The organism is Rhodococcus sp. HNM0569, assembly GCF_012726205.1.
In the GTDB taxonomy this organism is placed as follows: Bacteria; Actinomycetota; Actinomycetes; order Mycobacteriales; family Mycobacteriaceae; genus Rhodococcus_F.
Window position 1 is genome coordinate 1 of record NZ_JAASAE010000014.1, and the last position, 57671, is coordinate 57671.

Consider the following 57671-nt stretch of genomic DNA (forward strand, 5'->3'; position numbering starts at 1 on the left):
CGGGCTCGCCACGCCGCGGCAGCGGCGGCAGACCGGGTGCGGGCGGGGCGCCCGCGTCGCGGCCCCCGTCGCGACGCTGTGGCAGTGCCGGTCGCGACGGCGCCGCGACAGCCTGCTGCTGGCGACCCTGCACGGCACGCTGCGGACCGGTGTGGCCGGTGCCGCGCTCGGCCGGCGACACGATGAGCGACGTCGGGATGTGGATGGAGACGGTGACGCCCGGGTTGCGCGCGGTGTCGAAAGTCGACCGCATGCGCACCGTGAGACCGTGCCGCTGTGCGAGACGGCTGACGACGAACAGGCCCATGTGACGCGCGGTCTCCGGACCGATCTCGCCACCCGATGCGAGTCGCTCGTTGATCCCGAACATCTGGTCGGCGGGGATGCCGATGCCACGGTCGGCGATCTCGAGCAGCACACCACCGTCGACGGCACGCGCAAAGCTGAACGTGACCGACGTGTCCGGCGAGGATGCTCGAAGCGCGTTGTCGACGAGCTCGGCGAGCATGTGCACGACGTCCGTCGCGACTGCTCCGCTGAGCGAACCTTCGGGTGTGGCGCCCATCTGCACCCGCTGGTAGTCCTCGACCTCGGAGATCGCGGCGCGCAGGATGTCGCCGAGCGCGATCGAATCGGTCTGGGCACGGCGACTGCGCGTGCCGGCGAGGACCAGCAGGTTCTCGCCGTTCCTGCGCATACGCGCGGCGAGGTGGTCGAGCCGGAACAGGCTCTCCAGACGCCGCGGGTCCTTCTCCTCGAACTCGAGGCTCTCGATCAGCGTGAGCTGCTGGTCGACGAGCGACTTGCTGCGCCGGGCGAGCGTCTCGAACATGTCGTTGATCTGCAGACGCAGGTGCGCCTGCTCGCCCGCGAGCTTGAGCGCCTGGGCGTGGATGTCGTCGACCGCGCGGGCCAGCTGGCCGATCTCTTCGTCGGTGTAGACCTCGACGGGGTCGAACGAGATGGCGCGGGGGTCGTCACTCGACTTGATCTGCTCGATCGCATCGGGGAGGTCGCGGCGGGCCGCCTTGAGGGCGCCGTACCGCAGGCGGCGGATCGGGCCGACGAGCGAGCGCGACACGAGCAGGGCCAGCACGAGGGCCGCGAGGACCGTACCGACGACGATCGCGGTGTCGCGCAGCGCTGCCGAACGGGTTTCGTCGGCGCGATTCTGCACCGTGGCGGCGATGTCGAGGGCGGCGTCGGACACCAGCGAGGTGTACGTGTCCTTGCTCTGCAGCAGCGACGTACGCAGCTGGAGAATCGGCAGGCCACCGGTACCGCTCTCGATCGCCTCCACACCCTGCGCGGTGAGGCGCGAGCGCTCGTCGATGCCTGCACGCAGCGCGTCGAGCTGGCTGCGATCTTCCATGCTGCGCTCGTCGTAGTAGCGGCCGAGCACCTCGAGCAGCGCGGCTTCGCCACCGGTCGCGCCGACGACATTCGTGATCGGCGTGGTGGGATCGTTCAGGATCGCGATGAGGCCGACCGTCTCCTCGAACAGGCGGCGCTGTGCCTGCCACGCGTTCGCGAGCATCGCGCCCTTGTCGACGACCTCGGGGTCGTCGACCGTGGACACGACCTGGTCGAATTCGGTGAGCAGGCCCTCGGCGAACGCACGCTGCCGGTCGGCGAGCGTGTCGATCGTGGTGCCGGGCGCGTCCATCAGGTCGACCAGCGCGCGACCCTCCGCGACACTCTTGCGGATCGCGTCAGCGGTGTTCGAGTCCAGGTCGGGTGTGTCCGCGAAGTCGGAGACCCGGTCGAGCTGGGTCTCGACGAGCTCGCGGTCCTCGGGGGTCGCCGTGTTCGACGCGTGACCGCCGACGAGGGCGCCCATCGCACCCTCGAGCGACACGATGTCGGGGATACCCGAAATCTGCTCGGCTGCGGACGTGAAGTGCACGGCGTTCGACAGTTCGCCCTGCACACGCAGGCCGCCGAGCACCATCGCGACGGTGACCGGCACCGCGAGTACCGCGGTGACCTTCCAACGCAGACTCCAGCCCTCGAGGTCCCACAACCGCGTGCGGCGTCTCGACCGCTCCTCGGGTGGCGAAGTCTCGCTCATCCCACGCTCCCCTTCCAACCTGTCGATCTCGCCGCCACGGTGTGTGACCGTGTACGTCGATGTCCGGCCGAGTGGGGGCGTCCGTGCAACCCCGACCGGACTTCAGTGCGAACCGAGTGTCCTGTTCAACCCCTGGCTGGGAGTTTTCTACCACAGGAGGTCACGATTTGTGACCCCCGAGTAACCTCGCCGTGACCCGCCCCCAGGGGCCCGTCGGACGACAACGCTACACACCGCTCACCTCGTGGTCGACCGGCGCCTCTACCGCACAGTTCCCGGGGCAAGCGCCCCGGGAACCGTGGATCGAACCTGTATGTCGTTGTGCGCCAAGGGCGGACGTGCGGTCAGACGTCCAGGAAGCGGACATCCTTCGCGTTACGCGTGATGAAGCTGCGACGAGCTTCGACGTCCTCGCCCATCAGAACGCTGAACAATTCGTCGGCCGCAGCGGCGTCGTCGAGGGTGACCTGACGCAGGATCCGCACCGCCGGATCCATCGTGGTCTCCCACAACTCCTTGGCGTTCATCTCGCCGAGACCCTTGTAACGCTGGATGCCGTCGTCCTTGTTGATCTTCTTGCCCGCCTCGAGGCCCGCCGCGAGCAGGACGTCGCGCTCGCGGTCCGAGTACGCGAAGTCCGGTGCCGCGCCGCGCTGCCACTTGAGCTTGTACAGCGGCGGCTGTGCGAGGTAGACGTGGCCCTGCTCGACGAGCGGCCTCATGAACCGGAACAACAGCGTCAGCAGCAGCGTCGCGATGTGCTGGCCGTCGACGTCGGCGTCGGCCATCAGCACGATCTTGTGGTAGCGCAGCTTGGCGATGTCGAACTCGTCGTGGATGCCGGTTCCGAAAGCCGTGATGATCGACTGGACCTCGGCGTTCTTGAGCACGCGGTCGATGCGCGCCTTCTCGACGTTGATGATCTTGCCGCGCAACGGCAGGATCGCCTGGTACATCGAGTCGCGGCCCGACTTCGCCGAGCCGCCTGCCGAGTCGCCCTCGACGATGTAGATCTCGCACTTGCTCGGGTCGTTGGAGCGGCAGTCGGCGAGCTTGCCCGGCAGGCCGCCGATGTCGGTGGCGCTCTTGCGGCGCACCAACTCGCGCGCCTTGCGGGCCGCGACGCGGGCCTGCGCCGACGACACAGCCTTGGTCACGATCGTCTTCGCGTCCGCGGGATTCGACTCGAACCAGTGCGCGAGATGCTCGTTGCACGCCTTCTGCACGAACGACCGGACCTCGGTGTTGCCGAGCTTGGTCTTCGTCTGCCCCTCGAACTGCGGCTCGCCCACCTTGACCGAGATGATCGCGGCGAGGCCCTCGCGGATGTCGTCACCCGTGAGCTTCGGGTCCTTTTCCTTGAGGAGCTTCTTGTCGAGGGCGTAGCGGTTGACGGTGGCGGTGAGCGCCGAACGGAAGCCCTCTTCGTGCGTGCCGCCCTCGTGGGTGTTGATCGTGTTGGCGAACGTGTGCACCGACTCCGAGTAGCCGGCATTCCACTGCATCGCGATCTCGAGCTCGTGACCTGTGCCCTTCGCGGTGAACCCGACCACCGACTTGTGGATGGGCTGCTTGGTGCGGTTGATGAACCGCACGTAGTCCTCGAGGCCACCCGGGTAGTGGTAGACGCGCGTCTTGGTCTTGGGGACCTCGAGCGCGATCTCGGCCTCGAGCTCTTCGTCGGCCGCCGACTTGGGTGCCTCGGCGAGATCGCTGACGACCTCGTCCGTGACCTCTTCCTCCTTCACCCGCTCGTCGGTGAGCGTGATGGTGAGGCCCTTGTTGAGGAACGCCATCTCCTGCAGACGACGCGCGACCGTCTCGAAGCTGTACTGCGTGGTCTCGAAGACGTTCGGGTCGGCCCAGAAGCGGACGGTGGTGCCCGTCTGCGACGTCGGCTCGCCGCGGACCAGCTCGCCCGGCTTGGAGTCCACGTATGCCTGGGTCCAGTGGTAGCCGTCGTTGTCGATCTCGACCTCGAGCCGCGTCGACAACGCGTTGACCACCGAGATGCCGACGCCGTGCAGACCGCCCGACACCGCATACGAATCGGAGTCGAACTTGCCGCCCGCGTGCAGCTGCGTCAGGACCACCTCGACGGTCGGGACGCCCGACGCGTGCATGCCCACCGGTATGCCACGGCCGTCGTCGACGACCTGGACGCCGCCGTCGGCCAGCAGCGTGACCTCGACCTTGCTGGCGTGACCGGCCATCGCCTCGTCGACCGAGTTGTCGACGACCTCCCACACCAGATGGTGGAGGCCGCGCTCGCCGGTCGAGCCGATGTACATGCCGGGCCGCTTGCGGACCGCTTCGAGACCTTCGAGGACGGTGATGGAGGAGGCACCGTAGTCCTTCTTGCCTGCGCTCTTGTCTGACTTCTGGGCAGCCACGAGTGGGTAGCTCTCCTTCTCCGTCCGGTTTCCGGTACACGGCTCGGCGCGTCTCACTCGAGCAGCAGCCTGCGTCGTGGTCTCGGGAATGATGCCACTGATTACGTACCCATCTTACTGGTAGTTCGGTGACACATGCCCGCTGCGACACCCTGACGGGCACGCTGAGCCACGATCTCGACCCGGCGCAGGTGAAAACCTAGCCGGAAACCTCACTCGAGGACGTGGCGGGCGCCGCGTGCGTGTCGACGAACCGGGCGACGGCCGTCGCGAGTTCGCCCGGATGCGAGAACGGTGCCCAGTGGCCCGACCGCAGCGTCGTACGGGACAGGTTCGGCGCGTACCGCTCGTAGTCCGCGTAGCCCACCGGCCGCACCGCGCGGTCGCGCAGGTTGAGTACGAGCTGCACGGGGACGTCGGTGCGCCGACGGCGCGGGCGCAGCAACCCGTCGCGGATGTTCGCGCGGTACAGCTGCAGGCCTGCGACCATGTCGGATGCGAGGGTCGGGCCGGTGCGCACGTCCGCCGGATCGAGACCGTCGAAGAACCGGAGGAAGGCAGGCCAGTGCTTCGCGAACCACGTCCGCAGCGGGATGTCCGCGAGACGGGGCACCTGGAAGAGCACCGTGTACGCCGACGCGACGGCCTGCGCGAGCGGTCCGCGCAGCCGCCCGCGCACCAGGTTCTCCCGCGCCCACGCGCCGAGGAGGTCGAGATTGGGGCCCGAGACCGACGTGAACGACGCGATGCGCCGCGCGGCGTCCGGCTCGCACACCGCTTCCCAACCCTCGACGGAGCCCCAGTCGTGGCCCACGACGTGCACGGGCCGGTCCGGGCTGACGGCGTCGATGACCGCGAACAGGTCGGCGGCCAGGTGGCCGAGCTTGTAGTCCTCGGTCCGTCCGGGCACCGTGCTCGCGCCCGCACCACGGCTGTCGTAGGTGACGACGCGGTAGTTCTCCTCGAGCAGCGGCACCACGTGGGTCCACAGCGCGTGTGTGTCGGGCCACCCGTGGACGAGCACGATCGTCTCGCCGTCGCTCGGGCCGCTCTCGAACACGGCGAGCTCGACGGAACGGTTGCGGACGCGGCGGGTCTCGGTCACCCGGCGCAGCTCGGTAGCGGGGCCCGGTTCGGCAGCGGGACGCGGTGGGGTCATGGTGGTCCTTCTCGGTCGGGATGGATTCGGCACCCGGCGCGTCACACGTCGAGCACGAGGCGCCCGCCGTCACAGCGGGACACGCACGGCAACATGGATTCTCGCCGTTCGTCGTCGGTGAGGCGGGCGTCCCGATGGTCCGGCTCGCCCGCGAGGACCCGGACGCGACACGTACCGCAGAAGCCCTGACGGCACGAGTAGGCGACATCCGGGCGCTGCTCGGCGATCACGTCGAGGGCCGAACGGTCGGCCGGCACCTCGAGGACGTCGCCGGTGCTCACGAGTTGCACCTCGAAGGGCACCCCGTCCCGCACGGGCGGCGGGCCGAAGCGCTCGAAATGCAAAGCGGCGGACTCTGTTCGGTCGAACTCGGCACGCACCCCGTCGAGCATGGGGGCGGGGCCGCAGCAGTACACGGCGCCGCCCGCCGGCGCGTGCTCGAGCAGTTCGGCGGCAGTGGGCACCCCGAACTCGTCGTCGGGTCGCACGAGAACCCGGTCGGACTCGAAGGCCGCGATCTCGTCGAGGAACGGCATCGCCGCACGCGTACGACCGGTGTACACGAACCGCCAGTCCATGCCGAGGGCGCGGGCCTGACGCACCATCGCGAGAATCGGCGTCACGCCGATACCGCCCGCCACGAACAGCGCGGCGCCGTGTGGCACGAACGGAAAACCGTTGCGCGGGCCGCGAATCGTGACCCGGTCGCCGGGCGCGAGGGCATGCATCTCGCGTGAACCGCCACCGCCGTCGGCCACGAGCCGGACCGCGATCGTGTACCCGGTGCGGTCGGCGGGGTCGCCGCACAACGAATACTGCCGCCGCAGGCCCGACGGAAGGTGCAGATCGAGATGAGCGCCGGGGTGCCAATGCGGTAACGCGGCACCGTCGGGCGACGCGAAGCGCAGTGCCACGACGTCGTCGTCGTGCGCGACCACACGCCTGCCGGAGACGACGAGTTCGAGTGCGCTGTCGGGGTTGTGGCCCGCGAACGCCGGATCGTAGTCGTACGCACCGATCGCACCGAGATAGCGGCCGACGACCGCCTGGGTCAGCCGCATCGCGCGGTCCGCGTGCGGCCTGCCACGAAGGTCCGGCGGTGGCTCGTGCCGCTCCCAGTTGCGGCCGAGCAAGGTGTCGCGCACGATGCGTCGTGTCGACGCGAGCCGCGCGCTCACTTCGCGGCCGCGCGTGCGGCGGGCGACTCGGCGAGGTAACGCACGGCCTGCGACGTCGACCCCTCGTTGCGCGGATCGTAGGAACGCGTGAAGTAGGTCGACATCCGCTTGACGAGCCCCCAGGTCGTGGGCAGGGTGCCGCGCCTGCCCGCCGCCCGGAAGTCCGAGTAGTGCGGTTTACGGCGGTGCTCCGACCACGCGGCCAGCGACGGATCACTGCGCATCAGGAATCGCACGCCACGTACCCACAGCCACACGAGCACCGGTGTGACGAGCACCTGCGTACGCAGCCGCCGCGCATCGCGCTTGTCGAAATAGCGCATGACGTCGTACGCGACGGCGCGGTGTTCGACTTCCTCCGCGCCGTGCCAACGCAGGAGGTCGAGCATCGTCGGATGTGTGCGGGCGCGGTCGAGGCCGTCGGCGTTGAGTACCCAGTCGCCGAGGAAGGCCGTGGCGTGCTCGATCGCCGCAACCACCGCGAGCCGCTCGACCAGATAGTTGCGCGAACGCAGACCCGTGAGTGGGCGCGGTCCCAGAATCCTGCGGAACGTCCACTCCATCTGCCGCGTGAACGGGGTGGGGTCGATGCCCTGGGTCTTCAGGTGCTCGAGAACCCCGCTGTGCGCGTGCGAGTGCACCGCTTCCTGGCCGATGAAACCGATGACGTCCTCGCGCAGCTTCTCGTCCTCGATCAGCGGCAACGCTTCCTTGAACGTCTCGACGAACCAGTCCTCACCCGCGGGCAGCAGCAGGTGGAGGACGTTGAGGGTGTGCGTACTGAACGGATCTCCCGGAATCCAGTGCAGCGGCACGTCCGCCCAGTCGAACTCGACATTGCGCGCCTGCAACAGGATGTGGTCGGGCTCGGTGTCGGACATGACGCCGGTATCGGGCATGACACGTCTCCTTCGTGCATGACAGGTCCTTCGTGCATGAGGAGTCCACAGCACGGGTGACCCAGTTCACTGACTCGAAGAGTTACCGTAACACCGAGTAATAGACAAATTCCAGGGGCGTGCCGGCGATCGGCTCACCCGTACGTATCGCGCGGTCCGCGTCCGCGTACGTGCAGCTGTCCCTTGCGCCAACTGGGTGCCGTGGGGCCCGAGATGCGCAACTGCTTGACCACGCCGTCGCCCACCGAGGCGGCGATCTGCGCGAGGATCTGCGACTGCATCATGCGCAGTTGCGTCGCCCACGCCGTCGACTCCGCGGACACCGCGAGTACGCCGTCGTTGAGCGACGTCGGCTGCGCGTGCGACGCAATCTCCGCGCCCACGACCTGCTCCCAGCGACCGAAAACCGCACCCTCGTTGACACGCGGCGCCCAGCCGCGTGACTTCGCGAGGGCACCCGCGAGTGCGCCGAGCGTCTGGGGATCGCGGTCGTCCGGCCCGGGACCGGACCAACCCGACCGGCGTCTACCGCGACGCAACGCGCGCACGCCACCCGACCGCCGCCCCTGTCCGACGGCCTGCCCCTTCGCCTTCGCGGCCGCGCGCGCTTCTTCCAGCGCGCGCCGCGCGATGTCGACACCGCGCGGCTCCGCGGAGGGTGCGGCGTCGGTGCTCGCAGCGGGATCGGTGTCGGTCACAGGTCACTCCCGTCGACGATCGGTCCGGTGAGGGTCGACACGCGGCCCCGGTCAGTATCGCGTGCCTCGACGGCGAAACGCGTCGCGCGCAGCTCGGCCGGTATGTCGTCGGCCACCGCGGCGGTGATCAGCACCTGCTCCGCGTCGGCCGCGACCGTCGCGAGCGCCGCTCGCCTGGTGCGATCGAGCTCGGCGAACACGTCGTCGAGCACGAGCACCGGATCGCTGCCGTCGGTACGCATCAGCGCGAACGACCCGAGCCGCAACGACAGTGCGTACGACCAAGATTCGCCGTGGCTCGCGAAGCCCTTCGCAGGTCCGTCGCCGAGGTGCAGTTCGAGGTCGTCGCGATGCGGTCCCACGAGCGACGTGCCGCGCTCGATCTCACGGCTGCGCATGCGGGACAGTTCCACGTGAAACGCGTCGATCAACAGGTCGACGTCGCCGCCCTCGGGTTCGCGCGCGGGATCGAGGAACTCGTCGGGCACGACGCCTGCGAGCGTCGAGCGGTACCGGATGTACGCGGGCCGCGACTGCGGCGCGATCGAGCGGTACGCCTCCGACACGTGGGGCGCGAGCCGATGGACCGCGGAGAGCCGTTCCGCCAGCAGATGCGCGCCGTGCTGTGCCAGGTGCGCGTCCCACACGTCGAGCGTCGCGAGTGCGCTGGCGCCCTCGTCGCTGCGGCTACCCCGGCGCAACGCGCCCGCCGCCGACTTGAGCAACGCCGAACGCTGCCGGACCACCTTGTCGTAGTCCGCGCGGATCCCGGCCGTCGCGGGGCGCAGCGACGTCGCGAGCTCGTCGAGGAACCGGCGACGCTCACCCGGCTCACCGCGCACGAGCGCCAAATCCTCGGGCGAGAAGGTCACCGTGCGAAGCACTCCCAGGATCTCGCGAGTGCGCCTGCACGGCGAACGGTTGATGCGGGCCCGGTTGGCCTTGCCGTCGTTGAGCTCGACCTCGACGGTCAGCTCGCGACCCGCATTCACGACGGTGGCCGACGCGACAGCCTGTTCGGTGCCCGCGCGGATCAGTGGCGCGTCCGACGACACCCGGTGCGAGGAGAGCGTCGAGAGATACCCGACGGCCTCGACGATGTTGGTCTTGCCGTGCCCGTTGGGCCCCACGAACACCGTGCACCCGGGCGTGAGCTCGAGCGCGAGGGTGTCCCAGGACCGGAAGTCACGGAGGGTCAGCGCGCGGACGAACACTCAGGAATCCGAACCCCCGGCACGCGTGACGGCATGCCCTCCGAACTGGTTACGCAGTGCCGCAACCGCTTTCATCGCCGGCGCGTCGTCCTGACGGGACGCGAAGCGCGCGAACAGTGCCGCGGTGATGACCGGCGCGGGCACCGCACGCTCTACGGCGGCCTCGACCGTCCACCGGCCCTCGCCGGAATCGTCCACGCGACCGGCGATCTCGTCGAGCTGCGGGTCGGCCTCGAGCGCCCGCACCAGCAGATCGAGCAACCACGAGCGCACGACGGTGCCGTGCGTCCACGCCTTGAGCACGCCCGGGACGTCGTGGATCCGTTCGTCCGCGCCGAGCAGTTCGTAACCCTCGGCGTACGCCTGCATCAGGCCGTACTCGATACCGTTGTGGACCATCTTCGCGTAGTGCCCCGCCCCGACCGGGCCCGCGTGCACGAAGCCTTCCGCACGCTCGCCCGCCGGACGCAACGCGTCGAACACCGGCATCGCGCGCGCGACGTGCTCGTCCGCGCCGCCCGCCATGAGGCCGTAACCGTTCTCCCGTCCCCAGATACCGCCCGACACACCGCAATCGACGAATCCGACACCCTCGGCCGCCAGGATCTCGGCGTGCTCGTCGTCGACGTCGTGCCTGCTGTTGCCGCCGTCGATCACGAGGTCGCCCGGTGCGAGGAGGCCCGCGAGTGCGCGGATGCTGCGGTGCGTGACCTCTCCCGCAGGCACCATGACCCACACCAGGCGAGGTGCCGCGAGCCGCTCGACGAGTTCGGCGAGCGATGCGGTGTCCGACACGTCGGGGTTCGGGTCGTACCCGAGCACATCGTGACCGTGCGCGAGCAGCCGAGCCTTCATTCCCGAGCCCATGCGGCCCAGACCGACCATTCCGATCTGCATCCCGAACTCCGATCGTGTGCGGTACCTCGTGCGCGAGCCGGTCAGCCCGGCAGGCGCACCGGCATCAGGAGGTACGTGTATTCGCTGTGCGGCGCAGGGAAATTGCCGTTCTCATCGGGTTCGATCTCGACCTCTCCGGCGGGTCGTAGCACCGCGGGCCTGCTCGGCGTGGTGAACCCGAACGCAACCTTCTCCGAGTGGAGCGAGGACAGGCCGTCGCCCAGATACCCGGGGTTGAACGCGATGGTGAGTTCTTCGCCGCGGAACTCCGCGGGCAGCTCCTCCTCGGCCTTGCCCGCGTCGTCGCCACCGGCCGACAGCAACAGGCCCTCGGCGGTGAACCGCAGCCGCACCTGTGCGCCACGGTCGGCGACGAGGGCGACACGCTTGATCGCGTCGACGAGCGGGGCGATCTCGACGATCGCCATGGCGGTGTGCTCGGCGGGCAGCAGCTGACGGAACTTGGGGAACTCGGCGTCGAGCAAGCGTGTTGTGGTGCGGCGTCCGCCGCCGACGATGCCGAGCAACCCTTCGGCACCCACCGACGAGCCCGAGCCGAATGCGAGCTCGACAGGCGAATTCGCCTCGCCCGGAAGCGTTTTCGCGGCCTCGGAGAGCGTCTTCGCGGGGATGAGAACCGCTGCGGACGTGTCGGCCGCGAGCGGCATCCACTCGAGTTCGCGCACCGCGAGGCGGAACCGGTCGGTGGCCGCGAGCACGATCTTGCCGCCCTCGACCTCGAGCCGGATGCCCGTGAGCATCGGAAGCGTGTCGTCCTTGCCCGCCGCGACCGCGACCTGCGAGATGGCCTCGGTGAACAGGTCCGCAGGAATCGATCCGGTCTGCGCCGGCAGCGCGGGAAGCTGGGGGTAGTCCTCGACCGGCATGGTGGGAAGCGAGAACTTGGCACTGCCGCACGTGATGAGCACTCGAGTGCCCTCGAGGACGACGTCGACAGGCTTGTTGGGCAGCGAGCGCGTGATGTCTGCGAGCAGCTTGCCGGACACCAGCGCCTTACCGCCCTCGGCCACCTCGGCAGGCACCCGGACCTGTGCGCTGACCTCGTAGTCGAAGCCCGAAACCGTCAGGCCCTGTTCGCCTGCTTCGAGAAGGACACCACCGAGCACGGGGACCGGGGGCCGCGACGGCAGGCTGCGGGCAACCCATGCGACCGAATCGGCGAATTCCTCTCGGGAGACTCGAAACTTCAGGCTTCCAGGCTCCATCGCCGGTTCGTTCCTCTCCGTAGGCAACCTTTGCACGTGACGCAGCCGGCCCCACGGAGTCGCGGCGGGCTACTTCCCGCTCGACGGACCCGCCCGGCCGGTGCTGAGAACTCACAGTCTTGCACAGGGAGTCCGTCCGGAAACCGCCCGGACGTCCGTGGGTGCGGCGCTGCACAACGGTAAGCGCTCGAGCGCCCGGGTGGAAGACGATCGGGCGAGACGATTCGAGACTCGAGGAACGGCTGTGCACCACTCACAATCCCCAAGCCTGTTTTGAAAGAGTTCTAGGAAGGAAAATTCAAGCAGTACTATTAGGCACTGTGGAATCTGTGGACACCACGGTGTCACCGCAGGTCTCCGCCCCTCGAGACATGGGGAGAACTCGAGGATCAACTCGAGGACCGATCGTGCACCGATGTGGATTACTCGAGGTACCCCCAATTCATGCACGGCCGGTCCACAGTCTTTCCACCGGTATCCCCACAGTTGTCCACAGGTGTGAGTGCGGAATCCGAGGTCGAAAGCTCGGCGTGTCGCGTCGGCGTGTCGCGCACCGGACGGCCGCGCGCCCTCGAGGAAACGCCGTTCACACCCCCTCGAGGAACCCCTCCGTGACGCCTCGAGGGGTGCAGCGGCGACGCCTCGAGGTGGGGGACGACACGCCTCGAGGCGTCGATCGCGGCGGGTTTCACGAGCTGGCGGACGGTGGATGCGCGCGCCGCGGGCCTCGAGGCGTCGCCGTGCGGCGGCTCGAGCGGGCGCTCCGTCAGCGCTTCGAGCGCTGCTTGATGCGGGCCGTGAGCTCCTGCACCTGGTCGTAGACCTTGCGACGTTCGGTCATCTCCTTGCGGATCTTCTTGTCCGCGTACATCACCGTGGTGTGGTCGCGGCCGAACGTCTGGCCGATCTTGGGTAGCGAGAGGTCGGTGAGCTCGCGGCACAGGTACATCGAGATCTGACGCGCCTGGGCGAGGGCCCTGGCCTTGCCGGGGCCGCACAGGTCGTCGATCGAGATGCCGAAGTACTCCGCGGTCACGGCCATGATCGTCGCCGCGTTGATCTCGAGCGTGGTCGAGTCGGGCATGAGGTCGCGCAACACCACCTCGGCCAGCGTGAGATCGAGCGGCTGACGGTTGAGCGATGCGAACGCCGTGACACGAATGAGGGCACCCTCGAGCTCGCGGATGTTGCGTTCGATGCGGCTCGCGATCAACTCGAGGACGTCGTACGGCACCTCGAGGCGGTCCATCCTCGCCTTCTTCGACAGGATCGCGATGCGCGTCTCGAGCTCGGGCGGTTGGACGTCGGTGATCAGGCCCCACTCGAACCGGGTGCGGAGTCGTTCCTCGAGCGTCGCGAGCTGCTTGGGCGGGCGGTCCGACGACACGACGATCTGCTTGTTCGCGTTGTGCAGCGTGTTGAAGGTGTGGAAGAACTCCTCCTGGATACCTTCCTTGCCCTCGATGAACTGGATGTCGTCCACGAGCAGCACGTCCGTCTCGCGGTAGCGGCGCTTGAACGCCACCTTGCGGTCGTCGCGGAGGCTGTTGATGAAGTCGTTGGTGAACTCTTCGGTCGAGACGTACTTGACCCGCATGCCCGGAAACAGACGCTGTGCGTAATGGCCTGCCGCGTGCAGCAGATGCGTCTTGCCCAGCCCGGACGCGCCCCAGATGAACAGCGGGTTGTATGCGCGTGCGGGAGCCTCGGCGATCGCGACGGCCGCGGCGTGTGCGAAGCGGTTGGACGAGCCGATGACGAATGTGTCGAAGGTGTACTTCGCGTTGAGACTGGTGCCGCCGGCGGGTGAGGCCGTCGAGCCGGACGGGGGCCGGGTGAAGTACGACGGCCACGACTCGTGCACCGACGCGAGGGCCTCGCTGTCGTCGTCGACTTCTTCGCCGTCGGAGAGCTCCGCGTCGGTGAGGCGGTCGGAGTCGGTGGCGTGTGGGGGGCCGAGGAGTTCCGAGTCCGCCGGTTCGGTGGCGTCGGACGTGAACAGGCGCCTGCGGTACACGCCGCCGCCGGATCCCTGTACTCCGTCGTGGTCGGCCACGGCGTGCCGTGGCTGCGCTGCGCGGACAGGCTCGGGTGCCGGTGCCGGGGTCTCGTCGGCGTCCTCGGGCGCCGCGATCCGGACGCCGAGCCCTTCGACCTGCTCGCCGAGATGCCGGCCGAGGGCCTGCAGGATGGGTTCACGCAGATCCCGCTCGATGGCTTCCTGTGCGAACGGTGACGGGACGGTGAGCAACGCGAAGCCCTGCACCAGAGCCAACGGCCGGCACAAGGCGAGCCATGCGCGCTGACTGTGCGACAGCGGCGCGAGATCGCCACCGGGCGATGCGGACGTGAGGTCTGCGACGACGTCGGGCCAGACTCGAGTGAGGGCGTCGGGATCCTCGGTCATGCAGTGCCTCCCCTGGCGTTCGGGCGGCACAGTGGAAGTCTCCGGACCGCGTGTCGGGCTGTGGATCGCGTGGCCGATCCGGCGCACGTCGAACTACCGAATATGCCACCTGATCTGTGTTTCCACACAATTATCCACAGATGTGGATAATGCCAGGGTACATCCCCGGCCGGGCGGAGTGCGGCCGGGGATGTAAGCAATGAATATCGCCTCGAACTGCGGAAACGTGCGTCAGATCGGACTCGGTGCACGGTCGCGGCTGGGCTGTGGAGAACGTCTGGGGCGCAGCCGACACACGCGCATGCGAGGACGCGTCGTGCTGGTTGTGGATGAACCACGCTCGGCCATGCTGGGACGTTAGCAGCAGGGTCGGGTGCGTCACATCGGTTTCGCGCAGCAATTTTAGGAACATGTGTCCGAGGCGGCCCGACGGTACGTGCCCAGGTGAGGCTCGAGGCGTGTGCCCAGGTGGGCCGGGGTCGCGCGGTTTGATTTCGCGGCCCGCGCTCAGTAGTCTCTACTAGTCACCCTGTAGTGCGGTGGCGGGTATGCGCTGGGCACGACGACAGCGCATGTCGGCCACAATGATGACCGTTCCTCGGTCATGGTCCGGCCTGGATCTCCAGGGTGATCCCGGAAATCTGTCCCGCCGCACGGCGGGCGACGTGAAAAGCATCGCGGTACCGACCGGTGCCGTGCGAATTTCGAGGAGTGTTGACCGTGGCCAAGGGCAAGCGGACGTTCCAGCCGAACAACCGACGCCGCGCGCGGGTTCACGGCTTCCGCCTTCGTATGCGGACGCGCGCCGGTCGCGCGATCGTTTCGTCGCGTCGCCGTAAGGGCCGCGCGTCTCTCACCGCCTGATCATCGATTCGGGAGCTCGGGGTGTTGCCTGAGCAGAATCGTCTGCGCCGTCACTCGGATTTTTCCGACACGGTGCGTCGGGGTAAGCGCAGCGGACGGCGCAACGTGGTCGTCCACGTGCTTGACCGCGACGACACGGGCGATCTGGTGAGACATGGTGGTCCGCGATTCGGACTGGTCGTGAGCAAGGCTGTCGGGCCGGCGGTGATTCGACACAGAGTCGCCCGCCGGCTTCGTCATATCTGCCTCGGCCTCGTCGACACCGTTCCCGGAAATACCGACGTAGTCATCCGTGCGCTGCCCGGCGCAGGCGACGCCACCAGCGCCGAACTCGAGCGCCAGCTCCGTGCCAATCTCGGCCGACTGGGGCTCCTCGTAGGAACAGCATGAGCATCGAGCTCGAACCCGCACCCTCGAAGCCGTCGCGGTCGTCGCTCCGGTCGGTCGGGTCGTGGCCTGCGCGTTCGCTCGTCTTCTGTATCGAGCTGTACCGGAACTACGTGTCTCCCCTGCGCATGCCGACCTGCCGCTTCACGCCCACGTGCAGCGAGTACGCCGTCGAAGCCCTCCGCACGCACGGCGCCGTGAAGGGGCTCGTGCTTGCCACGATCCGCCTGCTCAAGTGCGGGCCCTGGCACCGTGGAGGCTGGGATCCGGTTCCTCCCGCGAAGGCATGGCGGAACCGAGGTGACTCGTGAGTCTCCATCGCCGTCCCACAGTCCTCGAGTCTTCCGCAGTCCTCGAGTACGCCGTGATCCTGAAGGCAGACGAACAGAGGAGTACATAGAGCCGTGCTCGATTTCATTTACTACCCCGTCTCCGGGGTGCTGTGGGTGTGGCACAAGGTATTCGGTGCCATACCGTTCCTCGGCCCGGACAACGGCATCACGTGGGCGCTCTCGGTGGTGTTCCTCGTGTTCACCCTGCGCCTGATCCTCTACAAGCCGTTCGTCAAGCAGGTGCGCACGACGCGCCAGATGCAGGAACTGCAGCCGCAGATCAAGGCTCTGCAGAAGAAGTACTCGAGCGACCGTCAGCGTCAGGCGCTCGAGATGCAGAAACTTCAGAAGGAACACGGCTTCAACCCGCTCATGGGTTGCCTCCCGGTGCTGTTGCAGGCGCCTGTGTTCATCGGCCTGTTCCATGTGTTGCGGTCGTTCAATCGCACCGGCACGGGAATCGGTCAGCTCGGCATGACGCCGGAAGAGAATGCGAACACCGCGAACTACTTCTTCGGGGTCGACGACGTCCAGTCGTTCCTGTCGGCGCGTCTGTTCGGCGCCCCTATCTCGGCGTACATCACCGCGCCCGACAACGTGCTGCAGGCATTCGAGCCTTTCGGTGGCGAGGTGTCGAAGATCGCGATCATCGCGGTGTCGATCCCGCTGATGCTCATTGCGAGCGTCGCGACGCACTTCAACTCGCGTGCGTCCGTCGCGCGACAGAGCCCCGAAGCCGCCGCGAACCCGCAGTCCGCGATCATGAACAAGCTCGCGCTCTACGTCTTCCCGCTCGGTGTCCTCGTCGGTGGTCCGTTCCTGCCCATCGCGATCCTGCTCTACTGGGTGAGTAACAACGTGTGGACGTACGGCCAGCAACATCTCGTGTTCGGTCGGATCGACCGCGAAGAAGCGGAGAAGAAGGCCGCCGCCCTGGAACGACGGACCGCCAACGCGCCGAAGCCCGGTGCGCGCCCGGACGCCAAGAAGAAGAAGGCGGCACCGGCAGCAGAGACGTCTGCCGACGAGCCTGCCTCCGCGGACGAGTCGCCGGCGGGGGCGGATGCTGCCGAGGCGGCATCGGACACGTCCTCGAGCCAGGCCCCACAGCCGAAGCAGAAGCCCGCGAACACGGCCGCGAAGAAGTCCGCGCCGAAGAGCAAGTCCGGGCAGAACCGGCCCCAGGCAGGCCGCAACAAGTCGAACAAGCGCAAGCGGCGTTGATCTCTGCCGCCGTTGATCTTGATCCCGATCAGATCCCACAGGAGAAGTGAACGAGATGGCCAGTGAGGCTGACACCGCAGTGAACACGGATGCTGCCGTCGATACCGATACCGCAGTCGACAGCGGCTCCGCTGTGTCGACCGGCAAGAAGGCCGAGGCGGCCGAGAACGACCGCGCGGCGTCGGATGCGGATTTCGACGACGACGATCTTGTGGAAGAGGGCGAGATCGCGGGCGACTACCTCGAGCAACTGCTCGACATCCTGGACTTCGACGGCGACATCGACCTCGATGTCGAGGGCGACCGCGCGGTGGTGAGTATCGACGGCGGCGACGACCTGACGAAGCTCGTCGGCCGCAAGGGTGAGGTGCTGGACGCGCTGCAAGAGCTCACGCGGCTCGCGGTCCAGCAGTCCACCGGCGAACGCAGTCGCCTGATGCTCGACATCGCGGGGTGGCGCGCCGGGCTGCGCGCCGAGTTGACGCGTCTCGGCACCGACACTGCCAATCAGGTTGCCGAGACCGGGGAGCGGGTCAGCCTGCGTCCGATGTCCCCGTTCGAGCGCAAGATCGTGCACGACGCGGTCGCGGCGGTCGCGGGCGTCACGAGCGAGAGCGAAGGCGCCGAGCCGAGTCGACGCGTCGTCGTCGTCAAGCAATAGCAGCCGCGGATCGAGAATGCCCCCGACGAATCGTCGGGGGCATTTTTCGTGTGCGAGTTTCACGTGAAACGTGTGTGTCGGCGCACGGCGGGTTTCACGTGAAACGGGCCGCCACTCCCCTGTGCGGTGCCATCGTGAGATTCCGTTGGTGCTTATTCTTCTTCACTTCGGTGCGCGCCGGCTCGGGTCACGCTCCGGCTCGGTGGTCGACGTGCGAAGCGAGTGAATCATCGCGTGGGTTCGCCACGGGAGAAGTTTCCTATTCGGGAGTCTCCCACCGGGCTCGCCACGACTGCATTATCGGTCGAGTCGTCGGCGAAATCGGAATCTCGGTGTCGTGATCTCCCCATCCAGGGACCCTCGGCCGTTTTGTCACTGTGACGGCTCGTCTAAGACTGATTTCCGGAGGGTGAACGGACACACGCGGTCGCGCGACTCTTGTGGAGGTGTGGACCGATAGTGTGAACCGTGATCCCGGAAGTGAAAGCTGTCGGGCCGCACGAAGAGCTTCGGAGGATGTTTCACGTGGAACCACACACGCCGGATTGGGATGCCGTCGAGGCGGCGCGATCCGTTTTCGGTGAGCGTTTCGAGATCGCGCAGCGATATCACGATTCACTCGCGTCGACCGGTGTGGAGCGCGGACTCATCGGTCCCCGTGAAGTCCCTCGGCTGTGGGAGCGGCATCTTCTCAACTGCGCCGTCGTCGGGGAGTTGATCGAGGAGGGTGAGTCGGTTGTCGACGTGGGAAGCGGGGCGGGCCTCCCCGGCATCCCACTCGCGATTGCACGTCCCGATCTTGCGATCACTCTTGTCGAACCCCTTTTGCGGAGGTCCGTCTATCTCGCCGAGTTCGTGGAATCCAACGGCCTCGACCATGTTCTCGTGGTGCGCGGTCGCGCCGAGGAGTCCGGCGTGATCAAGGAAGCCGGTGGTGCGGATGTCGTCACATCACGTGCGGTGGCCCCATTGCACAAACTCGCCAAGTGGTCCCTGCCTCTCGTGCATGAGCATGGGAGAATGCTAGCGCTGAAGGGATCGAGTGCTTCGGAAGAAGTTGCTCGCGACCGCGACGCTCTGACCAAACTCGGTGCGGGCGAGGTGGATGTCGTTCAGTGCGGAGCCGGGATCCTTCCCGTTCCCACGGTCGTCGTTCGAGCGGAGCGGTTGCCGAAACGCCGACTCAGACACGGTCGGTAATTCGGTGCAATTCGCGACAGTCAGAAGCGAGCGTTTGTCGATCAAAGGAGTGACCAATGTCGAGTGGACCTGATTCCGCCGTTTCACGTGAAACAGAGACTCGTATCGAGGAATCGGTCCCGGGGGTGGACTCCACATCGAACGTGCAGACATCGAACGTGCAGACATCGAACGCAGAGGCTTCGAATGCCGGCACCGATGTCGAGCGTGACTTCGATGACGACTTCACGGCGCCGTACGCAGAGCTCAGCCCCGACACCCCGATCGCCGTGGCCGCACATCGTGCGAGCCAGATCATGAACCCTGAATCGGTGACCCTGCCGAGGCCGGCGCACCGCCGGGTCCTCACCATCGCGAATCAGAAGGGTGGCGTCGGCAAGACCACGACAGCTGTCAACCTTGCGTCGGCACTCGCGGTTCAGGGCCTCACGGTCCTCGTCGTCGATCTCGATCCGCAGGGAAACGCGAGTACGGCGCTCGGCGTCGCACACAACTCGGGTACTCCGTCGAGTTACGAACTCTTGCTGGGTGAGGTGACCGCCGCGGAGGCTGTGCAGAAGAGCCCGCACAACGACCGGCTGTACTGCATCCCGGCGACCATCGACCTCGCGGGCGCCGAGATCGAACTGGTCTCGATGGTGGCACGCGAGGGGCGGCTCAAGAATGCTCTCAGCGAAGAGAAGCTTGCGGACATCGATGCGGACTACGTACTGATCGACTGCCCGCCGTCGCTCGGTCTGCTCACCGTCAACGCGTTGGTTGCGGCGAAGGAAGTGGTCATCCCGATTCAGTGCGAGTACTACGCGCTCGAAGGTGTCGGGCAGCTGCTGCGCAACATCGAGCTCGTGCAAGCCCATCTGAATCCCGAACTGCACGTGTCCACCGTGCTGCTGACGATGTACGACGGTCGCACGAAGCTCGCGGACCAGGTCGCCGAAGAGGTACGAAGCCACTTCGGCAACGCTGTTCTCCGCTCGGTCATCCCCCGCAGCGTCAAGGTGTCCGAGGCGCCGGGCTACGGGATGACGGTTCTCGATTACGACCCCGGATCACGGGGTGCCATGAGTTATCTCGACGCCGGCCGCGAACTCGCTGCCCGGGCCATCACGAAGCAGGAGCAAGAGCGATGAGTCAGACGCGTAGAGGTGGATTGGGACGTGGTCTCGCCGCACTCATCCCGACGGGGCCGGCTCAAAGCCCCGGGCTGGGGAATGCGGCAGCCGATGTCGTGATCGGAGCAGACCGGTCGTCGACGGTGACGCTGCCGGCTCCCGATGGTTTCACGGGAAACATCGACGAAGCGCCGGACAAGGGAGCCGCGCAGAACGCCGAATCCGATGCGCCGACGAAGCCGTCGGACGCGCCGTCGGAGACCGGCACTCCCCCTGCCTCGAAGGACTCGTCGGAGCCGGGAGAGTCGTCGGACTCGAGTGCGAAGTCGGAGCCGGAACTCGCGTCGCCGGGGGGTGCGGTGTATCGGGAGATCGCCCCCGACCTGATCGACCGCAATCCGAAACAGCCCCGTCAGGTCTTCGACGAAGAAGCGCTCGCCGAACTGGTCCACTCGATCCGTGAGTTCGGGCTCATGCAGCCGATCGTGGTGCGACCCGCCAAGGACGGCCGTTACGAACTCATCATGGGTGAGCGGCGCTGGCGTGCCAGTCAGGAAGCCGGTCTCGAGGCGATCCCCGCGATCGTGCGTGAGGCGCAGGACGACACGATGCTGCGCGACGCCCTGCTCGAGAACATTCACCGTGTCCAGCTGAATCCGCTCGAAGAAGCCGCCGCGTACCAGCAGTTGCTCGAAGAGTTCGAGGTCACCCACGAGGAACTCGCGGCGCGGCTCGGACGCTCGCGGCCGGTCGTCACCAACATGATCCGCTTGCTCAAGCTGCCGGTTCCCGTTCAGCGCCGCGTCGCGGCTGGTGTTCTGTCGGCCGGACACGCGCGGGCATTGCTGTCCATGGACGGCGGGGCGGATGCACAGGAGGCGCTTGCGGCGCGCATCGTCGCCGAGGGATTGTCCGTGCGCGCGACCGAGGAAGCGGTCACGCTCGCGAACCGAGGCGAGAACGGCGCTACCCCACCGCCGCAGCGTCGTCGGCCCATCCAGATGCCGGGGCTGCAGGATGTCGCGGAGCGGCTGTCGGATTCGTTCGACACCCGGGTCACCGTCAGCCTCGGAAAGAAGAAGGGCAAGATCGTCGTCGAGTTCGGCTCGGTCGACGATCTCCAGCGCATCGTCGCGATGATGGAGTCCCAGAAATCGGAATCCTGACGTCCCCGAGCAGCTTTCAGATGTCACCGAACAGCCTTCCGGTGTCCTCGAGGGCTTGCGAGATCGTGATCGATCAGTCGCGGTCGAAACGTCACTGTGACGGGCGGCTTCGCGAGGTGTCCCGTCGCGCGGCGACGCGTGGCGAGACCGGAAAGTGGTGTCTCTAGCGGTGTCGGTTCACATCTCACCTCTCACCCTCTCGGGGATCGACGATCTTCCGCCGCACGTCCGGCGGTGCGTTTTCTGGGAGATGGATCCGTCGACCCTCGACGACGCGAAAGGCTTCTGCGACCGAGAGTTCGAGAAGGAAGCCTGGCTGTCGATGGTGATGCTCGAGTGGGGCACGTGCGGGCAGACGGCAACGATCGGCGGCAAGCCAGCCGGCAGCGCGCTGTACGCACCGCCCCGGTCGGTGCCGCGCGCATCGACCTTCCCGACGTCACCTGCCGGTGCCGACGCAGTGCTGTTGACGAGCCTCCGACTGGAACCCATCGCCACCGAGTTCGATCTCGGCACGGACCTCGTGCGTGCCGTCGTGCGCGATCTGGTCCGACGTGGAGTGCGCGCGCTCGAGGCGTTCGGCATCAGAACGGACGGTGCCGCGACCGGCTCCCCCGACCCACTCATCCGAGGCCCGCGTGGATCCGCGGACTGCGGCCACGACGACTGCATGATCGATGCGTCGTTCCTCGAACGGTTCGGGTTCGATCTCGTTGCGCCGCACGACCGGTTCCCCAGATTCCGGCTCGAACTCGACGGCGGCCACGAGTGGAAGGAAGACGTCGAGTCCGCACTCGATCAGCTGCTGCACGAAGCGGCGGTGTCGTTTGCTCTCGAACGTGAGCGGGTGGGTGCCGGTTCACTCGGCGCACACCACGTCCGGGCGGCGCGGTCAGTCGGCGGGGGAAAGTTCCTGCGCGAGTAGTTCGGCGAACGAGAACGTGCCCGTTGGGGCGTCGTCTTGGCCGAGAAGATAGAGCCGCTTGACCGATACGAGGATCGCCTCGGCGATGACGTCGCGCGAGCGCGGGTTGCTCAGCACGGCGACGTCCGAGCCGTTGGTGAGATACCCGAGGTCGATCTGCACCGTCGGCATGTCGGTGAGGCGCAACAGATCCCACGTGCGCCCGTGCGTGCGACAGTCGAGTAGCGCCGTGCGGGCGACGATCTCGCGCTGGATGAGACCGCTGAGGACCTTGCCGATGGTCGAGGACGAGCCGTGCGAGTTGCCGAAGTGGAAGCACGCGACGCCACTCGCCGACGGGCTCGAGTTGGTGTCGCAGCGCAGCGAGATCATGAGGTCGGCGTCGAAGGCGTTCGCGCGGGCCGCCCGCTCGGCGTCGGACGGTGCCTCGTGCGCGGGACGCGACAGGAACGTCTCCATACCGGTGGCCGCCATCCGCCCCTCGAGCCGCGACGCGAGATCCCACAGGATGTCGGCTTCGGTGAGGGTGCCCGCGTCCGTCATGACGGCCGTGCCGGTGTTGCCGCCACCGAGGCCGGGGTCGATGACGATGCGTTTGCCGCTCAGCTGTGGGCCCGAGCGCCGGACGAGCTCTTCCTCGCTGATCGCGTGCGGTGAGCCGCCGGTGACGCGGGTGCCGAGCAGTTCGAGCGCGCGCAGCGTGCCCGGCCCGCAGATCCCGTCGGCCGCGATGCCCGTCTCCCGCTGGAACGAGGTGAGGGACTCGTGCGTGCGGGCCCCGAAGAATCCGTCGACGCGACCGAGGTAGAAGCCGAGGTCCTGGAGCCGAGTCTGCAGCGACGCGACGTCGTCGCCGTACAGCGGGGCGGAGAGCTGATAGATGAGTGTGCGTGCACCCAGCCGGTACGACGCTTCCTTCATCGCGCGGTAGGTGGCGGGACCGACGATGCCGTCGACGAGCAGGCCGCGCTGCTGCTGGAACGCGCGCACCGCGCGGTCGAGTGCGGCGTCGAAGGACGCGTCGGTGAGTGCAGACCCCACCAGATCGGCGGTCACGTGGATCTCGGAGCCCTGCGCGGCGCGGGCCGCGTTGTCGGAGCGGAGGAAGCCGAGCGCGGCGAGGGTACTCCGGATCTCGGCGACCGCTGGTCCGTGATCGCCGTGACGGAGTCGGTGCATACTGTGCGGCCTTCCACGTGTGGGGAGTGCGTGCGTGTCGAGGCTGTTCCGGTGCCCTGGACAGCGGTTGGGCCCCTACGAACAATCGGTCGACGTGCCACGACAGCGTCGAAGCACATCGACCGATTGTGTCAGAGCATGAGCATTTTGGGGAATTCTGCGGTCACCGCCGGATCACATTCCGGGTGCCGTCAGAGGACGGGCTCGAGGTCCTTCAGCAGCGCCGCCTTGCCCTTCGTTCCCACGATCGTGGTGAGCGGCTTCCCGTCCTTGAACAGGATCAACGTGGGGATCGACATGACCTGGAAGTCGCGCGCCGTTGCCGGGTTCTCGTCGATGTCGAGCTTCGCGATCGTGAGCTTGTCGCCGTGCTCCCCCGCGATCTCCTCGAGGACCGGAGCGATCATCTTGCACGGCCCGCACCACGTCGCCCAGAAGTCGACGAGCACGGGCTTGTCGCTCTCGAGGACGTCCTGCTTGAACGAGTCGTCGGTGATCTTGACGGTATTGGACACTGGTTCTCCGTTCGGCTGGGTGAAGGAACGCGTCAGGCCTGGACAGGCGTGCTGGCAGTCAGGCCTGGACAGGCGTGCTGTCGACCGGCTCGCCTGCGGCCGCGAGCGTGTTGGCGGTGATGTCGCCCTTCTCGGCGAGCCACCGCTCGGCGTCGATCGCGGACGAACAGCCGGTGCCCGCGGCGGTGATCGCCTGGCGGTACCGGTGGTCGACGAGGTCGCCTGCAGCGAACACACCGGGGAGGGATGTGGCCGTGGTCGGCGCCTGGACCAGCACGTAACCGTCGTCGTCGAGCTCGACCTGGCCGCGCACGAGCTCGCTGCGCGGGTCGTGGCCGATAGCCACGAACATTCCGGTGACGTCGAGCGTGGTCTCCTCGCCGGTGACCGTGTCGCGCACCACGAGGCCCGTCATCGCCGTCTCGCCGAGGACCTTCAGCGGCTGGCTGTTGGTCAGGATGCGGATCTTGTCGTTCGACTTCGCGCGGTCGAGCATGATGCGCGACGCGCGGAACTCGTCGCGACGGTGCACGATGGTGACACTGCGTGCGAACTTGGTGAGGAAGGTCGCTTCTTCCATCGCCGAGTCGCCGCCGCCGATGACGGCGATGTCCTGGTCCTTGAAGAAGAAGCCGTCGCACGTGGCACATGCGCTCACACCGCGGCCGAGGAGAGTCTCCTCGCCCGGGATGCCGAGGTACCGGGGCTCCGACCCCATCGCGAGGACGACGGCGTCCGAGTAGTACGTCTCGCCGCCCGCGACGACCCTCTTGACCGCGCCGGACAGGTCGAGTTCCTCGACGTCCTCGGTGCGGATGTCGGCGCCGAAGCGCTTCGCCTGCTCGCGCATCTCGTCCATCAGATCCGGTCCCATGATGCCTTCGCGGAAACCGGGGAAGTTTTCGACCTCGGTGGTCGTCATGAGCGAGCCACCGAACTGCGTGCCCTCGAAGAGCAGCGGCTTCAGCTCGGCACGGGCGGCGTACACACCAGCGGTGTACCCGGCAGGGCCCGAACCGACGATGATGAGGTCGTGAATCGTCGATGGAGTGGTCATGCGAGCCTTCCAGTCGTATTGCCGTCGATCGCGTCGCCGCCCGTCGGACGGCACAGCGCAGGCCGCGCACGGCCCGCGATTCGCCATGGTCAACACCAGACTAATGGCTGTTGTTCCCGCGCTCGCCTGCCGACCGACCGGCGGACCGGCCTGGTTCAGCCGATCTCCCGGCGCGCGACGAGGTCGGGCTCGCCGGCCGCGCACGACTCCCCCACTGCGAGCGCGGTGATCGCGGGCGGCTCGGAGCCAGGCAGGAGTAACAGCGTCGCGGGGACTCCGTCGATCGTGACCTGACGCGAGCCGAGGAGCGTGGCATCGGGGTCGATGCCGTTGGCGGACAGGCAACCCGCGAGCCGTTCGGCGTCGGCGAGGACGCCGGGATCGTCGGAACCGAGCAGCGACATGATGCGGCCGGGCTGGGCGTCGGCGCCCAGGTCGAGAGCGGGGCTCGGCGGCGCGGCGACGGGCGGCGTGGTGGGGCCAGGACCGGGCCCGCCCAGAGTGGGCAGGAACACGGCTGCTGCGACGGCTGCTGCGGCCGCGACACCACCGGACGCCCATGCGACGCGTCGCCGCCTACGGGCCGCATCGAGCGACGGCACGGCGGTACGCCCAGGTTCGGGCGCATCGAGAGCCGGTGCAGCCACGGGACCGTCCAGGGGCGGCGCAGCCGCAAGGGCCTCGTGTATGCGGGCGGCGACTTCGGCCGGCATCGTCGCGTCCGCATCGCGCAGTCCGTGCAGGTCGAGCGTGAGCGCGTCGAGCCCCGCGAGGGTGCGCTGCGCGTCTGGGTCGACCTCGATCAGTGCGTGGACGCGCCGCGCCTCGGCGTCGTCCAGGGCGCCGGCGTGGTACTCGGCCACGAGGTCGTCGGACGGTCTCTCGCCGTTCATCGTCGTACCCCCTTCGCTCGCGTACCGGTGCTGGTGGCGGCCCCTACTACAGTTCGACGCTCGCGGGTCACGATCGGTTCCCCTCGTCGCGCAAGTAACCGAGCGCATCGGCGAGCTTGCGGCGTCCGCGGGCGCAGCGGCTCTTGACGGTGCCCTGCGCGATGCCCAGTTTGTCGGCGGCCGCGGAGACCGAGTACCCCTCGACGTCGATCGCGACGACGGCGGCGCGCTGCTCGTCGGGAAGCAGCGCGAGGGCGCGGGTGAGCTCGAGCCGCAGTTCGGCCGACGACATCTCGTCGCGGGGCGCCGGGATCGTGTACTCGTCGTCGCCGAGCGGCGACGACGGCCTGGTGCGATTGCGCCGGATGCGGTCGAGGCACGAGTTGACCACGATCGCGTGGAGCCAGCTGCGGACGGCCGCGTCTCGCCGGAACGAACCCGCGGAGCGATGCGCCGACAGGAGCGCTTCCTGCAGTCCGTCGGCGGCGTCCTCCTCGTTGCGGCACGTGCGAAGAGCGACATGCCACAGATGGTGGCGGTGGCGGTCGAACAGCGCGGCGAACGCGTGTGGATCGCCCGCGACGTGCGCGTCGAGCAACTCGATGTCGGACGGCCCGTCGCCGTCCTCCCCCCTCAGGATCCGCACGCGCGGATGCTAACGCACGAGCGGGCGTTCACCGGGTCAGGACGCGGACTCGATCGCGATCTCGGCGATCTTGGACTGGTTCTGTCCGCCCGACGAACCGAGGCCGGTGATCCACACGAGGACGTTCTGCGTGGGTGCGTCGTTCGTGACGGGTACCTCGGTGACGCCGTCGCGCAGGTTGGCGGTTCCGATCACCTGCGTCTGGCCGAGAGGTGCGTTCGTCGAAGTGGCGGAACGGATTTCGACCTCTGTCCCCGGAGTGGGCGACGTGATGCTCACCTTCGACAACGGAACCGATTCGGGCAGCGTCACCATCAGGCCGACGCCGTTCTTGAGCGCCGGGAACGGTTGGTAGTACGCGTCGGTGCTCCACAGCGTGGCAGGGTCGCCGTCGATCGCGAGCCGGGCGTTGGCGGCGCCGTCGGGTGTGCCCTGCGGCGAGAACACGGTGGCCGACCTCGGGGTGACCGGGGTACCCGCAGCAGGCGTTGCCGGAGGTGCGGACGTGGGTGCCTCGGCACTGGGAGCGGCAGGCTCGGAGGTGAGGCCGATGTCCGATTGGGACAGTGGCGCATCCGAATTCGATCCGGTGAGGAAGTTGGCGAGCCAGAAGCCGAGCAGTGCGAGCACGACGATCGTGACGACGCCGAGACCCGCGAGGGCGATCAGCATCCGGTTCGACTTCTTCTTCTCCGCGGCAAGCGCTTCCGGGTCCGACAGCGAATGTTCGGGATCGACGCTCCGTTGTCCGAGCCGGAGCGCAGGAATGAGCTCGGTCTTGTCGTTGACGACGGTCGCCTGATCGAGAATGTGCTGAACCGTTGCCGCGGTGCGGATTCCACCATTCGGCTCGAGCGAACGCACCGCGACGGCGGAGATGTCGAAGGGCACCTCGGGGCGCACGGCGCGCGGTGCGAGCGGCAGGCCGGTGGAGTCGAGTTCGGCCGGTCGCAGACCGCCGACGGTCGCAGGTCCGCGGCCTGCGGCTCCGTTCGGGTCGCTGAGCGGCCAGCGTGCGGTGATGAGGGCGTAGAGCATCGCGCCGAGTCCGTGCACATCCGTTGCCGAGTCGGCGTCCGCGAGTGTGCCGGGGAAGGCGAGCACGGCGTCGCCGTTGATGCTGATGCGCACGCGGTCCGGGTGGTCGATGGACAGTGCGCCACCCGCGCGGTGCGCCGTCTCGGCGGCGGCGGCGAGAGTACGGATCGCGCGGGCCGCGCCGATGGGTGACGGTGTGGTGGCGGCCATCTCGCGCAGCGAGCGTCCGGGTGTCCACTCGGCGACGACGATGCCACCCGAGCTGCCGCGTACGACGTCGAGAACGCGCGCGAGACCTGGCGAGTTGATCCGGCCGAGCCGCAGGGTGCGGGACAGGATCGCTTGCGGGCCTTCGGGTCCCGTCGACACTGCCCGCTGGTCGGCATCGACGAAGGTGAGCGCGACCTCGCGGTCGAGCTTGACGTCGAGCGCCTGCCAGAACTGGAGGCCGCGGGCGCCGCCGTGCGGGGTGAGCAGGCGGTAGCGGCCGCCTGCGACGGATGCGCCGGGGATGAGCTTGGGGCCGCGGGGTGTGCCGCGACCCGATGCGGCGGCGGGCGGCACGGGTGCGGTGGCAGGCGCGACCGACGGGCCCGCCTGGGTGGGTGCCGGTTGGTCGCCACCACGGGCCGGGGACTGGTCGCGGTCGGAAGTGCCATCCGCGGGACCGGCTCCGGGGGCTTCGCTGCGCACCGCCGCGTCGGAGGTGTCGGGGCCGGCAGGGGTCTCGGGGTCGGCAGGGGCATCGGGGCCGGTGGCGTCCGCGCCGGCGGCCTCGGGACCCGCGGGCGCCTCGGCACCCGGCGTGACTCCGGACAGCGACGAGCCCGGTGCCGTCGTCGACCCCGGGCCGTCGGCAGCAGCATCGGTGGGAACGGGGTCGGTGGCAGGCGTCTCGGCCGCGCCGGGACGCTCGCCTCCCGCACGCGGCGGGGCGGACTTGCCGGGAGGTTGAGGCATACGCATCGTCTTGGGCGCGTCCGGCTGCGCGTTCTGCGAATCACGTTCGGACGCATCGACCATGGCCCGGCCGGCGCCGGTCGCGCCGGTAACGTCGTCGTCGCTCACCCTCACTCCTTCACCCTCGAATGCGCGGCTCCGACCGGTCCCCGATCCGACGTGCCCGCGTCCAGCGTACGGGAGCCGAGGACCTGCGTCGTCGTGCCGCACGCCGACACGGATCGCCGGCATCATCACGGTCTCGGCGTCCGTGACCGGGTCGGGCCGGAACGCCTCCCGTTCGGGCGTGGGCGCCGCGTCGACGGGCAGCCCGCGCAGGCGCCGGATCCTGCGGGACACGGCCACCGTGATCGCGACGACCTCGGGGATCTTCGCGAACCACAGTATGGCAAAGGTGACCAGCAGCATCAGGACTCCGCTGATCCCGACGCGCACCATCGAGCCGAGCCCGCCGAAGCCGCTGCTGAGTCGATCCATGCCGACGAGCCGGTCGGCGCCGAGCGTGAGCGCGGCACCCACCGCGGACGCCATGACGACGATCCACACGGTGCGGCCGACATTCGCCATCTTCAGGTCGCCGAGACTGCGGTGCAGGAGCCAGCCGCCGATGAACGCGCCCACGAGATAGCCGAGTCCGTTGGCGGCGCCGAGGCCCACGACGACATGCTCGGAGTCGGCGACGACGTACGGCACGAGCAGCGAGAGCACGATCTTGACCGACGTGATGCCGAGGACGATCCACGTGGGCGTCCACGCCTGTTCGCGCGCGTAGAACACGCGCAGGTGGATCAACACGAGGGCATACGGGATGAGCGTGAACGCCGACCAGCTGACTGCCTGGCCGAGCCTGCTCGCGTCGTCGGTGCCGAAGTTGCCGTAGCCGTACAGTGCTTCGCCGACCTGGGGGCCTGCGAAAGTCAGGAACGTGACGATCGGGACGAGCGCGATCATCGTCAGCCGGGTCGCGACCGAGAGGTCGTCGACGACGGCAGGCGTGTCCTCCGCCGCGGCGTTGCGACTGAGCCGCGGCATGATCGCGGTGAGCACCGTGACGCCGAGGACGCCGTAGGGCAGCTGCAGCAGCAGCCACGCATTGGTGTAGATCGCAGGACCCGCGGGATCGGCGCCTGCCGACACGCGCGTCGCGATGATCATGCCGACCTGGCTGATCGCGACGTACAGCACGATCGCGACGGCCATTCCGCCGAACTGCTTGAGCCGCGAGTCGAGACCCCACAGCGGCTTGAGCGAGATGCCCTGGCGGCGGATGGCGGGAACGAGGCTGAGCACCTGCACCACGACGCCCGCCGTGACACCGAGACCCAGTAGCAGCAGTTTCGGATTGCCCATGCTCACCGGGTCGAGGCTGATCTCGCCGGGCGTGAGCCAGAACAGGGCGAGGACGACGAGCACCGTGACGTTGTTGAGCACCGGCGCCCACGCGCCGGGCCGGAACACCTGGCGAGTGTTGAGGATCGCGGTGAGCAGCGCGGTCATGCCGTAGAACACGATCGCGGGCAGCAGGAGATACGCGAGCGCCGTGGACAGCGCGACGTTGACCTCGCCGTCGCTCGGCAGGAAGAACCTGACGAGCAGCGGCGCGGCGGCCGTCGCGAGCAACGCGGCCCCGCCCAGCAGACACAGGCTCGCGGTGAACAGTCTTCGGACGAAGGCCGCTCCCTTGTCCTCGTCCTCGCGTTCGGCGCGGACCAGCACGGGGACGACGATCGCTGTGAGCACGGCGCCGAGCACGAACTCGGAGATCATCGTGGGGATCTGCGACGCGACGGTGAACGAGCTGGCCACTGCGGCGCCGAGCGTCGTGAGCAGCAGCAGCTGCTTCGCGAAGCCGGTGATGCGGCTGATCAGCGTCGCGATCGCGATCGACCCGGTGGAGGCGAGCAGGCGCGAGTTGGGCCGGTCCGGTTCGTCGGGGGCGTCGTCCTGCGGCTCGTGGGCGGCGTAATCCGGGACCGGTGGGAGGTCGGGGGTGTCCCGGTCGATGCGGATCGCGGGGAACTGGATCGTGGGCGCTTCGTCCCAGCGCAGTTCGGGATAGCGGTAACCGCGGTCCCACGGCGCGAGGCGTTCGCCCGAGCGTGCCTCCCGCGGCGCGTGCGTGGGCTGCGGGGGGCCCGGATCGAGGCGCGGCGGCGGCGCCATCTGCTGGGTTCGGTCCGGGGACTGTGGCTGGTGACGCGGCTGTGGGTGACCCGGCTGTTCGTGACGCGGCGGTTCACGGCGAGGGGGCGGGGGTGGCTGCCTGCGTTGCGCTTGCCGAGGATCGCGCCGGCCCGGCGGCGGGCCCTGGCGAGGTGGGCGGACCGGGTCGGCGGGACGCTGGTCGGGGCCCGATCGGGCATGCTGCCCGGGTGGCAGGCGTGCGTCGGGAACGCGCCGTCCGCGCTCGGGCGTGTTCCCGTTCATGTCCGTTCGTACCCTTCGTCGGCCGGGTCTGGCTGGCCCCGGAAACGATGCCACAGACGTCGACCGGCAAGGAACAAAAGGAGTGCTCCCGCACAGCCCGTGAGGACTGCGAGGGCCTGGCCGTATGCGTTCGATCGCACGGTCACACTCGTGGGCTCGCCGAACTGGCGTCCGTCCATGCTGGTCAGCGAAAACTGCACGACGAGCTTGCGCGAGTCGTCGATCTCGGTGGGGACAGTGAGAGTGCGGCTGCCCCGTGGCGGCAGTTGGGTCGGCCCGATGTCGGTGATCTTCATCTCGTCGGGGGCCTGGACGTGCAATTGGACGGTGATGCCGATCGGCAGCTCGTTGCGCGCGACCAGCAGCAACGGGCTCTGCTCCGACGTCAATGTGTACACACCGCCGGGCGACACGACGGTGACTGCTCCCCACAGCCGGTCGAGACCTGCCGCGACCTGGTTGACGCGCGTGGTCGACGCGTCGTCGGCGTGGGCGGCGCGGTCGTCACGGCGGTGTGCGAGCGACATCGCCCGCAGCAGGTCGCCCCGCAGCGGGCTGGTGAACAGGGCAGGCGTGAGCTGGGCTTGGGGGTCGAGCACCAGCGCGTCGGTGAGGTCGTCGATGCGCGGCAACTGGTCGGCCGCGGCGGCGCGCACGTGTTCGGGCACACCGTCGACGACGACCTGTTCGGGTGCGGCGAGTTCGGCCGAGCCGACCGGTGCGGAGGACAGGACGTCGGACAGCGGCCGCGGCGTCGCGAGCCCGGTGCGCAGCAGGTCGCCGATCGTGGCGAGCAGGGCGGACGACTCCTTCGGGCCCGCCGTCCACAGTTGCGGCGGTACGACGAGCGACGACCGGTTCGCGAGACCCTCGGACGGTGGGGTGAGCGCCGACCACGCGACGGCACCGAATGCGTCCTGCAGGCGCGCGGTGCGCGAGTCGTCGGACAGCGCGTAGCGCGCCGACTTCGGCACGAACGACGGGGTCTGCGGTGTCTCGCCGACCCCGGCGAGCGCCGCCGACACCGACGGATCGAACAGCACGGCGTCGAGTGCGCCCGCACGGTCGTCCGAGATCGGTGGGTCGGGCAGGCCGACGCGTACGCGATGGCCGATTCCGGACGCCCGTTCGTCGCCCGCGCCCTCGACCGTGTTGGCGGCGACGAGTGCGACGCGCGTGCTGCTCCCCCGCGCGACCTGCGCGGCAGCGGGAGTCAGGGCACCGGCGTCCGGCCAGACGAGGTCGCGCACGGACGTCACGCCGAGCACACGGTCGATCGTGTCGGCGGGCGTGTCGACGGCGGCGGCCGTGACCTGGGGGTCGCCGACCGCGCCCACCGCACGCAGGTCGACCTGTGCGAACGGCAGGGAGGTGACGCACATCGACGCAGCGAGCTCGCGCAATCGCGTGAGCCACTCGGTCGCGGCATCGCGTCCGGTGCCGTCGTGGGCCGCCCCCGACGGGTCCGCGACGTCGTCGACCACGAGATAGCCGCGCGTCATGTCCTCGACCGTGCCGAGCAGGTCCGGGTCGACCGCAAGGCACATGCTGCTGCGGAGCGCGTGCGTGCGGTCCTGGTTCTCGCGGGTCTGTTCTTCGACGGCCGCGAGGAGCCCGTCGAGCCGGCCGCCGTCGGCGAGTGACGTCGCGAGGGTGTCGTCGACGAGCCGGGTCGGTTCGGTGGGTGAGCCGGGCATGCCCGCGGCGCGCTTGGGCTCGTCGGCGAACGGCCACACGACCGTCATCCCGACCGGTGACGACGTGTCGGCTTGCTTCGCCCCGTCGCCGGGCAGGCTGGTGACCGGCAGCAGGAAGCGCGCCTCGTCGAGTCGTGCGGCACCGCCGTAGTCGGGCGTGCCGTTGACGTTGACGAGCATCGGGTAGACACCGGGGTCGGTGATGTCGAGCGAGAGATCGGTGTCCGACGTGAGCGGCAGCGACAGCCGGAACGGCGCGCTCTCGCCGCGTCCGAGCTCGTCGGACACCGTCTCGAAGGTGCCGACGGTGTCGAAGTTCGACTGGTCGAGGCTCAGTGCGGTGCGCAACTGCGGGCTCGACGTGACCGCGGGCGCGCGTTGGAGTCGCACGCTGACGTCGCTGACCGCGCGGTCGCCGATGTTACGGACGCTGCCTTCGACGGTGACGGTGCCGGGGCTCGCGGTCGTGACGGTTTCCGGCGTGACGGACTCGATGTCGAGGCGCAGAAATCGCGGTTCGTCGGTCGCGCCGGTACCGGGCGACTCGGGGGCGGCGTGTGCGGGCGCGGCGTGTGCGGGGTGCGCGGCGACGCCGATACCCACCAGGAGGAGGGTGACGACGCTGGCCAGCACGGCGCGCACCCTGTGACGTGCCGGGCTCATCCGACGCTGGTGCCCGGGTCCGGTGTGTTCGGCCGCGTTCCGTTCGAGCCGCCCGCGCGGTCACGGTCCATCTGCTCGATCAGCTCGTCGGCGACCCGCGCGAGCCGTCGTTCGTCGGCGTACGCGAGGCGCGAGCCCAGCTCGTGCAGGGGCACCCACGCGACCTCGGTGACCTCGACGTCCTCGTCGGACAGCTCGCCGCCGAGGAAGCGCAACAGGTAGTGGTGGACGGTCTTGTGGATGCGTCTGCCCTCGGTGACGAACCAGTAGTCGATGCTTCCGAGGGACGCGAGGACCGTGCCCTGGATGCCGGTCTCCTCGTGAACCTCGCGGACTGCGGTCTGCTCGGCCGTCTCGCCCTGCTCGATGTGCCCCTTCGGCAGCGACCACAGCAGCCTGCCGCGGCGATCGGTGCGGCCGATGAGCGCGGCGCACTGCTGCTCGCGGGGACCGCCCAATCCGCTCACGACCAGGCCGCCTGCGGACGTCTCGCGTACCGTGCGCATACGCGGACCTGCTGGTTTGCCGCCCGAGCCGCGCCGCCGCGAGGAGCTGCGGCTGCGATTGGCGCGATCGGCGGGTGACACCTCATCGATACTAGTTGCCACCGGACGCGACTTCCGTCACCGACGCAGCCCGGCCGGAGGCGTCACGGGGCGGTTCGGGCCGCCGGTAAGCTTCGGTCGTGTGAGTGCCCCGATCGAACGCGACGACACCCAGCGCCCGGACCACACGGAATCCGGCGAGCGCAGGCAACGTCTGCTCGCGGGGGCAGCGGCCACGCTCACCGGTCTGTCCGACGTCCTCGCCCCGCTCGCCGACCGGTTCGCGGCTGCCGGACACGAGCTGTACCTCGTCGGCGGCAGCGTACGCGACGCGGTGCTCGGCCGGCTCGGCAACGATCTCGACTTCACCACCGACGCGCGGCCCGCCGAGGTGCAGAAGCTGCTGCGCGGCTGGGTCGACACGCAATGGGACACGGGTATCGAGTTCGGCACCGTGAGCGCGGCGAAGCGCACGGGCGGCGACGACGGGCACGCGCCGGTCGAGCACCTGATCGAGATCACGACCTTCCGTGCCGACGCGTACGACCGGGTCTCGCGCAATCCGATCGTGCAGTTCGGCGAGTCGCTCGAGGACGATCTGGTGCGCCGAGACTTCCGCGTCAACGCGATGGCGGTGCGGCTCGGAGCCGACGGGCTGCAGGAGTTCACCGACCCGCTCGGGGGCATGGACGACTTGCTCGCCGGCCTCCTCGACACTCCCGCGACGCCGCAGGAGTCGTTCGCCGACGACCCGCTGCGGATGCTGCGGGCCGCGCGTTTCGTGTCGCAACTCGGCTTCACACTCGCTCCGCGGGTGCACGACGCGATCGTCGACATGGCGTCGCAGATCACGCGCATCACCGCCGAACGGGTGCGCACCGAACTCGACAAGCTGATCCTCGGCGAGTTCCCGCTCGACGGCATCGACGTCATGGTCGACACCGGGCTCGCCGAGTACGTCATCCCCGAGATCCCCGCGATGAAGCTCGAGATCGACGAGCACCACCAGCACAAGGACGTGTATCGGCATTCGCTCACGGTGCTCAGCCAGGCGATCGACCTCGAGGACGGCGATCCCGACCTCGTGCTCCGCTGGGCCGCGCTGCTGCACGACATCGGTAAGCCCGACACCAAGCGCAACGAGCCGGGTGGCGGCGTCAGCTTCCACCATCACGAGGTCGTCGGCGCCAAGATGACCCGTAGACGCATGCGCGCGCTCAAGTATTCGAAGCACATGATCGACGACGTGTCGCAGCTGGTGTTCCTGCACCTGCGGTTCCACGGCTACGGCAAGGGGCAGTGGACCGATTCGGCGGTACGCCGGTACGTCACCGACGCGGGTCCGCTGCTACCGCGGCTGCACAAGCTCGTGCGCGCCGACTGCACGACCCGCAACAAGCGCCGCGCCGCCGCGCTGCAGGCCACCTACGACGACATCGAGGCGCGTATCGCGCGGCTCGCCGAGCAGGAAGACCTCGCGCGGGTGCGCCCGGATCTCGACGGCAACGAGATCATGAAGATCCTCGGGTTGCGCCCCGGTCCGGACGTGGGGCGCGCATGGCAGTTCCTCAAGGAGTTGCGACTCGACCGCGGTCCGCTGAGCCACGACGAGGCCGTCGCCGAGCTCGAGAAGTGGTGGGCCGGGCAGCAGTGACCCGCCGGGCCGCAGGCGCGGTCACGTGCGCATGTCCATCACGATCCTGCCGTCGATGTCGCCGCGCTCCATCTCGGCGAAGATGTCGTTGACGTCGGCGAGCGGACGCACCTGGTAGGTGGGGGTGATCTTGCCCCGCGCGAAGAAGTCGAGTGCTTCCTGCATGTCCTTGCGGGTGCCGACGATCGAGCCCCGCACCGTGAGGCCGAACAGCACGGTGGTGAAGATGTCGAGCGGGAACTGTTCGGGCGGCAGGCCGACGAGCGAGACCGTACCGCCGCGCCGCAGCCCACCGACTGCCTGTGGGAACGCGTGCGCGTTGACCGCGGTGACCAGTGCGCCGTGGACTCCGCCTCCGGTCTGCTCGGAGATCTCGGCCGCCGCGTCGGGTGACGTGGCCGCGTCGACGGTCACCTCGGCGCCGTGCCTGCGCGCGAGATCGAGCTTGCGTGGATCGACGTCGACGGCGGCGACGCGCCTGCCCATCGCGACCGCGTACTGCACGGCGATGTGTCCAAGCCCGCCGATCCCGGAGACGAGGACCCAGTCACCCGGCTTCGTGTCGGTGACCTTGAGTCCCTTGTACACGGTGACACCCGCGCACAGAATCGGACCGACTGCCGACTCCTCGACTCCGGCGGGAACGATCGGGCAGTACCGCGCGTCGACGAGCATGTACGTGCCGAACGAGCCGTCCACCGAGTAGCCGCCGTTCTTCTGTGCGGGGCACAGTGTCTCCCAACCGGTCTCGCACCATTCGCACTCGCCGCACGCGCTCCACAACCAGGCATTGCCGACCAGGTCGCCCTCGGCGACACGAGTGACCTCGCTGCCGACCTTCACCACCCGGCCCACACCTTCGTGTCCCGGGACGAAAGGCGGTGTGGGCTTGACCGGCCAGTCACCGTGCGCGGCATGCAGATCGGTGTGGCACACTCCGGTGTAGTCGACCTTGACGAGCGCTTCGTGCGGCCCGGGGTCGGGTATCGCGATGTCGTCGAGGGCGAGCGGCTTGCCGAACGAGTGGACGACTGCGGCCTTCATCGTGCTCATGGACGTCTCACTTCCTGTGGTGGCTGTCCCGTTCGACGCTAACCGAGCGGGCCGCGTCGGGTACGGCAGTTCGACGTACCGGGTGCATCGCGCTCACATCGGTACCGGGGATGCTGTGAGATACCCGTCATCGAAGTGTCACGACGGTTGACTCCGACGAAATACGGTCTCCGTCAGCATGGACGCATGACGGCCGACACCGATGTTTCCCAGGTGCGCACCGCGTGTTCGTACTGCGGTGTCGGCTGCGGCATGGTCCTCGACGTCGGTATCCGTGACGGCAAGCGGCGCATCCTCGCGGTGCGCGGCGACAAGGACCACCCGGCCAACCGCGGCCGGCTGTGCACGAAGGGCGCGACGAGCGTCATGCTGCAGGACGCCGACGACCGCCTCGAGCGGGCACTCGTGCGCGACGAACGTGGCGCGCCCCCGCGTCCGGTCGACGTCGACGCCGCGATCTCGGCCACCGCGCGCGCCTTGCGCGATCAGCTCGACCGCAACGGTCCGGACGCGATCGCGTTCTACGTGTCGGGCCAGATGTCGCTCGAGGCCCAGTATCTCGCGAACAAGCTCGCGAAAGGATTTGTACGCACGAACCAGATCGAGTCGAACTCACGGCTCTGCATGGCGAGCGCGGGCACCGGCTACAAGCAGTCGCTCGGTGCCGACGGGCCGCCCGGATCGTACGACGATCTCGACCACGCGGACGTCTTCCTGGTGATCGGGTCGAACATGGCCGACTGTCACCCGATCCTGTTCCTGCGCATGCTCGATCGCGTCAAAGCCGGTGCGAAGCTCGTCGTCGTCGACCCTCGCCGCACCGCCACCGCCGAGAAGGCCGATCTGTTCCTGCAGATCGCCCCGGGAACCGACCTCGCCTTTCTCAACGGACTGCTGCACCTGATCGTCGAGAACGGGCACGTCGACCACGAGTTCGTCGCCGAGCACACCGACGGCTGGGACGCGATGCCCGGCTTCCTCGCCGACTACGACCCGGCCACCGTCGCCGCCACCACAGGACTCGCGGAATCGGATCTGCGCACCGTGGCGCGCTGGATCGGCGACGCCGACGACTGGGTGAGCTGCTGGACGATGGGTCTCAACCAGAGCACCCACGGCACGTGGAACACCAACGCGCTGTGCAATCTGCACCTCGCGACCGGTGCGATCGGCCGCACCGGCAGCGGCCCGTTCTCGCTCACCGGCCAGCCGAACGCGATGGGCGGCCGCGAGATGGGCTACATGGGCCCGGGCCTGCCGGGCCAACGCAGTGTCCTCGCCGAGGACGACCGTTCGTTCGTCGAGAATCTGTGGGGCGTAACGGAAGGTACGCTGCGTACCGACGTCTCCGGCGGCACGATCGACATGTTCGAGCGCCTCCGAGACGGGCACATCAAGGCATGCTGGGTCATCTGCACCAATCCGGTGGCGAGCGTGCCCAATCGGCGCACCGTGATCGACGGCCTGGAAGCCGCCGAGCTCGTGGTGACGCAGGACGTGTTCGCGGCGACCGAGACCAACGAGTACGCCGACATCGTGCTGCCCGCGGCGATGTGGGGCGAATCCGACGGCGTCGCCGTCAATTCCGAGCGCTCGCTCACCTTGCTGCAGCAGGCGGTCGACCCCGTGGGGCAGGCCCTGCCCGACTGGCAGATCATCGCGCGCGTCGCCTGCGAGATGGGCTTCGCAGACGCGTTCACGTACTCCTCGGCGTCCGAGGTGTTCGACGAACTCGCGCAGGCCGCGAATCCGCGCACCGGGTACGACATCCGCGGCGTCACGCACGCACGACTCGCCGACGGTCCCGTGCAGTGGCCGGCGACGTCGGGCGAGCGGCGAAATCCGGTGCGCTACCGCAACGACGGCGTGTCGATGCCGCGCCGTGTGGGCCGCGACGGCCGCGCCCCGCGTCTGACGTTCGCGACCCCGAACGGACGTGCCCAGTTCTTTCCGCGGCCGCACATGCTGCCCGCCGAGATGCCCGACGACCGGTACCCCTACCTCCTCGACACCGGCCGTGTGCAGCACCAGTGGCACACGATGACCAAGACCGGCAAGATCGACAAGCTCCGAAAACTCGCGCCCGGCCCGTTCGTCGAACTGCATCCCGACGACGCGGACGCCGTCGGCGTCGTGGACGGACAGCAGCTCGAGGTCGCCTCGCGGCGCGGCCGGGTGGTGCTGCCCGCCGTCGTCACCGAACGCATGCGCCGCGGAGTGTGTTTCGCGCCGATCCACTGGAACGACGTCTTCGGTGAGTACCTCGCCGTCAACGCCGTCACGATCGACGCGATCGACGAGGACTCGCTGCAGCCGGAGTACAAGGCGTGCGCGGTGTCGCTGACGCCGGTTGCGGGGACCGAACCAGCGGAGCGCCGTGGGCCCGACGTCCAGGTCACCTCGGAGCCGCCCGCCGTGACGGTGCTGTGGGCATCGCAGACGGGCAATGCCGAGGAGGTGGCGCGGCTGGCCGCCGATCATCTGACGTCGTCGGGCGTGAGCGCCGCGGCGGTCGACATGAGTGGGCGTTCGGCACGGGACATCGCGGGCGACGTGCTGGTCGTCACGAGCACATTCGGCGACGGCGACGCTCCCGACAACGGCGCTTCGCTGTGGACGGAGCTCTCGTCCGCCGCAGCGCCGCGCCTCGACCGCGTGCGCTATGCGGTTCTCGCGCTCGGTGATTCGAGCTATTCCGACTTCTGCGGGCACGGGCGCAAGCTCGACGGCCGACTCGAGCAGTTGGGTGCGACGCGGCTGCGCGCGCGTGTCGACTGCGAACCCGACTACCACGACGCCGTGCGTGGGTGGCTCACCGCGGTCACCGAAACGCTCGGGGGCAGTGCCGTCGAGGTGGCGGCCCAGCCGTCGGCGCGGCCCACGACCCGCGGCCGGCTCGTCACGAATGTCCGGCTCAGTGGCGGAGAATCCGCGAAAGACGTGCGGCAGTTCGGGTTCGACGTCGAGGACGACTTCGCCTACGGGTGTGGCGACGCGCTCGGCGTGCGGCCGGTGAGCGATCCTGCGGTCGTTTCGGAATGGTTGGCGCTCACCGGGGTCGACGCCCACGCGACAGCCGTGCACCGCGGCGCCGAACGCTCGATGGGCGACCTCCTCACGACCGAACTCGACGTCACGAAGATCACGCCCGCCTTCCTGCGGTTCGTCCAGGACCGGGTGCGCGACGACACGCTCGCCCGAATCCTGCGTCCCGGCAACAAGACCACTCTGGACCAGTGGCTGTGGGGCAGGCAGGCCATGGACGTCCTCGCCGAGTACCCGGTGCGCGCGAGCGTCGACGAGTGGCTGGGTGTTCTGCCCGCGCTCACGCCCCGGTTGTATTCGATCTCGTCGAGCCCGCTCGTCAGCCCGCGCGAGGTGCAGTTGACGGTGTCCGCTGTGCGGTTCGCGCACGAGGGCCGTGCACGCGGTGGCGTCGCATCGGTGTTCCTCGCCGACCGGTGCGATCGGGCCGACTTGCATCTGCAGCGCACGCGACATTTCACGCCGCCCGACGATCCCGACGTGCCGATGATCATGGTCGGCCCGGGGACGGGAGTCGCGCCCTTCCGGGCGTTCCTGCATCAGCGGCGGGCGCTCGGACACACCGGACCGAACTGGCTGTTCTTCGGCGAGCAGCACGAGTCGAGCGGCTTCTACTATCGCGACGAGTGGGAACGCATGCAGGCCGAAGGCTTCCTCACGCGCCTGGACGTCGCGTTCTCGCGCGATCAGCGTCGCAAGGTGTACGTGCAGGACCGCATCCGCGAGCACGGTGCGCGCGTATGGGAGTGGCTCGAGGCAGGCGCCTTCGTCTACGTGTGCGGCGATGCGGCGCGCATGGCGCCCGATGTCGACGACGCACTGCGCGACGTCGTGAGCGTGCACGGGAACCGCGACGACGAGGACGCCGCGGCCTACGTCGAGCAACTGGGCGCGCACCGCCGGTACGTCCGCGACGTGTACTGACCGAGCGTCGCCGCGTCGATCCGGCACGGCTGCGTGGAAACCGCATCTGCGGAGAGACTAGCTCCACGTGCACGCATCATCCGGAGTATTCTGCTGTTCGTGACGCAGATACGGATCCGCGATGCCGCGGCCCTGCTCGGTGTCAGCGACGACACCGTGCGCCGCTGGATCGACCACGGCGAGCTCACCGCGCACAAGGACGCGTCGGGCCGCAAGGTACTCGACGGCGCCGAGCTCGCGGCATTCGCGCGCTCGCAGTCGCCGCCCGCACCCGATCTCCTCGGATCGGGTTCGTCGGCGCGCAACCGGTTCACCGGCATCGTCACGGGTGTCGTCGCGGACACCGTCATGGCACAGGTCGAGATGCAGTGCGGGCCGTTCCGCGTCGTCTCGCTCATGAGCAGCGAAGCCGTACGCGATCTCGGACTCGAACCGGGCAGCGTCGCGGTCGCCGTCGTCAAATCGACGACGGTCATCATCGAGACACCCGGAGGCAAATCATGATGCGCAGGACGGCAACCGCCGTGGTCGGCGCGCTGGCGGCGCTCTCGCTCGCCGCATGCGGCTCCGGCGGCGACGCGAACCCCGACGGCGACGGGGAGACGATCACGGTGTTCGCCGCCGCGTCGCTGAAGCAGACGTTCACCGAACTCGGCGACCTCTACGAATCGCAGCACCCCGGCAGTACCGTCGAGTTCTCGTTCGCCGGCTCGTCCGATCTGGTGTCTCAGCTCGAACAGGGCGCTCCCGCAGACGTGTTCGCGTCGGCCGACGAGAAGAACATGACCAAGGCCGTCGACGCCGGACTCACCGAGGGTGACCCGGTCCCGTTCGCGTCGAACACCCTCACCATCGTCACCGCACCCGGAAACCCCAAGGGCATCACGTCTTTCGCCGACCTCACCCGGGACGGCACGACTGTCGTCACGTGCGCCCCGCAGGTGCCGTGTGGGTCGGCCACCGAACGCGTCGAGCAGCAGTCGGGTGTCACTCTCGCGCCGGTGAGCGAGGAATCGTCGGTCACCGACGTGCTCGGCAAGATCACCAGCGGACAGGCCGACGCAGGCCTGGTGTACGTCACCGACGCGGCGACCGCGGGCGGTCAGGTGACCGCGGTGCCCTTCCCCGAGTCGACTGGCGCGGTCAACGTCTACCCGATCACGACTCTCGCCGACGCTGCGGACGGCGATGCGGCGCGGCAGTTCGTCGACCTCGCGACCGGGCCCGAAGGCCAGGCGGTGCTCGCGAAGGCCGGGTTCGCGCAGCCGTGAGACGCGCCGCCGAACCGTCGGGCCTGCCGTCGTGGGTCTTCGTCCCGGCGGCGGTGGGTGCGCTGTTCGTGTTCGTGCCGCTCGTCGCGATGGTCACCCGCGTCGACTGGTCGCGCTTCGGCGAACTCGTGACGTCGGAGTCGTCCGTCGACGCGCTCGTGCTGAGCCTTCGCACCGCTGCGGCCAGCACCGTGCTGTGCATCCTGTTCGGGGTGCCGATGGCCGCGGTCCTCGCGCGCGCCCGGTTCCGCGGAATCGACCTGATGCGGTCGTTCGTGCTGCTCCCGCTCGTGTTGCCGCCCGTCGTCGGCGGGATCGCGCTGCTCTACACGTTCGGTCGGCGGGGCCTGATCGGCGAACATCTCGAGCTGCTCGGCGGGCACATCGCCTTCACCACCACCGCGGTCGTGCTCGCGCAGACGTTCGTGTCGCTGCCGTTCCTCGTCGTGAGTCTCGAAGGGGCGATGCGCACCGCCGGGCAGCGCTACGAACAGGTCGCCGCGACGCTCGGGGCGCGGCCCACCACGGTGCTGCGACGCGTCACCCTGCCGCTCGTGCTGCCGGGTCTGCTGTCGGGCGGCGTGCTTGCGTTCGCGCGGGCGCTCGGCGAGTTCGGTGCCACCCTCACGTTCGCGGGCAGCCTGCAGGGGGTCACGCGCACCTTGCCGCTCGAGATCTACCTGCAACGCGAAACCGACGCCGACGCCGCGGTCGCGCTGTCGCTGGTCCTGGTCGTCGTCGCGATCGTGATCGTCACGGGCTCGAGGATTCTCGCGGGCCGCACGTCGATCGGGGTGCCGTGAGCCTGCATCTGTCGGCGCGCGTCGAGTCCCGTGGCATCGACGTCGCCCTGGACGTCGACGACGGCGAGGTGCTCGCGGTGCTCGGACCGAACGGTGCGGGCAAGTCGACCGTACTGTCGGTGATCGCGGGCCTGCTGCGTCCCGACGAAGGCCGCGTCGCGCTGGGTGGGCGCGTGCTCACCGACACTGCGGAGGGTGTCGCGGTGCCTGCGTTCCGGCGTGGTGTCGCACTGCTCGCGCAGCAGCCGTTGCTGTTTCCGCACATGACGGCGCGGGCCAATGTCGCCTTCGCGCCGCGCAGCGCGGGGGCGCGGCGTCGGGACGCGGCGGCGCGTGCCGACCGGCTGCTCGACGCGGTCGGTGCCGCTCACCTCGCGCAGCGCAAGCCTGCACAGCTGTCGGGTGGTCAGGCGCAGCGTGTCGCGGTGGCCCGTGCGCTCGCCGCGGATCCGGCGCTGCTGCTGCTCGACGAGCCGATGGCGGCGCTCGACGTCGAGACCGCGCCCGCACTGCGGACGCTGCTGCGCACCGTGCTCGCCGAGCGTGGCCGCACCGCGATCGTGGTGACACACGACGTCCTCGACGCGCTTGCGCTCGCCGACCGCGCCGTCGTGATCGACGCGGGCCGCGTCGTCGAGGCCGGCACCGTACGCGACGTCCTCGCCCGGCCGCGCAGCGAGTTCGCCGCGCGCACGGCGGGTCTCGACCTGGTGCCCGGAGTTGCGACCGTCGACGGGGTGCGGACGGACTCCGGAACCGTCGTGCACGGGCTCGTCGACGACGACGCCGCACCCGGGGAGCGGGCCGTCGCGGTGTTCGCGCCGAATGCCGTCGCGATCCACCGCGTCACGCCCGAAGGTAGCCCGCGCAACGTCTTCCCGGTCGTCGTGAACGCCGTCGACACGCACGGCAGCTTGGTGCGCGTGCGGGCCGACCTGCCGGGCGTCGGCGACCTCACCGCCGAGGTCACCGCGGCGGCCGCGGCCGAGCTCGATCTCGTGCCGGGCGCGCGGGTGTGGTTCGCGGTCAAGGCGACGGAGGTCGCCGTGCACGCCGCGGCCCGTACGTGAGAGGGGAACCGACTCGGCCCCGCGTGCGTCCTACCGGATATGAACCCACTCGAATACTCGTTCGGCACCGGCGTCGACGCCCCCACCACGTGGGTGTCGGGAGCGGACCTCGCGCTGTCCGGCGGGCACCTCGACGCGGTACGCCTCGACTTCGACGGCGACGGGTTGCTCGACGACGCGATGTGGGACGCCGACGGCGACGGCATCGCGGACCATTCGATCCTGGACGTCGACCTCGAACCGGGCGAACCGGGCGGCGAACGTGCGCGGTACTTCACCGATCCCACCGGGCTGGGGACGTGGAATCACGAGGTTGCGCCGCCCGGCACGCCCGCGCCGGAACCTGCGGGACACGAGGCGCCGTCCGACCGGATCGAGCCGTTGCGGGCCGAGATCACCACCAAACCGGTGCTGTTCGCGCCTGCCGGCTCAGAATCGGGGGAACGGCCTGCGGCGTGCCACGACGGCGATGGCCATCAGCCCCACCGCGTAGACACCTGCCGCCGTGAACACCAGGCCGGCTGAGCGGCCGTCGGGTGCGATCACGACGCTCGCCGCGGCGACGGCCACGATGAACGCGATGTTGAACACGGTGTCCTGCAAGGCGAACACCTGACCGCGGTGGTCGTCGTCGATCTCGAGTTGCATCGCGGCGTCGCCGGTCAGCTTGACCGACTGCCCAGCGAACCCCAGCAGGAATGCCCCCACCAGCAGCAGCGTGTGATCGAACTGCGCGATGAGAGTGCACTGCACCGCGAACGCGACCGTCAGACCGGCCACCACGACGCGCGAGCGGCCGAGACCGGGGATCAGCAGCGGCGTCGTGACCGCGGCGAGCAGCATGCCCGCGGCCGTCGCACCGACGGCGACGCCGAAGCCGCCGAGCCCGCTCGTGAGTGCGCCGTCGCCGCTGGGTTCGCGCAGCACGAGCACGAGAATCAGGGTGTCGACGCCGAATACGATGCGGTGGGCGCCGATGCCGATCATCGCCGTCGTCACTCCGCGTGAATGCCACACCGCGCGTGCGCCGTTCGCGAGACCGTGCGCGACGGCACGGACCGCTGCCTCGCGTGCGCCCGGTTCGGGTCCGAGGCGGTGACTCGCGAACCCCGCCGCCGCCACGGCGCCCACGAGCGAGCCGCACGCGGCGAGCGCGACCGCGAGGCCCGAGCCGTCGTCGCCCGCGCCGACGACCCCGATCACCGCGACCGCTGCTGCGGCGCCGGCCGCGGACACTCCCGAGCCGACCGTCGCGAGCACCGAGTTCGTCGGCACGAGCCAGTCGGGTCGCACGACGCGTGGCAGCGACGCGGACACGCCCGCGAGGACGAATCTGCTGACGCCGACGGCGGCGAGCGCGAGGACGAGGATCGGCGTCTCCCCCACTCCGGCGGCCAGGAGAGTGGCAGCGGAGACGATCAGGACACCGCGCAGGACGCTCGCCCACAGCAACACGAGTTTGCGGTCCCAGCGGTCGAGCAGGGCACCGGCGAAGGGCCCGATCACCGAGTACGGCAGCAGCAGGACGGCGAATCCCGCGGCGATCGCGGTGGGATCGGTGTGCCGTTCGGGATTGAACAGGATCGCGCCGCCGAGCCCGGCCTGGAACATGCCGTCGCCGAACTGGCTCGCGAACCGCACGGCCACGAGTCGCGCGAGGCCCGGTGACGCCCGGAGCGTCGCGACGGCACGCCGCCACGATTCATGCCGCCGACCCACCTCGCCAGCGTATCGGCAGCCCACCCCTGTGAGTGATACAGGCGTACCTGGACTCGCAAAGTGCTCACGGTTCGGTACGAGTCTGCCACCACGCGATGGTGTCGCGGGCGGCGACGTCGAGCGGTGTGGGGGCGAGGCCGAGCGCGGCTTCGCTTGCGGCACTGTCCATCGCGAACGGCCGGTCGAACTGGTAGAGCATGTCGGCGAGCTCGCGCGTGCCTCGATGGACGCGGCCCGCGGCGCGCAGCACGGCGCTCGGCAGCGGGCGCACCGCGGGCACGTCGACACCGGCCGCGGCGGCATACGCGCGCACCATGTCCGCCTGTGTCACGGGCGCGACGGTCGGCGCGAACAGCACCCGGTTCCACAGGGCCGGGTCCTGCGCGGCACGGATCATCGCGTCGGCGAGGTCCGGCAGGTAGGTGAACGAGTGCGGCACGTCCGCGCGGCCGAGCGGACGCACCGTCCTGCCCGCGAGGATCGGCGCGATCATGCGTTCGCCCGCGTGTGCGTTGGCGGTGGCGCCGGGACCGAAGTAGTCGGAGGCGACGACGCTCACGGTGGACGTGGCCGACGCGTCTCGTGCGGCGAGCAGGTGGGCCCGCACCTCGCCCTTCGCGGTGGGCGGGACCAGCGCCGTCTCCTCGGTGATCGGGCCGCCGCTCGCGTCGTACGCGTAAAGGCTTTCGGGGAAGACGACGACGGCGCCCGCTGCGCCCGCCGCGTCGAGAACGACGCGTTCGGCGGCGGGCAGCTCGCGCTCCCACACGTCCGAGCGGTAGGCCGACGCGTGCATGCAGTGGTAGACGGCACCCGCATCGTGCAGTGCGGCGGTGACCGCGGCGGGATCCGTCGCGTCGACGCGCGTGCGTTCGATCGACGGATGCTCGGGTCCGCTGCCGGATCGGGTGAGGACCCGCACGGTGCGGCCCTGCTCGGCGAGGCGCTGCGCGACGGTGCTTCCGATGGGACCGGCTCCGACGACGACATCGATGGTGTTCACGACTCTCTCCTGACGTGGAAGCGATGGTTTCGAGAGCACTGCTCTCGTTGTTGAGCGTGCGCGCCTCCGCGGGTCCTGTCAAGAGCAGCGCTCACATTTGTGTTCGGTGATCTCAACTGGCAGACTCCGGGACATGACGACCCCTCGTGCCCGTGCGCGGGAACAGACGCTCCGCGACATCACCCGCATCGGTCGCGAACAACTCGTCGCGGCCGGGCCGGAATCGCTGTCGCTGCGCGCTGTCGCACGCGAACTCGGCGTCGTGTCGTCCGCGGTGTACCGGTACGTGCGCAGCCGCGACGAGCTACTCACGCTGCTCGTCGTCGACGCCTACACCGAACTCGGCGACTCCGTGGACGCCGCGATCGCCGACGTGGACGGTGCACGCGCCCAGTTCTTCGCGCTCGGCCATACGGTGCGGGCCTGGGCGCTGCGTGAGCCGTCCCGGTACGCCCTGCTGTTCGGCACCCCCGTGCCCGGCTATCACGCGCCCGGCGAGCAGACCACGGACCCGGGTACGCGCGTCGTCGTCGCGCTGTTGCGGGTACTCGAACGCGCCCACGCGGCAGGCGCGCTCGCCTCCGGCGGGGACGTGGATCCCGCGCTCGCCGAGGACCTGCGCGCTATCGCGGACGAGTTCCGTGTCGACCTGCCGGAATCGGCTCTCGCGCGCGGAGCGCTGGCATGGGCGTCGCTGTTCGGCGTGGTGAGCTTCGAGCTGTTCGGGCAGTACGGCGCAGGCGGCTTCCCGCACCGCGAGGCCCTGTTCGACCACCATCTCGCGGTCCTCGCGGACACGGTCGGCCTCGCCGGAGTCCCGGTGTAGCCCGAACACATCTCGAGCGTCGGACCGCACATCCGTCCCGGCGCGGTGCCATGATTGACACGTGGCGCACCCAGAGGACCCGGACGAGAAGGCAGCGGCAGTCGAACCCGTCGTGCGCCCCGGCAGTCTGCTCGTGTCGTCCACCGAGCTCGTCGAACCGACCTTCCGCCGCACCGTCGTCTACGTCGTCGAGCACAACGAATCCGGCAGCCTCGGCGTCGTGCTCAACCGGCCGAGCGGCACCCCCGTGCACAACGTGCTGCCGCAGTGGGCGCCGCACGTCGCGCGCCCCGCCACGCTGCACGTCGGCGGCCCGGTGCGCCGCGATTCGGCGCTGTGTCTCGCGACGCTGCGCACCGGCGCGTCGGTCGACGGCGTGCGGGGTCTGCGCCGCGTCGACGGTCGTGTCGTGATGGTCGACCTCGACACCGATCCCGCGGCCGTGCTGCCCATCGTGCACAGCCTGCGCGTTTTCGCCGGCTATTCGGGGTGGACGACGGGTCAGCTCGACGGCGAACTGCGCCGCGACGACTGGATCGTCACGTCCGCGCTCGCGAGCGACGTCATGAGCCCGCCGCACACCGATCTGTGGGCGCAGGTCCTCCGCCGCCAGCCGTTGCCGCTCGCACTGCTCGCGACTCATCCGATCGACGTCACCCGCAACTGAGCGGACCGACCGCGGCGCACCGTCCCCGTATCGAGGGCTCGACATCCGCACCACGACACGCGGGGTCGGTCCTTGGGTGTCACCGCCGACTGATATCAACTGGTCGAGAACGAAGTCGCGTGCGACGAGAGGACGGTGTGCGGTGAACGGAACTTGCACGGAGTGTGCGGCGGGCCCCGAAAACGACCGTTCCGACCACTGCCACGGCACCTTGATCCGGCACGAGGTCCTCGCCTTCGAGTGCACGGATCCGCAGTGCGCATCTCCCGTCGAGGTCCGGCACCGTCTCGTGATCGACTGTGTCGAACTCGGCGACTGCGCATGCACCGTCCGCGCCACGGAGTTCCGCCAGGCCTCCTGAGCGTTTCACGTGGAACTAGCCGGAGGGGTACACGATCTGCTGGATCGCCCACGTATTGCCGTCCGGGTCGGTGAAGCCGGTGAACCTGCCCCACGGCAGATCCTGCACCTCCGACGCGTCGACGCCGCGCGACGTGAGCTCGCGATAGGCCTCGTCGGCATCGCCCACCACCATCTGCAGCCCGTGCTGGGTGCCGGGCTCCATCGGCGTCATGTTGAGGTCGAGCACGATCGAGCAGGCCGATCCCGGCGGGGTGAGCTGCACGAAACGCAGTTCGGGATTGACCGTGTGATCGTGGTCGGCGTGGAAGCCGACCTTGTCGACGTAGAACGCCTTCGCGCGGTCGATGTCGCCGACCGGTACGGGCACGAGTTCGAGCTTCCAGTCCATCGCGACTCCTGACGAGTTCGGATATGCACTGCCGAAGCTACCGGCAGGCGAGGCCGGAAACGGGGGAATCGAGATCGTGGGAGGCGGTCAGGAGGACGCGCAGGCGTCCTTGAGCGAGCACGCGCCGCACGAGTTGCCACACGCGCCGGCGTCCGACTCGGGCACGGCCGCCGCGGCGCGCGCACCGATGCTGCCTCCGGCGCCCGCCGTGAGCAGCGACGCGATCAGCGCGACGACCACGAGCACGATGCCGAGCACGCCGTCGATCAGCAGGCCGCCCAGTCCGCCGAGGATCAGCAGGCCTGCCGTCGCGAGCAGGGTGGGCGCCGCGACCTTGTTGGCGACGGCGAACGCGTCGTCCGAGCGCAGGGTGGCGGGCGTGCGCACACCGGCCCAGCGGTTGCGCGGCAGGCGTTCGGTGAGCCCGGCCACCGCGACGGCACCGACGGCGACGGCGAGGACGAACAGCACTACCGAGACGATCAACACCCGCTCAGGATACGTGCAGACGGGACCGGCACGTGAGCGTGGGGGACGTGACGTTCTACGCTTGATGGCGGTATTCGACGTCAGCCAAGTAGATAGTGACCACCGTGACCTCACCAGTTCAGCCCTCCCCGGCCCCCGACGACGCGCCGCAGCATCGCTACACAGCCGAGCTCGCCGGTCGCATCGAGCAGCGCTGGCAGGAGCGGTGGGCCGCGGACGGCACCTTCGACGCGCCCAATCCGGTCGGCCCCCTCGCGGGCGACGTGCCTGCGGACAAGCTGTTCGTGCAGGACATGTTCCCGTACCCGTCGGGTGCGGGACTGCACGTGGGCCACCCGCTCGGTTACATCGCGACCGACGTGTACGCGCGCTACCACCGGATGCTGGGCCGCAACGTGCTGCACACCCTCGGCTACGACGCGTTCGGTCTGCCCGCCGAGCAGTACGCGGTGCAGACGGGCACGCACCCGCGCACCACCACCGAGGCGAACATCGCCAACATGCAGCGGCAGCTGGGCCGCCTCGGACTCGGTCACGACCGCAGGCGCACCTTCGCGACCACGGATGTCGACTTCTACCACTGGACGCAGTGGATCTTCCTGCAGATCTACAACGCGTGGTTCGACAAGGACGCCGAGCGTGCGCGGCCGATCACCGAGCTCGCGGAAGAGTTCGCGTCGGGTGCGCGGGCCCTGCCGGACGGGCGTGCGTGGGACGAGCTGTCGGTCGCCGAGCGTGGCGACGTGCTCGACTCGTACCGGCTCGTCTACCGCTCGGACTCGATGGTCAACTGGTGCCCGGGTCTCGGCACGGTGCTCGCCAACGAAGAGGTCACCGCGGACGGGCGCAGCGAGCGCGGCAACTTCCCCGTGTTCCGGAAGCGCTTGCGGCAGTGGATGATGCGCATCACCGCGTACTCCGATCGGCTGATCGACGATCTCGAGCATCTCGACTGGCCCGACAAGGTCAAGTCGATGCAGCGCAACTGGATCGGCCGATCCTACGGTGCGCAGGTCACGTTCACGGTGCCGCACGGCGACGAGGTGGACGAGGTCGAGGTCTTCACGACCCGCCCCGACACGCTGTTCGGCGCCACCTACGTCACCCTCGCCCCCGAGCACGAGTTGGTCGACAGGATCGTCGCCGACGCGTGGCCCGCGGACGTCGACGAGCGGTGGACGGCGGGGCAGCCCGATCCGGTCGCGGCCGTCGGCGCGTACCGGCAGGCGATCGCCGCGAAGTCCGACCTCGAGCGCCAGGAGAACAAGGAGAAGACCGGCGTCTTCCTCGGCGTCTACGCCGTCAATCCGGTCAACGGCGCGAAGGTGCCGGTGTTCGTCGCCGACTACGTGCTCACCGGGTACGGCACCGGCGCGATCATGGCGGTGCCGGGCCACGATCAGCGCGACTGGGAGTTCGCGCGGACGTTCGGGCTCGACGTCCGGGAGGTCATCTCGGGCGGCGACATCGCCGAGTCGGCGTACACGGGCGACGGTGTCCTGGTGAACTCCGGTTTCCTCGACGGCATGTCGGTCGCCGATGCCAAGGCGGCCGTCGTTGCGAAGCTCGAGGAAGAGGGCAAGGGCGAGGGCACGATCCAGTACAAGCTGCGCGACTGGCTGTTCGCGCGCCAGCGGTACTGGGGCGAGCCCTTCCCCATCGTGTACGACGCCGACGGCCGTCCGCACGCGCTGCCGGAATCGGCTCTGCCCGTGGAACTTCCCGAAGTCGAGGACTACGCACCGGTGTCCTTCGACCCGGACGACGCCGACTCCGAGCCGTCGCCGCCGCTCGCGAAGGCGGCGGAATGGGTCGACGTCGAACTCGATCTGGGCGACGGTCTGCAGTCGTACACGCGCGACACCAACGTCATGCCGCAGTGGGCGGGCAGCTCGTGGTACCAGCTGCGCTACATCGACCCCACCAATCGGGATGCCTTCTGCGACATCGAGAACGAGCGGTACTGGACGGGCCCGCGGCCTGAGATCCACGGCGTGAACGATCCCGGCGGCGTCGACCTGTACGTCGGCGGCGTCGAACATGCCGTGCTGCACCTGCTGTACGCGCGGTTCTGGCACAAGGTGCTGTTCGATCTCGGTCACGTGACGTCGAGCGAGCCGTACCGGCGCCTGTTCAATCAGGGCTACATCCAGGCGTACGCGTACACCGACGAGCGCGGCGTCTACGTGCCGGCGGCCGAGGTGGAAGAACGCGACGGCACGTTCTGGTACCAGGGCGCCCAGGTGCGTCAGGAGTACGGCAAGATGGGCAAGAGCCTCAAGAACGCCGTTGCGCCCGACGACATCTGCAACGACTACGGTGCCGACACGCTGCGCGTGTACGAGATGGCGATGGGTCCGCTCGACACGTCGCGCCCGTGGGCGACGAAGGACGTGGTGGGCGCGCAGCGTTTCCTGCAGCGCGTGTGGCGTCTCGTGGTCGACGAGGAGGCGGGCGCGGTCCGTGTCGGCGAGGACGCACTGTCCGACGACACCTTGCGCGCGCTCAACAAGGCGGTCGCGGGAGTGCGCGACGACTACGCGGGGCTACGCGACAACACGGCCACCGCGAAGCTCATCGAGTACACCAACTACCTCACCAAGTCGTATCCGGACGGCGCTCCCCGCGCGGCCGTCGAGCCGCTCGTGCTGATGGTCGCGCCGCTCGCACCGCACCTCGCGGAGGAACTGTGGTCGCGGCTCGGTCACGCGGAGTCGTTGGCGCACGGGCCATTCCCCGAGGCCGACGCGAAGTGGCTCGTGGAGGACAGTGTCGAGTATCCGATCCAGGTCAACGGCAAGGTCCGCAGCCGCATCCAGGTGCCCGCCGACGCGTCGCGCGAGCAGGTGCACGCGGCCGCGCTCGCCGACGACAAGATCGCAGGCATGCTCGGCGGCAAGGAGCCGCGCAAGGTCATCGTCGTACCGGGGAAGATGGTCAACGTCGTTCTGTGACAGCGGGATCCCCCAACTTTTGGTCACAATGTCACATCGTGTGCGCTCGATGCACACGATGTGACATTGTGACTGGCGGTCAGGTACGGGCGACGACGAAGTCCTCACCGCTCGAGGGCCGCAGACCGTCGGGCCGGTCGGTGAAGTAGCGGTCACCGAGAGCCGTGCCTGCGATGTGCCGGACGTCGGCGAAACCGGCGTCGCGGGCCATGCCGATCATCTCGTCGGGTGTGTAGAAGCTGACGAACGGCGTGCCCGACGCGTGCGCACCCTTGCGGCTCGTGTCGAGGCCCGCGCGGTCGGCCGGGTCGAGCAGGTCCGGTGGCAGCAGGAAGGTCATCGCGAGCGTCGAGCCCGGTGCGAAGCGTGCGACGTCGCGCAAGGTCTGTGCCGTCGTCTCTTTCGAGAGGTACATCGCGACACCGGTCGACGCGACGACGGCGGGGCGGCCCGCGTCGAAGCCCGATCCGACGAGTCGCCCCTGCCACGACTCGCCCGCCTCGAAGTCGACCGGCACGAAATGCACACGGTCGGATCCGGGGTAGCCGAGTTCGCGTAGTCGCTGCTGCTTCCATGCCTGCGTGCCGGGCTGTTCGACCTCGAACACGTCGAGCGTCTCGACGACGTCGGCCCTGCGCTGTGCGAAGGTGTCGAGCCCGGCGCCGAGCACGACATACTGGTCGACTCCCCGCGCATGTTCCCGGGTGACGAGATCCTCGACGAACCGTGCGCGCGCGACGATCGCCGCGCGGAATCCGCGGGTGCCGTCGGGATCCATGTCCGGCCTGCGTCGCCAGTCGTCGTCCGGGGCGACGAGTCGCAGCCCGATCGCGTCGTCGAAGACGGGCGGTGACGCGTCCACCTCCAGGTGGAGCGCGCGCCACAGCGCGACACGGACGGCGGTGTCGTCGGGCTCGCCGGATGTCATCGGTTCTCCTCTCGGTCCCGACCATCGCACCCGATCGTGACAGCGTCGCGCAAGGTTGCGCGTAGATGAACGCCTGCCAACTTATATAGACGTGCTGTAAACAATCCGAACTTGTATTGATAAGTGCGGGGTGGGCCGTGCACGATCGACCGCATGGCAGCACAACGGAACTACGACCTCGCGGTGGTCGGGGCGGGCATCGTCGGCCTCGCCCACGCGTATCACGCGCACCGACGCGGCCTGCGTGTCGCGGTCGTCGAGCAGAACGACGGCGTCGTCGGCGCGTCGGTCCAGAACTTCGGCCACGCGTGCATCACGGCGCAGTCCGGCCGCGCCCTCGAGTACGCGCGCGCCGGCAGACGGCACTGGCTCGACCTCGCGCGCTCGGCGGACTTCTGGGCCGCCGAAGCCGGCACGTGGTGCGTCGCACGCCGCGACGACGAACTCGCCGTCATGACCGAGTTCGCCGCCGAACGCGACGACGAGGCGGTACGACTGCTCTCGCGCGACGAGATCCTGGACCGCGTGCCGGTCGCAGATCCGGCCACGGCAGGCGGGATGTACCTGCCGTTCGACCTCCAGATCGATCCTCGCGCGGCGGCGCCGGCGATCGCGCGGTGGCTCGAAGCCGAGGGGGTCGACTTCCACTGGCACACCGCGGCACTCGGCTTCGAGACCGGTCGAATCCGTACCTCGCGCGGTGAGCTGTCCGCGACGCACGTCGTCATCGCGACCAACTACGACGTCGACCGGCTCTTCCCCGCGCTGGCCGACGGACTCGTGCGGTGCCGGCTGCACATGCTGCGCGCGCGGGTCGCGCTGCCCCGTCCGTTGCCCGGGCCGCTGTTCACCGGCTGGTCGCTCGTGCGCTACTCGGGTTTCGAGAACCTGCCCAGCACACCGGATCTCGCGCAACGTCTGGCCGTCGAACACCCCGACGAGGTGGCCCTCGACCTGCACCAGATGTACACGCCGCAACGCGACGGCACGATTCTCGTCGGCGACACCCACGCGCGCGACGTGTCGCCCGTGCCGTTCCAGAGCGAGGACGGCTTCCGCGTGCTGCTCGACGAGACACGTCGACTGTTCGGCTCCGACATCGAGGTGATCGAACGCTGGCAGGGCGTGTACAGCTCGGCGCCGGATCGCGAATTCCTGATCGCCGAACCGCTCGACCGCGTGCACGTCGTGACGGTGACGACCGGAATCGGCATGACGACGAGCATGGGCCTCGCCGCCGACACCGTCGCCCGCATCGCCGCCACCGTTGCGGCCTGACGCCGCACATCCCATGAAAGAGGTAAACCGTTGAGCAGCAACCAGACACTCGACACACCCGTCTCGCTCGTCGTATTCGACATGGCAGGCACCACCGTGCAGGACGAGGGGCTCGTGCGCCGCGCGTTCCTCGCCGCCGACGAGCATGCGGGTCTGGCCACGACCGATGCGGAGCGCGCCCGCATGCTCGAGTACGTCGACGAGACGATGGGCCAGTCCAAGATCGTGGTGTTCCGGCATCTCGCACACGGCGACGAAGAACAGGCACAGGCAGCGAACAAGGTGTTCGAGACCGCGTACGCCGCCATGGTCGCCGCGGGCGAGTGCAGCCCGATCCCCGGCGCGGAGAACACCTTCGACAGGCTGCGCAGTGACGGCGTCGCGATCGCGCTCACCACGGGCTTCGCACACGACACGCAGAATGCGATCCTCGACGCCCTCGGGTGGCACGAGCTCGCCGACGTCACGCTGTGCCCCGGTCACGGTGTGCGAGGACGGCCGTTCCCGGACATGCCGCTGACCGCGCTCATGCGCACCGGCGGCGAATCGGTGCACGACATGGTCGTCGTCGGCGACAGCGCGTCGGACGTCGTGAGCGGGTTGCGGGCAGGTGCCCGTGCGTCGGTCGGCGTCCTCACCGGAGCGCACGATCGCGCTCGTTTCGAGCAGGCCGGTGCGACCCATGTGCTCGGGAGTGTCGCCGACGTACCCGAGTTGGTCGAGCAAGTGAACGCAGGCGCGCACCGCTGACTCCCGCACCGTCGACTTCTTCCGCCGATCCACAGCGCAGTGGACCGGTCGATCAGCCACGCCCACCACCGGGACGACGACGGCTCTCCCGGCCGACCACCGAGGCATTCACATGGCACAGATCCTCGCTTCCACGCGCACCGCCGGGCCCGAAGGAGACATTGCAACGCGGATGCGCCGCTGGCGCATCCAGATCTTCGCGATCACCTGGGTCGCCTACGCGGGCTTCTATTTCACGAGGCAGGCGTTCTCGGTCGCCAAACTCGGCATCCTCGAGGACCCGCTCGTCGACACCGCCCTGACCAAGTCCGCACTCGCGAATCTCGACGCGCTGTATCTCGCTGCCTACGCGGTGGGACAGTTCGTGTGGGGATCGGTGTCCGACCGTTTCGGGCCGCGTGTCGTGGTGTTGGGCGGGCTCGCGATCTCGGCCGTCGTCACGATGTTCATGGGTCTGCTGCCGGCCCTCGTGTTCCTGATTCCACTGATGATCGTGCAGGGTCTCGCGCAGTCGACGGGCTGGTCGGGCCTCCTCGCGAATATGGCGCAGTTCTTCACGATCGGCGAGCGCGGCCGCATCCTCGGTCTGTGGAGCACCAACTACGCGTTCGGCGGTCTCGCCGCGGCCCCGCTGCTCGGCTGGGTCGCCTACGGCCTGTTCGACTCGTGGCGGGCGGCATTCTTCGCAGGTGCGGCGGTCGTCGGCGTCGTCTTTGTGGCGGTCTTGGTGTTCCAGCGCAACACACCCCGGGATGTCGGGCTGCCACCGATCGAGGAAGCGCGTGCCGGCACCGAGCCGATACTGGGCGGCGATGCGCCCGTCGCACACGAATCCGGCTCGCTGCGTGAATCATTCGCCGCCGTAATGCGAGACCGCATGGTGGTGACCCTCGGTCTGTCGTACTTCCTGCTCAAGCCGGCGCGCTACGCGATCCTGTTGTGGGGTCCGGTGATCGTGGCCGAGAAGCTCGCGAACGGGGACCGCTTCCAGGCGGTCGTCGTTCCCGTCGCCTTCGGGGTCGCGGGCGTCGTCGCGCCGATCCTGATCGGGCGCATCTCCGATCGCGTGTTCCACGCGCGCCGCGTCCCCGCATGCGTCCTGAGCCTCGCGGTCCTCGTCGCGGTTCTCGCACTGTTCACGCCGCTCACCGCGACCGGCAATGTGTGGGTCATGGTCGCGGTGCTCGCGGTCATCGGACTGTCGGTGTACGGCGCCGACGCGATGATCTCGTGCGTGTCGGCGGTCGACTTCGGCACCTCGAAGCATGCGGGCACCGCGTCCGGTGTGATCAACGGATGCGGCTCGGTCGGTGCCATCCTCGGAGGTCTGCTGCCCGGCTATCTGGGCACGACGGCACTGTTCTACGGCTTCGCGGGCGCGGCGCTGCTCGCGCTGGTACTCCTCGCGCCCCACTGGAATCGGATGCCCGCGGCAGAATGACCGGGTGCGCCTCTTGATCCGCGATGCCCACGCGGCGGCCGACGCCGCCGCGTGCGCCGCTCTGTACCGCCCGTACGTCATCGACACCGCAATCACTTTCGAGTCCGAACCGCCCGGCACCGACGCGATGGCCGCACGCATCTCCGCGGCGACGCGCGACTACGCCTGGCTGGTCGCGGAGAACCCCGGCACTCCGGAAGGCAGTGCGGGCGAGCGCTACGGTGCCGACATTCTCGGGTATGCCTACGCGGGCCGGTTCCGTGAGCGTCCCGCATACCGGTTCACCTGCGAGGTCAGCGTGTACGTGCGGAGGGGCCTGCGCCGCACCGGAGCCGGGCGCGCGCTGTACGAGGCACTGTTCACGCGGCTCGCGGAGCGTGGCTACCTCACGGCGGTCGCGGTGATCACGGTGCCCAACGACGCGAGCGTCGGCCTGCACACCGCGCTCGGGTTCGAGCCGGTCGGCACGTTCCGCCGCGTCGGCTTCAAGCACGGACAGTGGCGTGATGTCGAATGGATGCAGCGCCCGCTCGGCACGGGTCCGGTTGCCGGCCCACGCGAGCCGCGTTGACGCGCGCTCAGTCCCGCCACTGCGGTTGTACGGTGCGGGAGTTGACGATCGAGAACGTCACGAGATCGGGGCGGTATCGGTCGTCGGCGTACTCGAAGGGGGTGCCGAGCGCGTCGCGCGACGTGCGGCGCTCGCGCAGCAGTGGGCTGCCGGGAGCGATCGTGAGGTGCTCGGCGTCGAGTGCATCGGCGGCGACGGCGTCGAGCACGTGCTCCATCGAGTCGAATCGCACGCCCTGTTCGGTGAGATAGTCGGTCATCGACCCCGAGTCGGTGTCGAACCGGAACAGCAACTCGCCCACCGTTTCGGCGAACGTGCTGCGCTCGAACATGGTCGGTTCGCCGTCCAGGTAGCGCACACGCAGCACGTCGACGACGGTGTCGTCGGGGGTCAGGCCGAGCGCGTCGGCTGCCGCGCCCGACGCCCGCCGCCGCGCGACTTCGAGTGTGCGGCTGCCCGGTCGGCGGCCGGTGCGCGCCGCCCACTGCGAGAACGGCGTGAACGTGTCGAGGGTCTGCGTGACGTCGCGGCTGCGGACGGTGGCCGGGCGTCCCTGCGACAGGACGAGCAGGCCTTCGTTACGGAGCGTCGCGAGCGCCTGCCGTACGGGCCCGCGGGAGACGTCGAACTCGGCGCACAGTGCGCTCTCGCTGGGAAGGGACGTCCCGATCGCATACTCGCCGTTCATGATCCGGCGACGCATCGTGGCGGCGACGAGTTCGTGCCGCGACTGTCGGCCGGTCACCGCGCCGAATGGGGCAGGATCCGTGCGAGGGCCTTGACCATCGGCCGGTGGTACGCCGGGCCGAGGATCCGCACGAGCGCGTCGAGGGCCTTCGCA

49 protein-coding genes (1 of these 49 running past the window's edge) are annotated in these 57671 nt (G+C 69.1%); 23 read left to right on the forward strand and 26 right to left on the reverse strand.

Annotation, left to right across the window (positions count from 1 at the left end; translation table 11 throughout):
- From HCA44_RS16990 to dnaA, 10 genes are all read right to left on the reverse strand, one after another.
- The coding region (locus tag HCA44_RS16990) for an ATP-binding protein (RefSeq protein WP_169650511.1) at positions 1–2071 on the reverse strand (2071 nt) is incomplete at its 3' end.
- A 344-nt stretch (positions 2072–2415) separates the two neighbouring features.
- A complete protein-coding gene (gyrB, locus tag HCA44_RS16995; protein ID WP_169650512.1) occupies positions 2416–4464 on the reverse strand; it encodes a DNA topoisomerase (ATP-hydrolyzing) subunit B in 2049 nt (682 codons plus the stop codon).
- A gap of 199 nt (positions 4465–4663) precedes the next feature.
- Positions 4664–5623: an alpha/beta fold hydrolase gene (locus tag HCA44_RS17000; RefSeq protein ID WP_169650513.1), complete on the reverse strand. Its 960-nt coding sequence runs from the start codon at positions 5621–5623 to the stop codon at positions 4664–4666.
- Between the two features lie 41 nt (positions 5624–5664).
- Positions 5665–6684, reverse strand: a complete 1020-nt coding sequence (locus HCA44_RS17005; RefSeq protein ID WP_169650592.1) for a PDR/VanB family oxidoreductase — start codon at positions 6682–6684, stop codon at positions 5665–5667.
- 113 nt (positions 6685–6797) lie between these two features.
- Positions 6798–7700 (reverse strand): metal-dependent hydrolase, encoded by a 903-nt coding sequence (locus HCA44_RS17010; RefSeq protein WP_169650514.1) that lies wholly within the window; start codon positions 7698–7700, stop codon positions 6798–6800.
- Positions 7701–7834: 134 nt separating this feature from the next.
- Positions 7835–8398 carry a DUF721 family protein gene (locus HCA44_RS17015; protein WP_169650515.1) on the reverse strand — a complete coding sequence of 188 codons (564 nt, stop codon included), beginning with the start codon at positions 8396–8398 and terminating at the stop codon, positions 7835–7837.
- A complete protein-coding gene (recF, locus tag HCA44_RS17020; RefSeq protein ID WP_169650516.1) occupies positions 8395–9612 on the reverse strand; it encodes a DNA replication/repair protein RecF in 1218 nt (405 codons plus the stop codon). The genes HCA44_RS17015 and recF overlap by 4 nt, the downstream gene beginning before the upstream one ends.
- Positions 9613–10554: a phosphogluconate dehydrogenase (NAD(+)-dependent, decarboxylating) gene (gene gnd, locus HCA44_RS17025; protein WP_277350840.1), complete on the reverse strand. Its 942-nt coding sequence runs from the start codon at positions 10552–10554 to the stop codon at positions 9613–9615. It lies immediately after the preceding gene.
- On the reverse strand, positions 10551–11735 hold the full coding sequence (gene dnaN, locus HCA44_RS17030; protein ID WP_169650518.1) for a DNA polymerase III subunit beta: 1185 nt from the start codon (positions 11733–11735) through the stop codon (positions 10551–10553). The genes gnd and dnaN overlap by 4 nt, the downstream gene beginning before the upstream one ends.
- A gap of 766 nt (positions 11736–12501) precedes the next feature.
- Positions 12502–14142, reverse strand: a complete 1641-nt coding sequence (dnaA, locus tag HCA44_RS17035) for a chromosomal replication initiator protein DnaA (RefSeq protein WP_169650519.1) — start codon at positions 14140–14142, stop codon at positions 12502–12504.
- Positions 14143–14862: 720 nt separating this feature from the next.
- Here dnaA and rpmH point away from each other — a divergent pair.
- The 9 genes from rpmH to HCA44_RS17080 all read left to right on the forward strand — a co-directional run bounded on the left by rpmH (position 14863) and on the right by HCA44_RS17080 (position 22013).
- On the forward strand, positions 14863–15006 hold the full coding sequence (gene rpmH / locus HCA44_RS17040) for a 50S ribosomal protein L34 (protein ID WP_077116220.1): 144 nt from the start codon (positions 14863–14865) through the stop codon (positions 15004–15006).
- A 21-nt stretch (positions 15007–15027) separates the two neighbouring features.
- Positions 15028–15396, forward strand: coding sequence for a ribonuclease P protein component (rnpA, locus tag HCA44_RS17045; RefSeq protein ID WP_169650520.1), 369 nt, complete (start codon positions 15028–15030; stop codon positions 15394–15396).
- Positions 15393–15704 (forward strand): membrane protein insertion efficiency factor YidD, encoded by a 312-nt coding sequence (gene yidD / locus HCA44_RS17050; protein ID WP_169650521.1) that lies wholly within the window; start codon positions 15393–15395, stop codon positions 15702–15704. Before rnpA ends, yidD begins: the two co-directional genes overlap by 4 nt.
- 93 nt (positions 15705–15797) lie before the next feature.
- Positions 15798–16949 (forward strand): membrane protein insertase YidC, encoded by a 1152-nt coding sequence (gene yidC / locus HCA44_RS17055; RefSeq protein WP_169650522.1) that lies wholly within the window; start codon positions 15798–15800, stop codon positions 16947–16949.
- A gap of 55 nt (positions 16950–17004) precedes the next feature.
- The gene (locus tag HCA44_RS17060; RefSeq protein WP_169650523.1) at positions 17005–17610 is read left to right on the forward strand and encodes a R3H domain-containing nucleic acid-binding protein; all 606 of its coding nucleotides are present in this window, start codon (positions 17005–17007) and stop codon (positions 17608–17610) included.
- Between the two features lie 516 nt (positions 17611–18126).
- Complete coding sequence (rsmG, locus tag HCA44_RS17065; RefSeq protein ID WP_169650593.1) at positions 18127–18810, forward strand: 16S rRNA (guanine(527)-N(7))-methyltransferase RsmG; 684 nt, start codon at positions 18127–18129, stop codon at positions 18808–18810.
- Between the two features lie 56 nt (positions 18811–18866).
- Positions 18867–19940 (forward strand): ParA family protein, encoded by a 1074-nt coding sequence (locus HCA44_RS17070; RefSeq protein WP_169650524.1) that lies wholly within the window; start codon positions 18867–18869, stop codon positions 19938–19940.
- Positions 19937–21088, forward strand: a complete 1152-nt coding sequence (locus HCA44_RS17075) for a ParB/RepB/Spo0J family partition protein (RefSeq protein WP_169650525.1) — start codon at positions 19937–19939, stop codon at positions 21086–21088. Before HCA44_RS17070 ends, HCA44_RS17075 begins: the two co-directional genes overlap by 4 nt.
- Positions 21089–21257: 169 nt before the next feature.
- The gene (locus tag HCA44_RS17080) at positions 21258–22013 is read left to right on the forward strand and encodes a GNAT family N-acetyltransferase (RefSeq protein ID WP_169650526.1); all 756 of its coding nucleotides are present in this window, start codon (positions 21258–21260) and stop codon (positions 22011–22013) included.
- Here HCA44_RS17080 and HCA44_RS17085 read toward each other — a convergent pair.
- From HCA44_RS17085 to HCA44_RS17120, 8 genes are all read right to left on the reverse strand, one after another.
- Positions 21981–23192: an N-acetylmuramoyl-L-alanine amidase gene (locus HCA44_RS17085; protein ID WP_169650527.1), complete on the reverse strand. Its 1212-nt coding sequence runs from the start codon at positions 23190–23192 to the stop codon at positions 21981–21983. The two genes, HCA44_RS17080 and HCA44_RS17085, sit on opposite strands and share 33 nt — an antisense overlap.
- Before the next feature lie 191 nt (positions 23193–23383).
- Entirely contained in the window at positions 23384–23707 is a 324-nt protein-coding gene (trxA, locus tag HCA44_RS17090) for a thioredoxin (RefSeq protein WP_169650528.1), read from the reverse strand.
- 58 nt (positions 23708–23765) lie between these two features.
- Positions 23766–24764 carry a thioredoxin-disulfide reductase gene (trxB, locus tag HCA44_RS17095; RefSeq protein WP_169650529.1) on the reverse strand — a complete coding sequence of 333 codons (999 nt, stop codon included), beginning with the start codon at positions 24762–24764 and terminating at the stop codon, positions 23766–23768.
- 155 nt (positions 24765–24919) lie between these two features.
- Positions 24920–25657 carry a hypothetical protein gene (locus HCA44_RS17100; RefSeq protein WP_169650530.1) on the reverse strand — a complete coding sequence of 246 codons (738 nt, stop codon included), beginning with the start codon at positions 25655–25657 and terminating at the stop codon, positions 24920–24922.
- A 67-nt stretch (positions 25658–25724) separates the two neighbouring features.
- Positions 25725–26303, reverse strand: a complete 579-nt coding sequence (sigM, locus tag HCA44_RS17105; protein ID WP_169650531.1) for an RNA polymerase sigma factor SigM — start codon at positions 26301–26303, stop codon at positions 25725–25727.
- Between the two features lie 36 nt (positions 26304–26339).
- Positions 26340–30464, reverse strand: a complete 4125-nt coding sequence (gene murJ, locus HCA44_RS17110) for a murein biosynthesis integral membrane protein MurJ (protein WP_169650532.1) — start codon at positions 30462–30464, stop codon at positions 26340–26342.
- 260 nt (positions 30465–30724) lie between these two features.
- Positions 30725–33088, reverse strand: a complete 2364-nt coding sequence (locus HCA44_RS17115) for a DUF6049 family protein (RefSeq protein ID WP_169650533.1) — start codon at positions 33086–33088, stop codon at positions 30725–30727.
- A complete protein-coding gene (locus HCA44_RS17120; protein ID WP_169650534.1) occupies positions 33085–33675 on the reverse strand; it encodes an NUDIX hydrolase in 591 nt (196 codons plus the stop codon). Before HCA44_RS17120 ends, HCA44_RS17115 begins: the two co-directional genes overlap by 4 nt.
- A gap of 100 nt (positions 33676–33775) precedes the next feature.
- Here HCA44_RS17120 and HCA44_RS17125 point away from each other — a divergent pair, with 100 nt between their 5' ends.
- Complete coding sequence (locus tag HCA44_RS17125; protein WP_346764770.1) at positions 33776–35287, forward strand: CCA tRNA nucleotidyltransferase; 1512 nt, start codon at positions 33776–33778, stop codon at positions 35285–35287.
- A gap of 21 nt (positions 35288–35308) precedes the next feature.
- Here the strand turns inward: HCA44_RS17125 and adhP are convergent, their stop codons facing one another.
- Complete coding sequence (gene adhP, locus HCA44_RS17130; RefSeq protein WP_206038288.1) at positions 35309–36340, reverse strand: alcohol dehydrogenase AdhP; 1032 nt, start codon at positions 36338–36340, stop codon at positions 35309–35311.
- A gap of 186 nt (positions 36341–36526) precedes the next feature.
- Between adhP and HCA44_RS17135 the strand changes: the two genes are divergently transcribed.
- The 6 genes from HCA44_RS17135 to HCA44_RS21280 all read left to right on the forward strand — a co-directional run bounded on the left by HCA44_RS17135 (position 36527) and on the right by HCA44_RS21280 (position 43978).
- Positions 36527–40309, forward strand: coding sequence for a bifunctional nitrate reductase/sulfite reductase flavoprotein subunit alpha (locus tag HCA44_RS17135; RefSeq protein WP_169650535.1), 3783 nt, complete (start codon positions 36527–36529; stop codon positions 40307–40309).
- A gap of 99 nt (positions 40310–40408) precedes the next feature.
- Positions 40409–40813 carry a helix-turn-helix transcriptional regulator gene (locus HCA44_RS17140; RefSeq protein ID WP_169650536.1) on the forward strand — a complete coding sequence of 135 codons (405 nt, stop codon included), beginning with the start codon at positions 40409–40411 and terminating at the stop codon, positions 40811–40813.
- On the forward strand, positions 40810–41580 hold the full coding sequence (gene modA, locus HCA44_RS17145) for a molybdate ABC transporter substrate-binding protein (protein WP_169650537.1): 771 nt from the start codon (positions 40810–40812) through the stop codon (positions 41578–41580). Before HCA44_RS17140 ends, modA begins: the two co-directional genes overlap by 4 nt.
- A complete protein-coding gene (locus tag HCA44_RS17150) occupies positions 41577–42383 on the forward strand; it encodes an ABC transporter permease (protein ID WP_169650538.1) in 807 nt (268 codons plus the stop codon). Before modA ends, HCA44_RS17150 begins: the two co-directional genes overlap by 4 nt.
- Positions 42380–43453 carry an ABC transporter ATP-binding protein gene (locus HCA44_RS17155; protein ID WP_169650539.1) on the forward strand — a complete coding sequence of 358 codons (1074 nt, stop codon included), beginning with the start codon at positions 42380–42382 and terminating at the stop codon, positions 43451–43453. The genes HCA44_RS17150 and HCA44_RS17155 overlap by 4 nt, the downstream gene beginning before the upstream one ends.
- A gap of 39 nt (positions 43454–43492) precedes the next feature.
- Positions 43493–43978 carry a hypothetical protein gene (locus HCA44_RS21280; RefSeq protein ID WP_346764771.1) on the forward strand — a complete coding sequence of 162 codons (486 nt, stop codon included), beginning with the start codon at positions 43493–43495 and terminating at the stop codon, positions 43976–43978.
- Here the strand turns inward: HCA44_RS21280 and HCA44_RS17165 are convergent.
- Positions 43883–45172, reverse strand: coding sequence for an MFS transporter (locus tag HCA44_RS17165; protein ID WP_169650540.1), 1290 nt, complete (start codon positions 45170–45172; stop codon positions 43883–43885). The genes HCA44_RS21280 and HCA44_RS17165 overlap by 96 nt on opposite strands.
- Positions 45173–45236: 64 nt before the next feature.
- Complete coding sequence (locus HCA44_RS17170; RefSeq protein WP_169650541.1) at positions 45237–46175, reverse strand: NAD-dependent epimerase/dehydratase family protein; 939 nt, start codon at positions 46173–46175, stop codon at positions 45237–45239.
- A 133-nt stretch (positions 46176–46308) separates the two neighbouring features.
- On the opposite strand from HCA44_RS17170, the gene HCA44_RS17175 reads away from it, so the two are divergent.
- Both HCA44_RS17175 and HCA44_RS17180 read left to right on the forward strand, forming a co-directional pair.
- A complete protein-coding gene (locus HCA44_RS17175; protein WP_169650542.1) occupies positions 46309–47001 on the forward strand; it encodes a TetR/AcrR family transcriptional regulator in 693 nt (230 codons plus the stop codon).
- 61 nt (positions 47002–47062) lie between these two features.
- A complete protein-coding gene (locus HCA44_RS17180) occupies positions 47063–47668 on the forward strand; it encodes a YqgE/AlgH family protein (protein ID WP_169650543.1) in 606 nt (201 codons plus the stop codon).
- A 376-nt stretch (positions 47669–48044) separates the two neighbouring features.
- On the opposite strand, the gene HCA44_RS17190 is transcribed toward HCA44_RS17180, so the two are convergent.
- Both HCA44_RS17190 and HCA44_RS17195 read right to left on the reverse strand, forming a co-directional pair.
- Positions 48045–48419 (reverse strand): VOC family protein, encoded by a 375-nt coding sequence (locus tag HCA44_RS17190; RefSeq protein ID WP_169650545.1) that lies wholly within the window; start codon positions 48417–48419, stop codon positions 48045–48047.
- Positions 48420–48506: 87 nt separating this feature from the next.
- A complete protein-coding gene (locus HCA44_RS17195) occupies positions 48507–48908 on the reverse strand; it encodes an SdpI family protein (protein WP_169650546.1) in 402 nt (133 codons plus the stop codon).
- Positions 48909–49012: 104 nt separating this feature from the next.
- Between HCA44_RS17195 and leuS the strand changes: the two genes are divergently transcribed.
- Positions 49013–51862 carry a leucine--tRNA ligase gene (leuS, locus tag HCA44_RS17200; RefSeq protein ID WP_169650547.1) on the forward strand — a complete coding sequence of 950 codons (2850 nt, stop codon included), beginning with the start codon at positions 49013–49015 and terminating at the stop codon, positions 51860–51862.
- A 79-nt stretch (positions 51863–51941) separates the two neighbouring features.
- Here leuS and HCA44_RS17205 read toward each other — a convergent pair whose 3' ends face one another.
- Entirely contained in the window at positions 51942–52790 is an 849-nt protein-coding gene (locus tag HCA44_RS17205; RefSeq protein WP_169650548.1) for a class I SAM-dependent methyltransferase, read from the reverse strand.
- 153 nt (positions 52791–52943) lie between these two features.
- Between HCA44_RS17205 and HCA44_RS17210 the strand changes: the two genes are divergently transcribed.
- The 4 genes from HCA44_RS17210 (at position 52944) to HCA44_RS17225 (ending at position 56830) form a co-directional block, all read left to right on the forward strand.
- The gene (locus tag HCA44_RS17210; RefSeq protein ID WP_169650549.1) at positions 52944–54068 is read left to right on the forward strand and encodes a TIGR03364 family FAD-dependent oxidoreductase; all 1125 of its coding nucleotides are present in this window, start codon (positions 52944–52946) and stop codon (positions 54066–54068) included.
- Positions 54069–54098: 30 nt separating this feature from the next.
- The gene (locus HCA44_RS17215; protein WP_277350839.1) at positions 54099–54818 is read left to right on the forward strand and encodes a phosphonatase-like hydrolase; all 720 of its coding nucleotides are present in this window, start codon (positions 54099–54101) and stop codon (positions 54816–54818) included.
- A 112-nt stretch (positions 54819–54930) separates the two neighbouring features.
- Entirely contained in the window at positions 54931–56259 is a 1329-nt protein-coding gene (locus HCA44_RS17220) for an MFS transporter (RefSeq protein ID WP_169650550.1), read from the forward strand.
- A 4-nt stretch (positions 56260–56263) separates the two neighbouring features.
- Positions 56264–56830: a GNAT family N-acetyltransferase gene (locus HCA44_RS17225; protein WP_169650551.1), complete on the forward strand. Its 567-nt coding sequence runs from the start codon at positions 56264–56266 to the stop codon at positions 56828–56830.
- Between the two features lie 7 nt (positions 56831–56837).
- On the opposite strand, the gene HCA44_RS17230 is transcribed toward HCA44_RS17225, so the two are convergent.
- Both HCA44_RS17230 and HCA44_RS17235 read right to left on the reverse strand, forming a co-directional pair.
- The gene (locus HCA44_RS17230) at positions 56838–57575 is read right to left on the reverse strand and encodes a GntR family transcriptional regulator (RefSeq protein ID WP_346764772.1); all 738 of its coding nucleotides are present in this window, start codon (positions 57573–57575) and stop codon (positions 56838–56840) included.
- On the reverse strand, positions 57572–57671 hold the end of the coding sequence (locus HCA44_RS17235; protein WP_169650552.1) for an SDR family NAD(P)-dependent oxidoreductase. Its footprint extends 734 nt past the window's final position; only the last 100 of its 834 coding nucleotides appear in the window; the start codon falls outside the window, past its right edge; it ends in the stop codon at positions 57572–57574. Before HCA44_RS17235 ends, HCA44_RS17230 begins: the two co-directional genes overlap by 4 nt.

What these genes read in the sequence shown, in the direction of transcription:
- HCA44_RS17000 (WP_169650513.1), bottom strand. Translation starts at nt 5,623, where the DNA reads ATGACCCCACCGCGTCCCGCTGCCGAACCGGGCCCCGCTACCGAGCTG.
- HCA44_RS17005 (WP_169650592.1), bottom strand. Translation starts at nt 6,684, where the DNA reads ATGCGGCTGACCCAGGCGGTCGTCGGCCGCTATCTCGGTGCGATCGGT.
- HCA44_RS17010 (WP_169650514.1), bottom strand. Translation starts at nt 7,700, where the DNA reads ATGCCCGATACCGGCGTCATGTCCGACACCGAGCCCGACCACATCCTG.
- dnaN (WP_169650518.1), bottom strand. Translation starts at nt 11,735, where the DNA reads ATGGAGCCTGGAAGCCTGAAGTTTCGAGTCTCCCGAGAGGAATTCGCC.
- dnaA (WP_169650519.1), bottom strand. Translation starts at nt 14,142, where the DNA reads ATGACCGAGGATCCCGACGCCCTCACTCGAGTCTGGCCCGACGTCGTC.
- yidD (WP_169650521.1), top strand. Translation starts at nt 15,393, where the DNA reads ATGAGCATCGAGCTCGAACCCGCACCCTCGAAGCCGTCGCGGTCGTCG.
- HCA44_RS17060 (WP_169650523.1), top strand. Translation starts at nt 17,005, where the DNA reads ATGGCCAGTGAGGCTGACACCGCAGTGAACACGGATGCTGCCGTCGAT.
- rsmG (WP_169650593.1), top strand. Translation starts at nt 18,127, where the DNA reads ATGTTTCACGTGGAACCACACACGCCGGATTGGGATGCCGTCGAGGCG.
- HCA44_RS17070 (WP_169650524.1), top strand. Translation starts at nt 18,867, where the DNA reads ATGTCGAGTGGACCTGATTCCGCCGTTTCACGTGAAACAGAGACTCGT.
- HCA44_RS17075 (WP_169650525.1), top strand. Translation starts at nt 19,937, where the DNA reads ATGAGTCAGACGCGTAGAGGTGGATTGGGACGTGGTCTCGCCGCACTC.
- HCA44_RS17085 (WP_169650527.1), bottom strand. Translation starts at nt 23,192, where the DNA reads ATGCACCGACTCCGTCACGGCGATCACGGACCAGCGGTCGCCGAGATC.
- trxB (WP_169650529.1), bottom strand. Translation starts at nt 24,764, where the DNA reads ATGACCACTCCATCGACGATTCACGACCTCATCATCGTCGGTTCGGGC.
- HCA44_RS17100 (WP_169650530.1), bottom strand. Translation starts at nt 25,657, where the DNA reads ATGAACGGCGAGAGACCGTCCGACGACCTCGTGGCCGAGTACCACGCC.
- murJ (WP_169650532.1), bottom strand. Translation starts at nt 30,464, where the DNA reads ATGGCGCCGCCGCCGCGCCTCGATCCGGGCCCCCCGCAGCCCACGCAC.
- HCA44_RS17115 (WP_169650533.1), bottom strand. Translation starts at nt 33,088, where the DNA reads ATGAGCCCGGCACGTCACAGGGTGCGCGCCGTGCTGGCCAGCGTCGTC.
- adhP (WP_206038288.1), bottom strand. Translation starts at nt 36,340, where the DNA reads ATGAGCACGATGAAGGCCGCAGTCGTCCACTCGTTCGGCAAGCCGCTC.
- HCA44_RS17135 (WP_169650535.1), top strand. Translation starts at nt 36,527, where the DNA reads ATGACGGCCGACACCGATGTTTCCCAGGTGCGCACCGCGTGTTCGTAC.
- modA (WP_169650537.1), top strand. Translation starts at nt 40,810, where the DNA reads ATGATGCGCAGGACGGCAACCGCCGTGGTCGGCGCGCTGGCGGCGCTC.
- HCA44_RS21280 (WP_346764771.1), top strand. Translation starts at nt 43,493, where the DNA reads ATGAACCCACTCGAATACTCGTTCGGCACCGGCGTCGACGCCCCCACC.
- HCA44_RS17175 (WP_169650542.1), top strand. Translation starts at nt 46,309, where the DNA reads ATGACGACCCCTCGTGCCCGTGCGCGGGAACAGACGCTCCGCGACATC.
- HCA44_RS17190 (WP_169650545.1), bottom strand. Translation starts at nt 48,419, where the DNA reads ATGGACTGGAAGCTCGAACTCGTGCCCGTACCGGTCGGCGACATCGAC.
- HCA44_RS17205 (WP_169650548.1), bottom strand. Translation starts at nt 52,790, where the DNA reads ATGACATCCGGCGAGCCCGACGACACCGCCGTCCGTGTCGCGCTGTGG.
- HCA44_RS17210 (WP_169650549.1), top strand. Translation starts at nt 52,944, where the DNA reads ATGGCAGCACAACGGAACTACGACCTCGCGGTGGTCGGGGCGGGCATC.
- HCA44_RS17220 (WP_169650550.1), top strand. Translation starts at nt 54,931, where the DNA reads ATGGCACAGATCCTCGCTTCCACGCGCACCGCCGGGCCCGAAGGAGAC.